The sequence below is a fragment of the Alcanivorax sp. DSM 26293 genome, from assembly GCF_900107995.1.
GTDB lineage: Bacteria > Pseudomonadota > Gammaproteobacteria > Pseudomonadales > Alcanivoracaceae > Alcanivorax.
Genome location: NZ_FNUM01000013.1, coordinates 1 through 46,225 on the forward strand (window position 1 = coordinate 1; position 46,225 = coordinate 46,225).

40 protein-coding genes and 1 tRNA gene are annotated in these 46,225 nt (G+C 57.5%); 29 read left to right on the plus strand and 12 right to left on the minus strand.

The window, feature by feature from the left end:
• Together C4S63_RS16535 and C4S63_RS16540 are read left to right on the plus strand one after the other, a co-directional pair.
• On the plus strand, positions 1-292 hold a 292-nt coding region (locus C4S63_RS16535; protein ID WP_146063400.1), incomplete at its 5' end, for an integrase core domain-containing protein.
• Positions 293-661: 369 nt separating this feature from the next.
• A complete protein-coding gene (locus C4S63_RS16540; protein WP_103918221.1) occupies positions 662-901 on the plus strand; it encodes a hypothetical protein in 240 nt (79 codons plus the stop codon).
• 90 nt (positions 902-991) lie between these two features.
• On the opposite strand, the gene C4S63_RS16545 is transcribed toward C4S63_RS16540, so the two are convergent.
• Positions 992-1,068, minus strand: a tRNA-Met gene (locus tag C4S63_RS16545).
• A gap of 215 nt (positions 1,069-1,283) precedes the next feature.
• Between C4S63_RS16545 and iscR the strand changes: the two genes are divergently transcribed.
• From iscR to C4S63_RS16565, 4 genes are all read left to right on the plus strand, one after another.
• The gene (gene iscR, locus C4S63_RS16550) at positions 1,284-1,748 is read left to right on the plus strand and encodes a Fe-S cluster assembly transcriptional regulator IscR (RefSeq protein ID WP_062817401.1); all 465 of its coding nucleotides are present in this window, start codon (positions 1,284-1,286) and stop codon (positions 1,746-1,748) included.
• Between the two features lie 135 nt (positions 1,749-1,883).
• A complete protein-coding gene (locus tag C4S63_RS16555; RefSeq protein WP_103918222.1) occupies positions 1,884-3,035 on the plus strand; it encodes an IscS subfamily cysteine desulfurase in 1,152 nt (383 codons plus the stop codon).
• A 95-nt stretch (positions 3,036-3,130) separates the two neighbouring features.
• The gene (locus tag C4S63_RS16560) at positions 3,131-3,697 is read left to right on the plus strand and encodes a heme NO-binding domain-containing protein (RefSeq protein ID WP_062817399.1); all 567 of its coding nucleotides are present in this window, start codon (positions 3,131-3,133) and stop codon (positions 3,695-3,697) included.
• A 322-nt stretch (positions 3,698-4,019) separates the two neighbouring features.
• Positions 4,020-4,583 carry a heme NO-binding domain-containing protein gene (locus tag C4S63_RS16565; RefSeq protein WP_103918223.1) on the plus strand — a complete coding sequence of 188 codons (564 nt, stop codon included), beginning with the start codon at positions 4,020-4,022 and terminating at the stop codon, positions 4,581-4,583.
• 29 nt (positions 4,584-4,612) lie between these two features.
• Here the strand turns inward: C4S63_RS16565 and C4S63_RS16570 are convergent, their stop codons facing one another.
• The 7 genes from C4S63_RS16570 to sufB form a co-directional block, all read right to left on the minus strand.
• A complete protein-coding gene (locus C4S63_RS16570) occupies positions 4,613-5,059 on the minus strand; it encodes a SufE family protein (protein WP_103918224.1) in 447 nt (148 codons plus the stop codon).
• A 99-nt stretch (positions 5,060-5,158) separates the two neighbouring features.
• A complete protein-coding gene (gene sufT, locus C4S63_RS16575; RefSeq protein ID WP_062817396.1) occupies positions 5,159-5,704 on the minus strand; it encodes a putative Fe-S cluster assembly protein SufT in 546 nt (181 codons plus the stop codon).
• A 1-nt stretch (position 5,705) separates the two neighbouring features.
• Positions 5,706-6,065 carry an iron-sulfur cluster assembly accessory protein gene (locus C4S63_RS16580; RefSeq protein WP_063508916.1) on the minus strand — a complete coding sequence of 120 codons (360 nt, stop codon included), beginning with the start codon at positions 6,063-6,065 and terminating at the stop codon, positions 5,706-5,708.
• A 149-nt stretch (positions 6,066-6,214) separates the two neighbouring features.
• A complete protein-coding gene (locus C4S63_RS16585) occupies positions 6,215-7,429 on the minus strand; it encodes an aminotransferase class V-fold PLP-dependent enzyme (RefSeq protein WP_103918225.1) in 1,215 nt (404 codons plus the stop codon).
• Positions 7,429-8,655, minus strand: coding sequence for a Fe-S cluster assembly protein SufD (gene sufD / locus C4S63_RS16590; protein WP_062817393.1), 1,227 nt, complete (start codon positions 8,653-8,655; stop codon positions 7,429-7,431). The genes C4S63_RS16585 and sufD overlap by 1 nt, the downstream gene beginning before the upstream one ends.
• Positions 8,652-9,407 (minus strand): Fe-S cluster assembly ATPase SufC, encoded by a 756-nt coding sequence (sufC, locus tag C4S63_RS16595; protein ID WP_062817392.1) that lies wholly within the window; start codon positions 9,405-9,407, stop codon positions 8,652-8,654. Before sufC ends, sufD begins: the two co-directional genes overlap by 4 nt.
• Before the next feature lie 141 nt (positions 9,408-9,548).
• Positions 9,549-10,988 (minus strand): Fe-S cluster assembly protein SufB, encoded by a 1,440-nt coding sequence (gene sufB / locus C4S63_RS16600; RefSeq protein WP_062817391.1) that lies wholly within the window; start codon positions 10,986-10,988, stop codon positions 9,549-9,551.
• Positions 10,989-11,297: 309 nt separating this feature from the next.
• On the opposite strand from sufB, the gene ndk reads away from it, so the two are divergent.
• From ndk to C4S63_RS16660, 12 genes are all read left to right on the plus strand, one after another.
• The gene (gene ndk / locus C4S63_RS16605; RefSeq protein ID WP_062817390.1) at positions 11,298-11,729 is read left to right on the plus strand and encodes a nucleoside-diphosphate kinase; all 432 of its coding nucleotides are present in this window, start codon (positions 11,298-11,300) and stop codon (positions 11,727-11,729) included.
• 82 nt (positions 11,730-11,811) lie between these two features.
• Positions 11,812-12,957 (plus strand): 23S rRNA (adenine(2503)-C(2))-methyltransferase RlmN, encoded by a 1,146-nt coding sequence (rlmN, locus tag C4S63_RS16610; RefSeq protein ID WP_062817389.1) that lies wholly within the window; start codon positions 11,812-11,814, stop codon positions 12,955-12,957.
• The gene (gene pilW, locus C4S63_RS16615; RefSeq protein WP_062817388.1) at positions 12,954-13,736 is read left to right on the plus strand and encodes a type IV pilus biogenesis/stability protein PilW; all 783 of its coding nucleotides are present in this window, start codon (positions 12,954-12,956) and stop codon (positions 13,734-13,736) included. Before rlmN ends, pilW begins: the two co-directional genes overlap by 4 nt.
• Complete coding sequence (locus C4S63_RS16620) at positions 13,733-14,647, plus strand: RodZ domain-containing protein (protein ID WP_103918226.1); 915 nt, start codon at positions 13,733-13,735, stop codon at positions 14,645-14,647. Before pilW ends, C4S63_RS16620 begins: the two co-directional genes overlap by 4 nt.
• 20 nt (positions 14,648-14,667) lie before the next feature.
• Positions 14,668-15,786 (plus strand): flavodoxin-dependent (E)-4-hydroxy-3-methylbut-2-enyl-diphosphate synthase, encoded by a 1,119-nt coding sequence (ispG, locus tag C4S63_RS16625; RefSeq protein WP_062817386.1) that lies wholly within the window; start codon positions 14,668-14,670, stop codon positions 15,784-15,786.
• A gap of 51 nt (positions 15,787-15,837) precedes the next feature.
• Complete coding sequence (gene hisS, locus C4S63_RS16630) at positions 15,838-17,106, plus strand: histidine--tRNA ligase (RefSeq protein ID WP_103918227.1); 1,269 nt, start codon at positions 15,838-15,840, stop codon at positions 17,104-17,106.
• Between the two features lie 177 nt (positions 17,107-17,283).
• On the plus strand, positions 17,284-17,925 hold the full coding sequence (locus C4S63_RS16635; protein ID WP_235000062.1) for a tetratricopeptide repeat protein: 642 nt from the start codon (positions 17,284-17,286) through the stop codon (positions 17,923-17,925).
• Positions 17,925-19,064 (plus strand): outer membrane protein assembly factor BamB, encoded by a 1,140-nt coding sequence (gene bamB, locus C4S63_RS16640; RefSeq protein ID WP_062817384.1) that lies wholly within the window; start codon positions 17,925-17,927, stop codon positions 19,062-19,064. Before C4S63_RS16635 ends, bamB begins: the two co-directional genes overlap by 1 nt.
• Before the next feature lie 128 nt (positions 19,065-19,192).
• Entirely contained in the window at positions 19,193-20,599 is a 1,407-nt protein-coding gene (gene der, locus C4S63_RS16645; RefSeq protein WP_062817383.1) for a ribosome biogenesis GTPase Der, read from the plus strand.
• Between the two features lie 86 nt (positions 20,600-20,685).
• Positions 20,686-22,755 carry a TonB-dependent siderophore receptor gene (locus C4S63_RS16650; RefSeq protein ID WP_235000063.1) on the plus strand — a complete coding sequence of 690 codons (2,070 nt, stop codon included), beginning with the start codon at positions 20,686-20,688 and terminating at the stop codon, positions 22,753-22,755.
• A gap of 2 nt (positions 22,756-22,757) precedes the next feature.
• Positions 22,758-23,615: a hypothetical protein gene (locus C4S63_RS16655; RefSeq protein ID WP_235000064.1), complete on the plus strand. Its 858-nt coding sequence runs from the start codon at positions 22,758-22,760 to the stop codon at positions 23,613-23,615.
• A complete protein-coding gene (locus C4S63_RS16660; RefSeq protein ID WP_103918229.1) occupies positions 23,612-25,543 on the plus strand; it encodes an ATP-binding protein in 1,932 nt (643 codons plus the stop codon). The genes C4S63_RS16655 and C4S63_RS16660 overlap by 4 nt, the downstream gene beginning before the upstream one ends.
• Here the strand turns inward: C4S63_RS16660 and xseA are convergent.
• Positions 25,488-26,846 carry an exodeoxyribonuclease VII large subunit gene (gene xseA, locus C4S63_RS16665; protein ID WP_103918230.1) on the minus strand — a complete coding sequence of 453 codons (1,359 nt, stop codon included), beginning with the start codon at positions 26,844-26,846 and terminating at the stop codon, positions 25,488-25,490. The two genes, C4S63_RS16660 and xseA, sit on opposite strands and share 56 nt — an antisense overlap.
• 479 nt (positions 26,847-27,325) lie before the next feature.
• Between xseA and guaB the strand changes: the two genes are divergently transcribed.
• The 4 genes from guaB to C4S63_RS16685 all read left to right on the plus strand — a co-directional run bounded on the left by guaB (position 27,326) and on the right by C4S63_RS16685 (position 34,331).
• Positions 27,326-28,795 carry an IMP dehydrogenase gene (guaB, locus tag C4S63_RS16670; RefSeq protein ID WP_062817379.1) on the plus strand — a complete coding sequence of 490 codons (1,470 nt, stop codon included), beginning with the start codon at positions 27,326-27,328 and terminating at the stop codon, positions 28,793-28,795.
• A gap of 97 nt (positions 28,796-28,892) precedes the next feature.
• Positions 28,893-30,464, plus strand: coding sequence for a glutamine-hydrolyzing GMP synthase (gene guaA, locus C4S63_RS16675; protein WP_103918231.1), 1,572 nt, complete (start codon positions 28,893-28,895; stop codon positions 30,462-30,464).
• A 307-nt stretch (positions 30,465-30,771) separates the two neighbouring features.
• Positions 30,772-31,974 carry a site-specific integrase gene (locus tag C4S63_RS16680; RefSeq protein ID WP_103918232.1) on the plus strand — a complete coding sequence of 401 codons (1,203 nt, stop codon included), beginning with the start codon at positions 30,772-30,774 and terminating at the stop codon, positions 31,972-31,974.
• A gap of 26 nt (positions 31,975-32,000) precedes the next feature.
• Entirely contained in the window at positions 32,001-34,331 is a 2,331-nt protein-coding gene (locus C4S63_RS16685) for a YecA family protein (protein WP_103918233.1), read from the plus strand.
• A 66-nt stretch (positions 34,332-34,397) separates the two neighbouring features.
• Here the strand turns inward: C4S63_RS16685 and C4S63_RS16690 are convergent, their stop codons facing one another.
• Entirely contained in the window at positions 34,398-35,378 is a 981-nt protein-coding gene (locus C4S63_RS16690) for a hypothetical protein (protein WP_200819558.1), read from the minus strand.
• Between the two features lie 86 nt (positions 35,379-35,464).
• Here C4S63_RS16690 and C4S63_RS16695 point away from each other — a divergent pair, with 86 nt between their 5' ends.
• The 7 genes from C4S63_RS16695 (at position 35,465) to C4S63_RS16720 (ending at position 45,156) form a co-directional block, all read left to right on the plus strand.
• Positions 35,465-35,686, plus strand: a complete 222-nt coding sequence (locus tag C4S63_RS16695) for an AlpA family transcriptional regulator (RefSeq protein ID WP_103918235.1) — start codon at positions 35,465-35,467, stop codon at positions 35,684-35,686.
• Between the two features lie 12 nt (positions 35,687-35,698).
• Positions 35,699-36,610, plus strand: coding sequence for a replication initiator protein A (locus tag C4S63_RS16700; RefSeq protein WP_103918236.1), 912 nt, complete (start codon positions 35,699-35,701; stop codon positions 36,608-36,610).
• A gap of 1,100 nt (positions 36,611-37,710) precedes the next feature.
• Positions 37,711-38,073, plus strand: a complete 363-nt coding sequence (locus tag C4S63_RS16705) for a conjugal transfer protein TraJ (protein WP_103918237.1) — start codon at positions 37,711-37,713, stop codon at positions 38,071-38,073.
• A 195-nt stretch (positions 38,074-38,268) separates the two neighbouring features.
• Positions 38,269-39,069 carry a P-type conjugative transfer protein TrbJ gene (gene trbJ, locus C4S63_RS16710; RefSeq protein ID WP_103918238.1) on the plus strand — a complete coding sequence of 267 codons (801 nt, stop codon included), beginning with the start codon at positions 38,269-38,271 and terminating at the stop codon, positions 39,067-39,069.
• Positions 39,066-39,215, plus strand: a complete 150-nt coding sequence (locus C4S63_RS17410) for a hypothetical protein (RefSeq protein ID WP_160052787.1) — start codon at positions 39,066-39,068, stop codon at positions 39,213-39,215. The genes trbJ and C4S63_RS17410 overlap by 4 nt, the downstream gene beginning before the upstream one ends.
• The gene (gene trbL, locus C4S63_RS16715; RefSeq protein WP_103918239.1) at positions 39,212-40,468 is read left to right on the plus strand and encodes a P-type conjugative transfer protein TrbL; all 1,257 of its coding nucleotides are present in this window, start codon (positions 39,212-39,214) and stop codon (positions 40,466-40,468) included. The genes C4S63_RS17410 and trbL overlap by 4 nt, the downstream gene beginning before the upstream one ends.
• Before the next feature lie 386 nt (positions 40,469-40,854).
• On the plus strand, positions 40,855-45,156 hold the full coding sequence (locus C4S63_RS16720; protein ID WP_103918240.1) for an NACHT domain-containing NTPase: 4,302 nt from the start codon (positions 40,855-40,857) through the stop codon (positions 45,154-45,156).
• Between the two features lie 270 nt (positions 45,157-45,426).
• Here the strand turns inward: C4S63_RS16720 and C4S63_RS16725 are convergent, their stop codons facing one another.
• Together C4S63_RS16725 and cadR are read right to left on the minus strand one after the other, a co-directional pair.
• Complete coding sequence (locus C4S63_RS16725; RefSeq protein WP_080530605.1) at positions 45,427-45,576, minus strand: hypothetical protein; 150 nt, start codon at positions 45,574-45,576, stop codon at positions 45,427-45,429.
• A gap of 70 nt (positions 45,577-45,646) precedes the next feature.
• Positions 45,647-46,057 (minus strand): Cd(II)/Pb(II)-responsive transcriptional regulator, encoded by a 411-nt coding sequence (cadR, locus tag C4S63_RS16730; RefSeq protein ID WP_170968092.1) that lies wholly within the window; start codon positions 46,055-46,057, stop codon positions 45,647-45,649.
• Positions 46,058-46,225: the final 168 nt, after the last annotated feature.

Sequence of the window (46,225 nt, forward strand, 5' to 3'; positions counted from 1 at the left end):
AGGCAAACCGACAGCCATTCGCTGCGATAACGGGCCCGAGTTCATCAGCCACGATTTCGTCGGTTGGGCTCAGAAGCGGGAGATTCGCATAGAGTATATTCAGCCCGGAAAGCCGCAGCAGAATGCCTATATCGAGCGTGCAAACCGGACAATCCGTTACAGCTGGCTTAGCAAACACCTGTTCGACAGCCTGGAGGAAGTTCAGGATTATGCGACCAAGTGGTTATGGTTTTACAATCACCGTCGACCCCACAAAGCCAATGGCGGCAAGCCGCCACTGATGGCTGCGTAAGCTCTACTTTTGGGCGATGCTAAAAATGGGGTGATTACCCTCAAAGACGTAACGTCTTCTCGAACATCGCGACTCAGATTCATTCTTTTCTTTATATCTGGGGTTATTGTAATTTCGAATAGCTTCAAGATTTACCCGGATTCACTCCCTCTTCTCAATATGCCCATGGAACCTGAGCAAGATTTTATATTTATTGGGGTCCTGGGGCTTTGTAACGTATATACGCTATTTTCTTACTGTGTTTCGTATTTCAATGATTATCTTCGATGGAGGCTCTCTAAGTCGGTTGCTAGATATGAAATCTCAAGATCTGAATTGACTCGGCTCTCTAGTAAGTGTGATTCCCTGATAAGCACCTTTTCTCGTGATATGGATTCTTATGGTGTCCATGACCATGAATTGGTGGAAGTAGAGCGCTGGAAAAACGCAATACTCTCTGAAAAGCCCCAGCGTGCCTTCATCACTATCCAAGGAAAATTTCTCGGCTTTGTTCATTTAATTCGATTTACCGTGCTTGAACTCATTGCCCCTGTGATTGTTGCTCTTCTGGCAGTGTTCTCAAGCATAGATGAGTCGGTAGGTGTTTTAGCGGGAGTTCTAGCTTTCTGATTCTCAGATAAATGTGGTCACTATATGGCGATCAGTAGGCAACCACAAAAAAAGGGTTAGAGATGGCTCTCTAACCCTTTTTTCTTTATCTGGTAGCAAGGGGCGGACTTGAACCGCCGACCCCAGCATTATGAGTGCTGTGCTCTAACCAGCTGAGCTACCTTGCCATTTGAGGCCGCGAATTTTCCGCGAGGGAGGGGTGGGTGTCAAGCGCTGGGTGCGTGTGTGGGCAATGTTTGATCAGTTGTTGGCAGGGGAAGGGAATTTCTGCCATAGTTGCAGGTCAAATGAAAATGATTCTTAATTGTAAGCCATTAATACTTGACCAAAACGCTCAGGATTACTACGCTTCACGTCAAATACACGCAATAAGGGTGTGGATATGCGCTTGACTACAAAAGGTCGCTACGCGGTGACGGCGATGCTGGATCTGGCATTGCATGCGGCCACGGGCCCGGTATCGCTGGCGGATATTTCCGATCGCCAGGGCATATCCATTTCCTATCTGGAGCAGTTGTTCGCCAAGTTGCGCCGTAGTGGCCTGGTGAACAGCGTGCGTGGGCCGGGTGGGGGCTATCAGCTCAGCCGGCCCAGCGAGGATATTGATGTGGCTGCAGTGATTGCGGCGGTGGATGAATCCGTGGATGCCACTCGCTGTGGCGGTCACGGGGATTGTCAGGAGGGCGACACCTGCCTGACCCATCACCTGTGGTGCGATCTTTCCGACCAGATTCAGGCGTTCCTCAGTGGCATTTCCCTGGGGGAGCTGGTGGCTCGCCAGGAAGTGAAGCAGGTGGCTCAGCGCCAGGACCGTCAGCACCAGCGCCTGCCCGTCAGTAGCCTGTAAGCGATTTCTACACCCTCACCGTTATCCCGTTGCGGCGGGGGGTCTTTGCCCGGACGCAACGCTGACGGTGTGGATTCAGGTATAATTTCGTCTCCGTTGCTTCGCCAACTCCCAATCGTTACAAGCCAAGTCGCCATGAGCCAAGCTGTCTATCTCGACTATGCGGCAACGACCCCGGTAGACCCGGCGGTGGTTGATGTGATGGTCCGTCATCTCGGTCCCGAAGGGACCTTCGCCAACCCGGCCTCCCGCAGCCACCTGTATGGCTGGCTGGCGGAGGAAGCGGTGGAATCTTCCCGCCGTCAGGTGGCTGACCTGCTGCAGGCGGACCCGCGGGAGATCGTCTGGACCAGCGGTGCCACCGAGGCCAACAATCTGGCCATCAAGGGCGTGATCGAAGCCCGAGGGGGTGGCCATGTGATTACCAGTGCCACGGAACACAAGGCGGTGCTGGATGCCTGTGGCTGGCTGGAAAAGCAGGGCCACCCGGTGACCTACCTGAAACCGGCTGCGGATGGTCGCATTGATCCGCAGAGTGTGGCCGAGGCGTTGCGTGAGGACACTGTGCTGGTGAGCATCATGCACGCCAATAACGAGACCGGGGTGATCAACGATATCGCCGCTATCGGCGCCCTGTGCCGCGAAAACGGCGTGTTGTTCCATACCGATGCGGCCCAGAGTGTGGGTAAGCTGGATCTGGATGTGCAGGCCCTGCAGGTGGATCTGTTGTCCGTGTGTGCCCACAAGATTTATGGGCCCAAAGGGATTGGTGCCCTCTATGTGCGCCGTGCGCCGGATGTGAAGGTGGCCGCCCAGATTCATGGCGGTGGCCATGAGCGGGGCATGCGCTCCGGCACCCTGGCCACCCATCAAATCGTCGGTATGGGCGAAGCGGTTGCCCTGGCAGCCCGTTTGCGGGACGAGGAAGGTCCCCGTATTGCCGGGCTGCGTGATCGTTTGTGGCAGGGCATCAGTCAGCTGGACGGTGTGAGCCTCAATGGTGAGGGGGCGCCGCGCTTGCCGGGGCACCTCAATGTGGCCTTTGCCGATGTGGATGGCGAAATGCTGCTTACCGCCATGAATCAGGCGGCGGTGTCTTCCGGTTCCGCCTGCACGTCCGCGTCCCTGGAGCCGTCCTATGTGCTCAAGGCCATGGGCGTGCCGGATGCACTGGCCCACGGCTCCATTCGCTTCTCCGTGGGGCGCTTTACCTCGGAGGCGGATATCGACCGGGTGATCGACAATGTGAGCCAGGTGATCCCGCGATTGAGAAAGGCGGCGGGTTAATCCTAACCGGCGGCGGGTTTTATCCCCCGAGCGGTTTTCTGCACGGCAGTACCTCCCTGCTATGGTGAATACACACCTGAATGGGAGGGGGTTCTATGCACGGCGTCATTATTTCCAACCTGAAAAAATACGTGGAAGAAAAACTGGGCGAGGACGCCTGGGATAGTCTGCGCGACAAGGCCGGGCTGACCGGCAAGGCCTTTATTCCTATCAGCATGTACCCGGACAGCGATCTGGATGATCTGTTGGCGGCGGCGGTGGAAATCACCGGGCAAGGCCGTGATGACATTCTCAAGGATTTCGGTGCCTGGGTGATCCCGCCATTGATGAAAATGTACCGTTCCTTTATCCCCGAGGATTGGGATGCGGTGACCTTTCTGAAAAATATCGAAGAGCGGATTCACGAGCGGGTGGTGCGCATGAAAGATGCCAGTGCCAAGCCGCCCCATATCAACGTGTCAGAAATTTCCCCGGGTCTGCTGGAGGTGGAGTATCAGTCCCATCGGGATATGAGCTATCTGGCACTGGGCTGTGTGTATGGCGTGGCCGATTATTATGGGCAAAAGGCGACGCTGATGGAGGAGAGGCGGGTGGTGGGTACCCACAGGACCTTCATCATGCGGATCTCCGCCGGGGAGCAGACCCAGCGGGATGCGGTCTGAACGGCGCTGAAGCTAAAGACAGCGTTAACCCATTATCCGTTGGCACCTTGCTCGCAAGGCGAAGGGCAGACCGCTGGCACCGCGCCAGACCAATCCCCTTCGCGTTGCGGGCAACGCGCCAACGGTCCTTTCTTGCCTCGCCCTGATGCGTTCCCGCCAGGGGATGAATCGCGCAAAAACCGAAAAATGTGACCGCCTATGTCACCCGGCGTCCAGTCGCCTGTTGATCCCGGCGCCAGTGGTGGCGCCGGTCGGTTGGACGGTCGTGCCGGCGGCACAGCTCTTGCTGTGTTAACGGAAGAGCCGGCTCGGGAGCAATGACATGCATGGCGTGATCGTGACCAATTTCAAGCGGTATCTGGATGAATTCATCGGCATCGAAGCCTGGAAGGAGGTGGTCTCCACCGCCGGGTTGCAGGGCAAGACCTACCTGCCGGTGGCACTGTATCCGGATGAGGAAATGGAGGCGCTGCTGCGGGCGGCGGAATCTGCCACCGGCCTGCGCCGGGATGATCTGCTGGCGGATTTCGGCGAGTGGGTGATCGGGCCGCTGATTGACATGTACCAGGCCATGATTCCTGCGGGCTGGGACGCCATGACCTTCCTGCTCAACATGCAGCAAATCCACGAGCGGATTCTGCGACTCAAGGACCCGGCGGCGACGGCGCCGAAGATCCAGGTGCACAAGCGCGGCGACGATACCCTGGAGATCCACTACCTCTCCCAGCGCAATATGGCGGCGATGATTCATGGCTCGGTGAAAGGGGTGGCCGCCTATTTCAATGAAACGGCCAGCTTGCTCGGCTCGGAGGCGGGAGAGGGCGGCGAACAGCGGTTTGTGTTCCACATTCAGCCAAACAAGACCCAGGCCCGGGAAGCGGTATAGCGTTTGGCTGGCAAGGGCCTCGTAGCGGGTCAGGCTGTCAGGGACTGGGCCTGTTGTTTGATCTTGCCGACCATGGCACGCAGGCCGTTGCCGCGGGTGGGGCTCAGGTGGTTGAGCAGATCAATGCGGTCGAAGAAGGCGTCCATGTCGTAATCGTGAATCGCCCGGGGGGATTGGCGGTTCAGGGCGGACAGCACGATGGCGGCCAGGCCCTTGACGATCAGGGCGTCGGAATCCACCGCCAGATAAAGGGTGTCCGCGTCGCTGTCGTAATCGGTTTCCAGCCACACCTGGCTCTGGCAGCCGCGCACGAATCGGTCTTCGGTTTTCAGTTCATCAGGCAGTTCGGGCAGCTGCTTGCCCAGGTCGATGATGTAGCGATAGCGCTCTTCCCAGTCATCCAGGAATTCCAGGTCTTCACTGATGTCCTCGGCGGTAATGTCTTTGCCCAGGGTGATGCTGTGGATATCGAACACGTCGCTTGCACTCCAGAGATAGCTGCAAGCTACAAGCCCCAAGTCTCAAGCTAAACCCGGGGTTCCCCCTTGTAGCTTGAAGCTTGTGGCTTGCAGCTTTTAAAACATTCCCAGCTCGAGCTGAGCCTCTTCACTCATCATATCGCGGCTCCAGGGCGGGTCGAACACCAGGGCCACTTCCACCTTGTCCACGTTGGGCACCTTGCCCAGCCGGTCTTCCACATCGCCTACCAGTACCGGACCCATGCCGCAGTTGGGGGCGGTCAGTGTCATGCGCACCTGCACCACGTTCTGGTCATCGCGCCGGATCACATCACAGCCATAGACCAGGCCCAGCTCCTTGATGCTGACCGGAATTTCCGGGTCGAAGATGGTCTGCAGGGTGCTGTCCAGATCGTCCTGGCGCACGCTGCCGTCCTCGTTGGCGGGGGCGAAGTCCAGCTTCAGGGGTTCCTGGCCGATGGCGTCAGCATCGGTGCCGTCGATGCGCGCCATATTGCCATTGATGGTCACCGTGTAGGTGCCACCCAGGGCCTGGCGCAGATTGACGAAGCTGTTCTTGGGGATGGTGATGCGGGTGCCGTCCGGCACCTTGCGGGCCGGCACGTCACGCTGAACGACGACGGTTCTCTGTTCTTGCGCCAATTCAGACCTCGTCCACGGTGAAGCTTTCGCCACAACCGCATTCGCCGGTGGCATTGGGGTTGCGGAACTTGAACAGGCTGTTGACGCCCTCGGTGACGTAATCAATGACCAGGCCATTGAGCATGGGCAGCCATTTCTCCGGCACGTAAAGGTTCACGCCGTCGATCTCGAACAGCTTGTCGCCGTCTGTGGGTTCTTCCACAAAGTCCAGGGTGTACATGAACCCGGAGCAGCCGGATTCGTCCAGATCCAGACGGATGCCGCTGGCACTGGCGCGCTGGATTTCCCGCAGGGCCTGTTTGTTGGCTGCCTCGGTCAGGTGAAGGGTGACCTGGCCGGGTTGGAATGTCTGAACTGTCATGAAATTACCTACCTTGCATTAGCGCATGGTTCGTAGGAGCGTCGCTGGCGGCGCGATGACTTGCGATCAGCGCTGGCTTATCGCGCCGCCAGCGACGCTCCTACGGAAAGGTTTTCCGTGTTGCGTGCCGCCTGTTGCGTCTGGCGTTATCAGAGAAAGGTCTTCACCTTCTCCAGCGCCTCGAACAGGCGATCCACCTCGTCAAGGGTATTATAAATCGAGAATGACGCCCTGACTGTGCCAGGAATGCCGAGCGTGTCCATCAGCGGCATGGTGCAGTGATGGCCGGTACGTACCGCCACCCCTTGCTTGTCCAGCAGCATGCCCACGTCCGCCGGGTGAGCGCCTTCCAGCAGGAAGGACAGCACACTGACCTTATTGGCGGCGGTACCAATGATTTTCAAGCCGTCGAAAGCCTCTGCCTGTTTGGTGGCGTGAACCAAAAGGGCGTCTTCATGGGCTTGCAGTGCCTCCCGGTTCTGCTGATTGAACCAGTCGATGGCGGCGGCCAGGCCGATAGCCCCGGCAATATTGGGGGTGCCGGCTTCGAATTTGTAGGGCAGCTGGTTCCAGGTGCTCTTTTCGAAACTCACCGTTTCGATCATTTCGCCGCCGGTCTGATAGGGCGGCATGGCTTCCAGCAGCTCGCGGCGGCCGTAGAGTACACCGATGCCGGTGGGGCCGAACAACTTGTGGCCGGAGAAGGCGTAGAAATCCACATCCAGGGCCTGCACATCCACCGGAAAGTGGCTGACTGCCTGGGCGCCGTCGATCACGGTAATCGCACCGGCCTCACGGGCCTTGGCGACCATCTCCTGCACCGGATTCAGGGTGCCCAGGGCATTGCTGGCATGGCCGATGGCCAGGATTCGGGTGCGCTCGCTGAGCAGCTGGTCAAAAGCCTCCATGTCCAGGCTGCAATCCTCGCGCAGCGGGATCACTTTCAAGGTGGCGCCGGTGGCCAGGCAGGCCTGTTGCCATGGCACGATATTGGCGTGGTGTTCGCTGGTGCTGATCAGCACTTCGTCGCCAGGCTGCAGGCGCTCACGGCCGATGCAATGGGCGACGATGTTGATGGACTCGGTGGTGCCCTTGGTCCACAGGATCTCTTCGCGGCTGGCGTTCAGGAAGCGGGCCACGGTTTCCCGGGCACCCTCGAACTGGCCGGTGGCCAGATCACTGAGATGGTGGGCGCCCCGGTGCACATTGGAGTTCACCGTGCGGTAGTACTGCTCCAGCACATTCAGCACCGCGGCCGGTTTCTGGGTGGTGGCACCGTTATCCAGATACACCAGCGGCTTGCCGTTAACCTGTTGATCCAGGATCGGGAACTGCGCGCGAAGGGCTGCCACATCAAACGTCATTACGCGGCGTCTCCGGCCGGGTTGGCATGGGTCAGTTCTGCTTCCAGCCAGGGCTGGGCCCACTCGGTCACGGCCCCATGGGGCAGGGCCATCAGCAATTCGTTAACGAAGCCCAGGCTCAGCATGCGTTTGGCTTCGGCAGCGGGGATGCCGCGGGATTGCAGGTAGAACTGCTGACCGGCATCCAGCTGCCCGACGGTGGTGCCGTGGGCACACTTCACGTCGTCATTGTAGATTTCCAGCTCCGGCTTGGTGTTGATTTCGGCACCGGGGTTGAGCAACAGGTTCTTGTTGGACAGCTCCGCATTGGTACCGCTGGCGCCCGGGTGAATATGGATGCGGCCATTGAAGACCGCCTTGCCGCTTTCACCGGCCAGGCCCTTGAAGTTTTGATCGGACTGGCAATTGGGCACCGCGTGCTCCACGCACAGCTGGTTGTCCACGTGGCTCTTGTCGCGGACCACGAAGATGCCTTTCATATTCAGCTCGGCGCCGCTCTTGCTGACCAGGGCGCGCACGTCGTTGCGGCGCAGGCGGTTGCCGGTCATCAGCTGGTAGCTGTCCACCTTGCTGACGCCCTGCTGGTCAATGATCAGGGTGCCGATGTGCAGGGTGCTGGCCTGCTCACCCTGCAAGCGGTAGTGAGTGAGCTGGGCGTTGTCGGCGGTGATCAGGGCAGTGACCGCATTGGTCAGGGCCTGGCCTTCCGCGTGATAATGCTCAATGACGGTAGCTTCGGCGCCGCTGTTGAGTTTGACGATCACGCGGGGATTGCAGTGTGCCGGCGCGTCACTGGCACTCTGGATCTGCACGTGGATCGGCTGCTCGATACGGGTATTGGCGGCCACTTCCAGTACCACCGGCTGGCCGCAGACGGCGCCGTTATAGGTGGCAAAGGGGGTCTGCAGGCCGTTTACCGCGGGAGCGTCATGATGGAGATTGACGCCGGCGGGCAGGGTGCTGCCCTGCAGCTGGCCATTGTTGATGGTGACCACAAACTCGCTCAGTGCCGGCAGGGGCTGGCGGATCTCGCCATTGGCAACCGCGTTCAGGTGACCGTCGGCCAGGGCCTGCAACGAGGTGTACTTCCAGCGCTCGGTCTTGCGTTCCGGGAAGCTGGCAGCCTCCAGGTCGGTCAGCGCATCGCCGTCACTGCCGTGGCGGCGGGCGTTGGCCAGGGCCTGGGTTTTCAGGTCAATGGCGAGGTCGCTTGCAGAGAGACTCATGCGGACTCCTCTTCTCCTGTGAGCCAGCCGTAGCCTTTCTTCTCCAGCTCCAGGGCCAGTTCCTTGCCGCCAGACTTGATGATCTGGCCGTTGGACAGCACGTGCACAAAGTCCGGCACGATGTAGTCCAGCAGACGCTGATAGTGGGTGACCAGCACGATGCCGCGCTCCGGGCTGCGCAGGGAGTTAACGCCCTTGGCCACGGTCTGCAGGGCGTCGATGTCCAGGCCGGAGTCGGTTTCGTCGAGCAGCGCCAGTTTCGGCTCCATCAGCAGCATCTGCATGATTTCGTTGCGCTTTTTCTCACCACCGGAGAAGCCTTCGTTGACGCCACGCTTGAGGAAGCTGGCGTCCAGGTTCACCTGTTTGCAAGCCGCACGGGCCTGGCGGAGCAGGGTGACCGAGTCCCACTCTTCCTTGCCCTGGGCACCGCGCACGGATTCCAGTGCCGCCTTGAGGAATTCCATGTTGGAGACACCGGGGATTTCCACCGGGTACTGGAAAGCCAGGAACAGACCCGCCTGGGCGCGCTCTTCCGGTTCCAGGTCCGCCAGGCTCTTGCCTTCAAACAGGGCTTCACCACCGGTGATTTCGTAGTTGTCACGGCCGGCCAGCACATTGGCCAGGGTGGATTTGCCGGAGCCATTGGGGCCCATGATGGCGTGGACTTCACCCGGGTTCACGGTCAGGTTGAGGCCCTTGAGAATCGGCTTGTCCGCTACGGTGGCGTGCAGATCACGAATTTCCAGCATGTTTTGATGCGCCTTTCGGTTGGGCTGGGTTCCAGCCCCGGTTAATCAGGGTGTTGTAGGAGCCATGCGTGCATGGTGAAGGGGTTGCGATGGTTCGCCATGCGAGCATGGCTCCTACAGTGTCATTGTCAGGGAAGGGGTTTAGCCCACGGCCCCTTCCAGGCTCACTTCCAGCAACTTGCCCGCTTCCACGGCGAACTCCATGGGCAGTTCCTTGAACACCTCTTTACAGAAGCCGTTCACGATCATGGAGACCGCTTTTTCCGGGTCGATACCGCGCTGGCGGCACAGGAACATCTGGTCGTCACTCACCTTGGAGGTGGTGGCCTCGTGCTCAATGGTGGCCGAGGGGTTTTTCGACTCGATGTACGGGAAGGTGTGCGCGCCGCAGGTGTCGCCCAGCAACAGGGAGTCGCACTGGGTGAAGTTGCGGGCGTTTTCCGCCCGGGGGCTGATCCGCACCAGGCCGCGGTAGCTGTTGCTGCTGCGACCGGCGGAGATGCCCTTGGAAATAATGGTGCTCTTGGTGTTCTTGCCCAGATGGATCATCTTGGTGCCGGTGTCCGCCTGCTGCATGTGGCGGGTCAGGGCCACGGAGTAGAATTCACCGATGCTGTTGTCGCCACGCAGGATCACGGACGGATACTTCCAGGTGATGGCGGAGCCGGTCTCTACCTGGGTCCAGCTGATCTTGCTGTTTTCGTGGGCCACGCCGCGCTTGGTGACGAAGTTGTAGATGCCACCCTTGCCGTTTTCGTCGCCCGGGTACCAGTTCTGCACCGTGGAGTACTTGATCTCCGCGCCGGGCAGGGCCACCAGCTCCACCACGGCCGCGTGCAGCTGGTTTTCGTCCCGCTGGGGCGCGGTGCAGCCTTCCAGGTAGCTCACGTAGCTGCCTTCATCGGCGATGATCAGGGTGCGTTCGAACTGGCCGGTGTTGGCCTCGTTGATTCGGAAGTAGGTGGACAGCTCCATGGGGCAACGTACGCCCTTGGGGATGTAGACGAAGGAGCCATCGGAAAACACGGCGCTGTTCAGGGCGGCATAGAAGTTATCGCCCTGGGGCACCACGGAACCCAGGTATTTCTGGATCAGTTCCGGGTGGTTCTGGATGGCCTCGGAAATGGAGCAGAAAATCACGCCCGCTTCCCACAGCTTCTCTTTGAAGGTGGTGAATACGGAGGAGGAGTCGAACACCACATCCACGGCAACGCCGGCGAGCATTTCCTGCTCGTGCAGGGGAATGCCCAGTTTTTCATAGGTGGCCAGCAATTCCGGGTCCACCTCGTCCAGACTCTTCGGGGCGTCATCCAGGCTCTTGGGCTTGGAGTAGTAGGACACCTTGTTGAAGTCGATAGGGTCGTGGTGCAGATGGGCCCAGCCCGGGGAGGGCATTTCCTGCCACTTGCGGTAGCTGTCCAGGCGCCATTCGAGCATCCATTCCGGCTCTTCCTTCTTGGCGGACAGGAAACGGATGACTTCCTCGCTCAGCCCCGGGGGCAGGGTTTCGGTGTCCACCGTGGTGGTGAAACCGGCCTCGTAGTTGGAGCGGATCAGTTTGTCCAGTTCAGCTTGGCTCATAGGTCAGGGCCTGATGTTGAATACCAGAGTAATTTAGTCAGGTATTATACGCCATTCGTGAGCGCTGTCGACCACTGGCCGGGGAGAAAGGGGCTTTCGGCCGGCTCCCGGTGGTGGCAGGGCGGCAGGCCCGTGGCGGGGGCGGCAACGGTATCATAATTCACCCTGCTTGCGTATAATCCGCCGGTTCCAAAGGGGTGGCAGTGGTCTTTGCGTCCGCAAGGTGCCGGATTGCCCCTTCTCTGCCTGGGGGAGCTTGTTTTGGGTTCCCGGGGACCATTTAACGTAAATTCTGGAGTGAACTGACTGATGGCTGTTGAGCGCACCCTCTCTATCATCAAGCCTGATGCCGTGGCCAAGAACGTAATTGGCGACATCGTATCCCGTTTCGAGAAGGCTGATCTGAAAGTGGTTGCCATGAAAATGGTACACCTGAGCGACGAACAGGCCGGTGGTTTCTACGCCGAGCACAAGGAACGCCCCTTCTTCAAGGATCTGGTGTCCTTCATGACCAGCGGTCCGGTGATCGTGCAGGTTCTGGAAGGCGAAGACGCCGTGACCAAGAACCGTGACCTGATGGGTGCTACCAACCCCAAGGATGCGGAAGCCGGAACCATCCGTGCCGATTTCGCTCAGACCATTGACGAGAACGCGGTACACGGCTCTGACTCCACCGAGTCTGCTGCCCGTGAAGTGGCTTACTTCTTCGCTGACGAAGAACTCTGCCCGCGCACCCGCTAAGATAGCGAGTGAGCACCTCCAGCCACGGCCTCTGGCCGTGGTTGGCGTTTAAAGGAAACCCGGTTTCCTACTGGAGAATGCAATGACAACCCAACAGAAGGTCAATCTGCTCGGTCTTTCCCGTCCGCAAATGGAAGAATTCTTCCTGGCGATGGGCGAGAAGAAGTTTCGTGCCCAGCAGGTACTCAAATGGATCCACCACCATCAGGCGGATTCCTTCGAGCAAATGACCGATGTGGGCAAGGCATTGCGCCAGAAACTGTCCGAGGTGGCGGAAATCCGTGGCCCGGAGGTCGCCCATGAGAGCATCAGCCGCGATGGCACCCGCAAATGGGTGTTCGAACTGAGCGGTGGTGGTTCTGTGGAGACCGTTTTTATTCCTGATGGTCGCCGTGGCACCTTGTGTGTGTCGTCCCAGGTGGGCTGTGCCGTGGATTGCAGCTTCTGCTCCACGGGCAAGCAGGGTTTCCAGCGCGATATGACCAGCGCCGAGATCATCGGCCAGGTATGGCAGGCCAGCCGTGCCTTCGGTCCCCGTCGCAATCTCGGCGAACACCCCATCACCAATGTGGTGATGATGGGCATGGGCGAGCCCATGCTCAATTATGACAATGTGCTTACCGCCATGCGCATCATGAAAGATGACCTGGGTTACGGTATCGGCAAGAAGCGCATTACCCTGTCCACCTCCGGCCATATTCCGAGGATGGACCAGCTCAGCCAGGATCTGGATGTGTCGCTGGCAGTCAGCCTGCATGCACCCAATGACGAGCTGCGCAACGAATTGGTGCCGCTGAATCGCAAGTACCCGCTGAAAGAATTGATGGCGGCCTGCAAGCGTTACAGCGACAACATCACCCACCGTCACAACACCATTACCATGGAATATGTGATGCTGCGTGATGTGAATGACAAACCGGAACATGCCCGTCAGCTGGTCAAGCTGCTTAACGGTATTCCGGTGAAGGTCAACCTGATCCCGTTCAATCCTTTTCCCCATGCCGGTTACGAACGGTCACGGAAAAGCGATATTCTGGAATTTCATAAGTACCTGAATGACAATGGATTGCTGACCACCGTAAGGACAACGCGCGGTGACGATATCGATGCCGCCTGTGGTCAGCTGGTGGGGCAGGTGCAAGATCGGACCCGGCGCAGTGAGCGCTGGAAGCAATCCATTTTTCATCGCTCCGAACAAACCGATAACAACACAGCGCAAGCGCAATGAGACGTTTTTTTCGGGTTTTTCCAGGTCTGCTGATCGCAGGCCTGTTGGCCACCGGGTGTGTAACGGTGGAATCGGGGCAACGGGAAGTCAATCTGGATGATGCGGTGAGCAGCCGCGTGGCGGCCGGGCTGCAGTACCTGCAGCAAGGCGATCCTGCCGAGGCCCGTCGTCATTTCTCCCGGGCTCTTGAGCATAAAGATGACAGCGCCGTGGCGCACAATGCCATGGCTCTGCTCTACAAATACGAGAATGACCCGGAGCGGGAAGAATTCCACTACAAAAAAGCTTTGCGGGCAGATCGTGATTACGCGCCGGCGCTGAACAACTACGGCACCATGCTTTACAGCCGGGGCGCTTATCAGGAAGCGCTGGAAAAGTTCAAGCGCGCCGCGAACGACCCGTCCTACCAGGGCCGCGGCAGTGCCTGGTCGAATATAGGCCGCTGTTACCGCCAGCTCGGTAATGACGAGGCGGCACAAAAGGCGTTTGTGAAAGCCATTCGCCTCGACCCCCGGGCCGTGATGCCGAATCTGGAACTGGCGGAGCTGTATTTCCGGCAGGACCGTATGCGTCTGGGTTGGGATTATTACCAGCAGTATCTGCAGCGCAGTGGCCGCCAGAGTGCCCGGTCACTATGGCTGGGCATTCGCCTTGCCAGCGATCTGGGGTACGCGGATCAGCAGTCCAGCTATGAGCTGGCACTGGAAAATATCTATCGTCGCTCAGCGGAATACCGCGAGTGGCAGAATTGGAAAGCCTCTCAGGAGAGCGGGAAATGAGCGATAACATGGTCGTGCTACCGGGTGAACGTTGTCGCAAAGCCCGTGAGGCACTGGGCTGGACCCCTGCCGAAGCGGCAAAGCGCATGCACCTTTCCCAGAGTTACCTGGTGGCTCTGGAGGCCGATGATTACGAGCGTCTGCCCGAAGCAACCTTCGTTAAAGGGTATCTGAAAAATTACGCCAAGCTGTTGGGACTGCCGGCGGATGAAATCGCCAACACCTTCCAGCAGATGGTGAACGATGATGCCTTCGACAAGCCGCTGGATCTGCCCAAGATGGCCCCGCCGCCGTCCGTGTGGCGCAAGCCGTTGCTGGCGGTGGTGGCGCTGCTGGTCGTGGTGGCGTTGTTGATCTGGCTGTGGCCGGAAGAGGAAGCGCTGGCGCCATTGTCCAACTCTGGCATGAATACACCGGAAGAGCGTGCGTCTGTTCCGGCCGATGAAGAGGTCGGCGGCGAAACTGGCCCTTTTTCCAGTGAGCAGGAGCCGGCCCCGGAGCAGGGCGCCGGTGACCCGCTCGCCCCTCAATCCCTTGACGATACCGCCAACGACGACCAGCCTGAAGAGGCCGGGGCTGCGGTAGACGGCGAAGGCGTAGAGAGTGCAGACAGTGCGGACCGAGTCGAAAGCAGCGACGAACCGGCCCCGAGCATGCTGGCCGAAAACGGCCTGGACCGCCTGTTGATGGCTTTCTCCGGCAACTGCTGGATCAGCGTCAAGGACGCCACCGGCCGCACCCTTCGCCAGGGTGAGCAGCAGGGCGGCACCTCTTTGCAGCTGGATGGCAAAGGGCCGTTCAGCCTGACCCTGGGTGATGCCGGTGCCGTTGATGAATTGATCCTCAACGGTGAGGTTGTCACCTTACCGACGAATTCCCCCGGTACAGTTGTGCGAGTCTCCATTCCCTGATTCGCGAGGGCAGAAACACCATGGAACCGGAAGTCAAAATCCAGCGCCGCAAGACCCGTCAGATCTTTGTTGGCAATGTCCCGGTGGGCGGCGATGCCCCCATCTCCGTGCAAAGCATGACCAACACCGAAACCTGCGATGTGGACGCCACGGTTGGCCAGATCCGTCGCTTGCAGGATGCCGGTGTGGATATCGTGCGGGTATCGGTGCCCAGCATGGAGGCTGCCGAGGCGTTCGGAAAAATTCGCCAGCAGGTGGATGTGCCGCTGGTGGCGGATATTCACTACGACTACAAGATTGCTCTGGCCGTGGCAGAACGGGGCGTGGATTGCCTGCGTATCAATCCGGGCAACATCGGGCGCGAGGACCGCATCAAGGCAGTGATTCAGTGCGCCAAGGACAAGGGATTGCCGATCCGTATCGGCGTCAACGCCGGCTCCCTGGAAAAGGAATTGCAACGTAAATACGGCGAGCCCACGTCCGATGCCCTGGTGGAATCCGCCATGCGCCATGCGGACATTCTCGACCGCTATGATTTTCAGGACTTCAAGGTCAGTGTAAAGGCCTCCAATGTCTTCATGACCCTGCAGGCCTACCGCAAGTTGTCTGCCCAGCTGGAGCAGCCCCTGCACCTGGGTGTCACCGAAGCGGGGACCTTCCGTTCCGGCACGGTGAAATCCGCCGTGGCGCTGGGCGCACTGCTCATGGAAGGCATCGGCGATACCATCCGCATTTCCCTGGCCGCCGACCCGGTGGAAGAAGTGCGGGTCGGTTTTGATATTCTGAAAAGTCTGAACCTGCGCAAGAAAGGCGTGAATATCATCGCCTGCCCCAGCTGTTCCCGGCAGAACTTCGACGTGATCAAGACCGTCAACGAGCTGGAAGCCCGCCTGGAAGACATCAATGAGTCCGTGGATCTGGCCGTCATTGGCTGCCTGGTGAATGGTCCCGGCGAAGCCCGGGAAGCGGATGTGGGTCTCACCGGCGGCACGCCCAACAACCTGTCCTATGAAGACGGCAAGAAAAGCCACCATGTGACCGCGGAGAATCTGGTCGATGAACTGGAGCGCATGGTGCGGGCCAAGGTGAAGAAACAGCGCGAAGACGAAGCCAAAGGCATTATTGCCAGAAGCGAATAACAAGTCGGACGTCGCGAGTCGGACGTCCGACTTTTTTACCAAGGACATTCAGTGAGCAAGAAGATTACCTCCATCCGCGGGATGAACGACATCCTGCCGGAACAGACCGGTCTTTGGCAGTGGCTGGAAGACCGGGTGCGCGGCGTGCTGGCCAGCTACGGCTATCAGGAAATCCGCATGCCGGTGGTCGAGCAGACCGACCTGTTCAAGCGCAGCATCGGTGAAGTCACCGATATCGTCGAAAAAGAAATGTACACCTTCGAGGACCGCAACGGCGACAGCCTGACCCTGCGTCCGGAAGGGACCGCCAGCTGCGTGCGTGCCTGCGAGCAGCATGGTCTGTTGTATAACCAGACCCAGCGCCTCTGGTATACCGGCCCCATGTTCCGCCACGAGCGCCCCCAGGCTGGCCGCTACCGCCAGTTTCACCAGATCGGTGTGGAAGTGTTCGGCATTAGCGGCCCGGATATCGACGCGGAAGTGATCCTGCTCACCGCCCGACTCTGGAAAGCCCTGGGTCTGGCGGACAAGGTCACCCTGGAGCTCAATTCCCTGGGCGACAGTGAGGACCGTGCCCGCTATCGCGATGCCCTGGTGGAGTACCTGAAAACCCATTTCGACCGTCTGGATGAAGACTCCCAGAAGCGTCTGGAGCGCAGCCCCCTGCGCGTACTGGACAGCAAGGATCCGGGTACCCGCGAAGTGCTCCAGGATGCGCCGCAGCTGGCGGAATACCTCAATGCCGATGCCCGCGAGCACTTTGACGGCCTGAAAGCCTTGCTGGATGCCAACGGCATTGCTTATAAAGTGAACCCCTATCTGGTGCGCGGTCTGGATTATTACGGCAAGACCGTGTTCGAGTGGACCACCGATGCGCTGGGCGCCCAGGGCACTGTGTGTGCCGGTGGCCGTTACGATGGTCTGGTGGAACAACTGGGCGGCAAACCCACCCCCGGTGTAGGCTTTGCCATGGGAGTGGAACGGCTGATTCTGTTGATTGAGCAGGAAAAGCCGGAACTGTCTGCCCCTGTGGACGTCTATGTGATGGCCATGGGCGATGTGCTGGCACCGACCATGGCCCTGGCTGAACAGTTGCGCGATGCCTTGCCCGGTCGCGGCATCCAGCTGCATTGCGGCGGTGGAAGCTTCAAGAGCCAGATGAAAAAGGCGGACCGCAGCGGTGCCGCCGTCGCCCTGATCATGGGTGAAGATGAATTGGCCAGCGGTGTGGTCACGGTAAAGCCGTTACGTGGGCAGGCCGAACAGAAACAGGTCGCCCAGGGCGATGTCACCAACGCGCTGATATCATTTCTGGAATAAAACGATTTGCGGCAGGCGGCAAACGTCATGACGCGATCACACAGGAACAGCGACGGCGCTGATCGTGTCGCCGTGTAAAACGTGTTCCTCGCCGGCGTGAATGGCAATGCCGGCTAAACGCAATACCCAAGCGTCGGGAAGAATGCTTCCCGGCAATAAAAACGAAAGGAGAGCAGGGTGGTCGATTACATCCGCGACGAAGAAGAGCAGGTTGAACGCATCAAGGCCTGGTGGCAGGAAAACGGGACTGCGGCAGTCATCACCGTGGTGCTGGCGGTGGCGGCACTGATCGGCTGGCGCCAGTGGCAGGGCCACCAGGGTGAGCAGGCGGCCGAGGCTTCCACCGAATACCAGGTCATGCTGGAAGCCCTGTCTGCCAATCCCATGGACAAGGCGGTGATCAATGACAAGGCAGACCTGCTGATTGAGGATTTCGGCAGCAGTGCTTATGCGGATTATGCGCGTCTTGCCAAGGCCAGCCTGGCCGTACAGGACGGCGATTACGATACGGCGGTGAGTTTGCTCCAGCCAGTGGCGGATGACGGTGCCACCGATGCGCTGAGTTACACCGCCAGCCTGCGTCTGGCGCGGGTGTTTCTGCAACAGCAGGCCTGGGACAAGGCCGATGCCGAGCTTTCCGGGCGTTTCCCGGACGCCTTCAATGGCATGGCGCTGGAGCTGAGAGGGGATCTGGCCAAGGCTCAGGGCGAGGCAGAGCAGGCCCGTGATCTGTATGCGCAGGCCCTGGATGTCCTGCAGGACGGTGGTGAAAAAGACCGTGTGCAGATGAAACTGGACGACTTGAAAAGCGCTTCCTGATGAAATTTCTTTTCCCCATCGTGCTGGCCGGCCTGGTGCTGGCCGGCTGTAGCTCCAACCCCAATGCCATTGAACCCAATGACCTGCCGGACTTTGAGGCCACTTACAAGGTCAAGCGGCTCTGGAAAGAAGGTGTGGGTGACGGGGTGGAAGACAGCCAGTTGTCCCTGCGCCCGGCGGTGACCGAACAGCAGGTCTTTGCCGGCGATGTGTTCGGCAACGTCTATGCGGTCAGCCGTGATGAGGGCAAGCGCCAGTGGCGGGTGAAGACCGAAGACCGCATTGCCGGTGGTTTTTATGCCGGTTACGGCATGGTGCTCTACGGTACCCGTGAAGGCATGGCAGTGGCCCTGTCCATGGAAACCGGTGAGACCCTCTGGCGCACCCGGTTATCCGGTGAGGCCCTGGCCATCCCGACCAGCGATGGCAGCATTGCGGTTTTCCAGACCCAGGACGGCCATGTAAATGGCCTGGATGCCGAGACCGGGGAACAGATCTGGGACTATGAAACCCCTGTGCCGACCCTGACATTGCGTGGCCTGGCGCAGCCTACCCTGGACAACGGCAAAGTCTATGCCGGCTTCGCCAATGCCAAGCTGGCGGCGCTGGATCTGGAAAATGGCGTTCCCCTCTGGGAACAGCGTATTGCCGAGCCCACCGGGCGTTCCGAACTGGATCGTCTGGTGGATGTGGACGGTAACCTGATCGTGGAAGGCGGCGGTGTGTTTGCGGTGACCTTCCAGGGCAAGGTCGCTGTGGTCGACCAGGAAAACGGTCGTCCGTACTGGGACAAGGAAATGTCCAGCGCCCAGACCATCAGCACCCGCAATGGCAGCCTGTTCGTGGCAGACGACAAGGGCGTGGTGCGCGCAGTGGATATGCGCAGTGGCAGCGTTCTGTGGAAGCAGGACAAGCTCTATGGTCGCCGTCTTACCGGGACCTCCGTGCAAGGCAACCACCTGGCGGTTGGCGATTTCGAGGGCTACCTGCACTGGCTGGATGTGGATGACGGCAGCCTCGTCGCCCGCAAACGCCATGATCGTGATGGCTTTGCCGGCACCGCGGTCAGCTACGACGGTGTGCTCTACGTGCTCAGCTATGATGGCAAACTGGCCGCGTACCAACTGAAAGAACGTTAATCTTTACAGAGGGAGCGGTGCAGTGGCCGCTCCCTCTGTGCCTTCCCCTGTTTTCCTGATTTTCTTCTCTCCGCCTCTATCACCGAATTGCGTTACCATAGCGCCCAGACATCCTTGCAGAGACATCTATGAAACCGGTCATCGCCCTGGTGGGGCGGCCCAATGTGGGCAAATCCACCCTGTTCAACCGACTTACCCGAACCCGTGACGCCCTGGTAGCGGATTACCCGGGCCTGACCCGTGACCGCAAGTACGGTGACGGCAGACTGGGGGACTACCTGTACACCGTGGTGGACACCGGCGGTATCGGCGAGAACGATGATGGCATTGATGCGCCCATGACAGAGCAGTCATTGATGGCGGTGGGGGAGGCGGACCTGGTGTTGTTCCTGGTGGATGGCCGGGCCGGTCTGACCGCCGCCGATGAGCAGATCGCTATGGAGCTGCGCAAGCTGCCCAAGCCCACCTATCTGGTGGTGAACAAGACCGATGGCATCGACCCGGATACGGCCATGGCCGATTTCTACACCCTCGGCCTCAATGAGGTGTTGCCCATCGCAGCTGCCCATGGCCGGGGTGTGCGCAGCATGATCGAAACCGTGCTGGCGGCCTTTCCGGACCTGGAGCCCTATTACGATGAACAGGGCGAACCGGTGGATACCAACGACGGCAGCATTCGTGTGGCCGTGCTGGGCCGACCCAATGTGGGCAAGTCCACCCTGATCAACCGCATGCTGGGGGAAGAGCGTGTGGTGGTCTTCGATCACGCCGGCACCACCCGGGATTCCATCGAGATCCCCTTCGAGCGCATGGACAAGGCCTATACCCTGATCGATACCGCCGGGGTAAGGCGCCGTGGCAAGGTCGCCGAAATGGTGGAAAAATTCTCCGTGATCAAGGCCCTGCAGGCGGTGGACGCGGCCCAGGTGGTGGTGCTGGTGATCGATGCCCGTGAAGGCATCACCGACCAGGATCTGCACCTGCTGGGTTATGTGCTTGATAGTGGCCGTGCCCTGATGATCGCCGTGAATAAATGGGATGGTCTGGATGCGGACCACAAGGAACGGGTGCGCGTGGAGCTGGGACGGCGCCTGGAATTCGCCCCCTGGGTAAAGATCAAGTTTATCTCCGCACTGCATGGCACCGGGGTGGGCGATCTGTGGGGCATGATCGAAAAAGCCTGGGATTCCGCCTTTATCAAGGTGGGTACCAACGAGATGACGCGGATCATGGAAAGCATTACCGCCGGCCATCCGCCGCCGCGTAATGGCCGCTTCCGTGCCAAGCTTCGTTATGCGCATCTGGGCGGCAACAATCCGCCCACCATCATCCTGCACGGCAACCGTACCGAATCATTGCCGATCAGCTACAAGCGTTTTCTGGAGAACCGTTTCCGGGAAGCCTTGAAACTGGACGGCACGCCCATCCGGCTGGAATTCAAATCCGGTTCCAATCCTTTTGAAGGGCGCAAGAACGTACTGACGGATCGCCAGGTGCACAAACGCAAGCGCATGATCAAGCGCTTCAAGAAGTAACCCCGCAGCACGGGGGAGGGGGTCGCATCAAACGTCGGGGATCGTGGGGCAAACATTGGGGGCAAGGTTTGCTGGTGGTGGCCTGTGTGCAGAGCGTGCAGGCCATGGAGCCCATGATGCCACTGGCGGATGCCCCGGCCATGGTGCTGACCCCCGCCCGTCTCAGCCAGCCCCAGTCCGAGGCACCTGCCAGCGTCACGGTCATTGACCGTAATCTGATCGAAGCCAGCGGCGCCCGTGAGCTTTATGAAGTGCTGCGGCTGGTGCCGGGCATGTCAGCCGTCAAAGTGGATGGCAACGTGCCCACGGTGGCCTACCACGGCACCCAGGCCCGGGACTCACGCCGCATGCTGGTGCTGCTGGATGGCCGTAGCCAGTATCAGCCCGGCCTGGCACGGGTGAACTGGAATGACATGCCGGTGGACATCCGTGATGTGGAGCGCATCGAAGTCACCCGCGGGCCCGCCGCCGCCGCCTATGGTGCCAACGCCTTTACCGCGGTCATCAACATCATTACCCGCGATCCCCGTGATATCAGCAAACACACCCTGGCGATACAGGGCGGCAATAACGGCATCCGTGATGGCTATGCCTCCGCTGCCGGCCGCACGGACAGCGGTGCCTGGCGGGCGTCCCTGTCCCGGCGCGCCGATGAGGGTTACGACGAATCCTTTGAAGGCCGCGAGATCAACGACGCCAAGCGGATTGAAACCCTGAATGGGGAATGGGTTCATGAACTGGATGGCCAGAATACCCTGATCCTGCAGGCCGGCGGCAGTCAGAGCCGGCTGGAGCGCCAGCAGGAAGCGGGGGTGCAGGATCTCGGCAGCTACCAGCAGGACCCGGTGCAACAGGGCCAGCGCACCTTTGCCTCCGTGCAGTGGCAACACACCTTCAATCAGTCCCACCAGTTGCAAGTGACCAGCTATGGCCAGTACACCCGGGATGTGACCGATTTTTCCGTGTGCTACCGGGATCCGCTCACCGGCCAGTTCGGGCCGGGCGGGGGCGTGCTGTTTTCCCGGGAGCTGCGCGAGCTGTATCTGGAAAATGATCGGGATGTGGGGGCCACCTTTGCGGCGGCCCAGACGGATCCGGATTTCGCCAACCGCTACGCGACCTTGCAGGCAGCCAATGCACCTTTCTGTGCCGGCAGTGCGCTGGATATCGAGGAAGAACGCTATGACCTGGAAATCCAGGATACCCTGCAGATGGGCGACCGGGTGCGGTTGGTCAGCGGCCTGAATTTGCGCCATGACCGGGTGAGCTCCGACAGCTATCTGTCCGGCACCTACGACAACGTCAGCTACCGCGCTTTCGGTAACCTGGCGGTGGATCTGCTTCGTCCGCTGACCCTGAATCTGGGCGGCTATTGGGAGCGGGATCGCATTTCCGGGCAGCATTTCAGCCCCCGACTGGGGCTGAACTGGCGAGCCGCGCCGGGCCACAGCTTCCGCTATGTATTTTCCAAGGCCCTGCGCACCCCGGATATTTATGAGGACCAGGCGCGGACCAATATTCGGGCCCGCGAGCTGTCGCCGCCTTTTGCGGCCAATACGGAAGCCCTGCTGGGCTGGTCCCCGGCCAATTTCTTTATCACCCAGACCAGCCCTGGCACGCTCAAGCCGGAACGCATTCGCTCCTGGGAGCTGGGATACTATGGGCAGTTCTCCGGCCTGGAGCTGGATGTGCGCTATTTCCAGGAAGCACTCACCGACCTGCTCAGCCATGCCCTCAACCCCTTCGAGTTCGAGCCCAATAACGAAGGCCGTGTGGACCATCAGGGTTCCGAAGCCCAGTTGAGTTGGCGGCCGGGCGTGAACCATTTACTGAGACTGACCGGGGCCCACATCCATACCCGCGTCAACAAGAAGACAGAAGGGCGTCTGGCCGCCCGGGATAGTGCCAGTGCCCTGTGGGCCTGGCAGTTGAGCGACAACTGGGGCCTGTCCAGCGCCTATTATCTCGCCAACGACTACAACGACAATGTGTTCGAGCGTGTGGACCTGCAGGTGCGTTTGCGGCATCGCGTAGGCGGCACGGAGCTGGAATGGAAAGGGGTCGTTCAGCATGCGCTGAACAAGCAGCCCGTGGTCTTCCAGGAAAACCGTTATCAGGAAGACCGTTTCTGGTTGGGACTGGCGGTGAGGATCTAGGGATGAACAGGCAGGGACGCCTCATCCTGTTGGTGTGGCTGGCCTGGCTGGCCCCGTCCCTGTGTGCCCAGACCCTGTTGCCGATTCACGTTCTCGCCGATGAGGGTCCCTTCCGGGATAGTTTTATTCAGGCGCTGGACGCCGCAGCCATACCACCCCTGACCCGGGTGGCGGATCCGCAACAGGCAGAACTACTGATCGCCATCGGTGATCGACAGTTCCGTCGCGCCCAGAAACTGGACAAGCCCTTACTCGGTGTCTACGTGAGCCGCTCGGCAGTTGCCCTGGCTCAGCGCAAGCGTTGCCAGTGTCAGGGCATCTGGGCCGGGGTGGCGTTGCACGATCAGTTAGCCATGCTGGAAGTGATGATGCCCCTGGCCCGGCGGGTGGGAGTCATTGTCGGCCCGGAAAGTGCCTGGACCCCGGGCATGGTTCAGGATTATCAGGGGCGGCTGGGCCTCACCCTGTTGCCCGTGTCGTCGGTTGAAGTGTTGGGGGATCGGCTCCGGGAGCGGCTGGCCGACTTCGACGCCCTGTTACTGCCGGTGGATGGCCAGCTGTTCGGTCCCGATACGGCCAAGCTGATTCTGCTGACCAGCTACCGGTTGCGCCGGCCTGTGTTCGGTCCGGACCAGGCCTATGTCCAGGCGGGCAGTGTGGCCAGTCTGTATGCCAGTGGGGCGGATCTGGTGGCGGAGACGCTGGTGCATCTGCAGTTCTTTCACAGCAGCCGGCGGTTACGCCGCTCCGGCTTTGTTCATACCCCGACCATCGCCGTCAACGAACACGTGGCTAACAGCTTTGACATGGTTTTCCACGACATCGAATCCCTCCGTGACGCCATGGAGGCCTCTCCATGAGAAAAGGCACCGTCAAAAAGGGAGCGGGAATCCGCAAGCAGCTGCAGCTTCTCGGCCTGGTGCCGGCTCTGATCATGTTGCTGCTGTTGCTGGTTGCCCTGACCTGGCAGCGCTTCGAGGATGCGGACCGGGAACTGCGGGAACTGGGCAGTTACCTGGCCCAGCAGATTGCCTCCTCCTCGGAGTACGGGGTGCTGGCAGGCAACTACAATGACCTGCGCCGTCAGGCGCGGCTGGCCATGCAGCAGGCGGACCTGCAGTACGTGGTCTTCCACGATGGCGAGGGCAAGGTGTTGCTCTACGAAGGGCGAGACCAGAAGCAGGATCACAGCGATGTTTTGGAGTTCCACTCCGGCATCTACCGCCAGCCGGTCTCCGACGGTGACCCGCTCCAGGAAAAGGCCGCAGACAGCAATCCCGAGCGGATCGGTGAAGTCGTGCTGGGCATGTCCAGCGCCCGGTTACTGGCGCGGCAGAAAGAAATTTTATTGGCCAGCCTGCTCCCCGCCCTGTTCGCCATCATCATTGGCCTGTGGATCGCCCATTATCTGGCTCGCCAGATCGCCTCCCCCCTGGGGTATCTCTCCGGTTTGCTGCGCACCCTGCGCAATGGCGATTATCAGGTGCGTGGCAGCAGTTATCTGCGCGGCGAGCTGGCCGAGCTGCAGGATGATATCAACGAGCTGGCCGGTAGCCTGGAAGGGGCCCATCGGGAGCAGCAGACGGCCATCGATAAACTGCGCCATGCCCATCGTCAGGCGCAGACGGCCAGCCAGGCCAAGAGCGACTTTCTGGCCATGATGAGCCACGAGCTGCGCACGCCCATGAACGGGGTGCTGGGCATGCTGCAATTGCTGGAAGAAACCGCCCAGAGCGAAGAGCAAAACGAATACACCCGCGCAGCGCTGGAATCCACCGGACATCTGCTGGATGTGATCAACGACATCCTCGATTTTTCCCGCATCGAAGCCGGGCGCATGGATCTGGATCCGGTCTTTTTCGAGCTGTTGCCATTGCTGGAAAATTGTGTGGCCACCTTCCGCTATATGGCGGAGAGCAAGGGGCTGTACCTGCGTCTGGACAATGCGGGGATGCTGGCCGGCAAAATGGTGCGCAGCGACCCCACCCGGTTACGGCAGGTGCTCAACAACCTGATTTCCAATGCGGTGAAATTCACCCAGGAAGGAGGCGTGGCCCTGGAAATCACCGCAGAGCAGATTCGCGATGACTGGCTGGACCTGACCCTGGCGGTACATGACACCGGGATCGGTATCCCCGAGCATCGCCAGAGCGATCTGTTCAAGGCCTTCTCGCAGATTGATTCGTCCACCTCCCGGCGCTTTGGTGGCACCGGCCTGGGGCTGGCCATCGCCCGCCGGCTCAGCGAAATGCTGGGCGGCACCCTGACCGTGAGCAGTGCGGAGGGCGGGGGCAGCACCTTTACCCTGTCGTTGCGCTTGCTCTATCGCAGCCAGGCGCCGGCGCCGCTGGCGGTGCCCGCGCACGAGGAAGACCGCCGCGGCGGGCTGCTGTTCGGCCTGGTGTTGCTGGTGGAGGATAACGAGGTGAATCAGCTGGTGGCGCGGCGTTTGCTGGAACATATGGGCGTCACCGTGGTGACCGCCAGAAACGGGCACGAAGCCCTGGAAAAAGTCCGTCAGCGGGACTTTGACTGCATTCTCATGGATGTGCAGATGCCGGTGATGGATGGCCTGGAAGCCACCCGGGCCTTGCGGCAATGGGAGCGCGAACGGGGGCGGGCGCCGATCCCGGTGGTGGCGCTCACCGCCAATGCCATGGACGAAGAGCGCGACCGCTGCATGGTGGCAGGCATGAACGCCCACCTGGCCAAGCCTTTCCGGCGCCAGCAGCTTACTCGGGTGCTGAGCCCTTATCTGACCCCTGAACACGCTCAACCCGGGCGCTGACCTCGCCGTCCGCCAGGCGGGTGGTGAGCATATCGCCGGCCGCAATCTGCGCAACGGAACGCACCGCCTGTTCGCCCTTGAAGGTAATGCTGTAACCGCGTCCCAGGGTTTCCAGGGGGCTGGCGGTGTGCAGCCGTTTGCCCAGATTGCCCAACTGCAACTGTTGTTGCTGGATAAGACGCAGCAAGGGTTGGGGCAGACGTTTTTCCAGGGTCTGCAGCCGTTGCTGGCGGTCGGCCAGCAACCGTTGTGGAGACTGCCGGACCAGTCGCTGTTGACTGGGCCGCAGGCGGCTCTGCAGCAGTGCCAGCCGTTGTTGCATGTGCCGCTGCAGGCGCCCCTGCAGTTCATCCAGTCGCTGGCTGCTCTGTTCCAGAGAGTGGCGCGGCGAGCGCAGGCGCTGGCTCAGGTGACGCAGCCGTTCCTGGGGCGCGCGCAGCTGCTGGGCCATCACCCAGCGCAGACGCCGGTGCAGGCCGCCCAGCCGTTGTGTGACCACCGACAGGTCCGGGCTCACCAGTTCGGCGGCGGCGGACGGGGTCGGTGCGCGCATATCCGCAGCAAAATCGGTCAGGCCGGTGTCGACCTCATGGCCCACGGCAGAGACGATGGGAATCGCGCAGGCGGCCACGGCCCGGGTCAGGGCCTCATCGTTGAAGGCCCACAGGTCTTCCAGGGAGCCACCACCGCGACCGATGATCAGCACGTCACATTCGTCCCGGCGAACCGCCAGATCCAGTGCCTGGCAAAGTTGGCCCGGGGCATCGTCCCCCTGAACCGCCGCCGGGTAGATCACTACCGGAATGGACGGACAGCGACGTTTGAGTACCTGCAGGATATCGCGGATGGCGGCGCCGCTGGGGGAGGTGATCACGCCGATCTGGCCAGGCCAGGCGGGCAGGGCGCGTTTGTGTTCCTGGGCGAAAAGGCCCTCCGCCTGCAGCTGGGCCTTCAGCGCCTCGAACTGGGCTTTCAGTGCCCCCTGTCCGGCGGGCTCCATGTGCTCCACCACGATCTGGAAGTTGCCGCGGGGCACGTAGAGGGTGACCTTGGCGCGCACCAGCACCTGCTGGCCATTCTGGGGATTAAAGTCGAGCAGCCGGTTGCGATTTCGAAACATGGCCCCATTAATCTGGGCACGCGAATCTTTCAGACTGAAATACCAGTGGCCGGAAGCCGGACGGGAAAAGTTGGACAGTTCTCCCTGCAGCCAGATGAGCGGAAAGGAGCCTTCCAGCAGGCCCTGGGCTTCCAGGTTCAGTCGGCTGATCGATAGCGGTTCGGCGCGGGATGAAAAGGTCATCACGGGAGGGTAGCGATTTTCCTCCGGCCTTGCCAGCGCTCTGATTGTGTACCACGGTGGGTTTGACGTATAATCGCCCGCCTAATTTCCGGGGGTGGCCCAGGGAGTCTCTGGATAGCCCCTTGCGTACTCAGTCTTTCAGGCTGGCTCACAATCTAGGCGCACTTTTGAAGGCAGGCTGGTTGCCTGTCGAGAAAGTGCAACAACGAGTGTGGGCCAGCCTGGAAGACCCGAAGGGCGAGGCCTGAAACGCACATCTGCTGCGCTTTGGCTCTTGAAAAGGGAACCACCCTTCCCGTCGAGCCAAAGCACAACAGCTGCACGCTTCAGGCCACGCTGAGCACGCAAGGGGCTATTCAGAGACTCCCACTGCCGCCTTAACCGGCGGCACCCGGTCCTCCTCCTTAACTCCGGGTGCGCCCGACAGAACCCCAATCAGCGGTTCTGGCCGGGAACCCTCTCACTTCCTACGGTGCAATATGCTCAGAATCGTGCAAGAAGCATTGACGTTCGACGACGTTCTGCTTGTACCCGCCCATTCCAATGTGCTGCCCAAGGATGTGTCCCTGAAATCGAAACTGACCCGGGACATCGCCCTCAATATTCCGCTGGCGTCAGCAGCCATGGATACGGTCACCGAGCACCGCCTGGCTATTACCATGGCTCAGGAAGGGGGCATCGGCATTCTCCATAAAAGCATGGAAATTGCCGACCAGGCCCGTAACGTGCGGATGGTAAAGAAATACGAATCCGGCGTTGTCAAAGATCCGATCACCGTCAGCCCGGACACCACCGTGGCCGAGCTGCTGCGCATCACCGAAGCCAACAAGATCTCCGGTGTGCCGGTCGTGGAAGGCGATCAGGTGGTGGGCATCGTGACCAGCCGTGACACCCGCTTCATCACCAATTACGACCAGTGCGTGAAAGACATCATGACCGGCAAGGACCGGCTGGTGACCGTGCAGGAAGGCGCCGGTGCAGATGAAGTCCAGGCGTTGCTGCACAAACACCGCATCGAAAAAGTGGTGGTGGTGAATGGCAGCGGTGAGCTGCGCGGCATGATTACCGTGAAAGACATCGAAAAAGCGGCCAAATACCCCAACGCCTGCAAGGACTCCCAGGGGCGCCTGCGGGTCGGTGCAGCCGTTGGCACCGGTGCCGGTACCGACGAGCGCGTTGCCGCCCTGGTAGAAGCCGGTGTGGACGTGATCGTGGTGGATACCGCCCACGGTCATTCCCAGGGCGTAATCGACCGGGTGGCCTGGGTGAAGAAGCACTTCCCCGAGGTGCAGGTGATCGGCGGCAACATTGCCACCGCCGCCGCCGCCAAGGATCTGGTTGCCGCCGGTGCGGATGCCGTGAAAGTGGGCATCGGCCCGGGCTCCATCTGTACCACCCGTATCGTGGCCGGTATCGGCGTGCCGCAGATTACGGCCATCTCCGATGTGGCCGAAGCGCTGAAGGGCACCGATGTTCCCTTGATCGCTGACGGCGGCATCCGCTTCTCCGGTGACATTTCCAAGGCCGTTGCCGCCGGCGCCAGCGCCATCATGATCGGCTCCCTGCTGGCCGGCACGGAAGAAGCGCCGGGGGATGTGGAACTGTTCCAGGGCAGCTACTACAAGGCATACCGTGGCATGGGTTCCATGGGCGCCATGTCCGGCTCCACCGGTTCTTCCGACCGCTACTTCCAGGATGCCGCCGCCGGTATCGAGAAGCTGGTGCCGGAAGGCATTGAAGGCCGGGTACCCTACAAGGGCCCCATGAGCGCCATCGTTCACCAGCTGATGGGCGGCCTGCGTGCCTCCATGGGTTACACCGGCTGTGCCACCATCGAAGAGATGCGCACCAAGCCGGAATTCGTGAAAGTCACCAACGCGGGCATGAAGGAATCCCACGTGCACGATGTGACCATCACGAAAGAGGCGCCGAACTACCCGGTGGGCTGAAGTCCATCACGCTTCGAGATGTTTTATTGATTCAGGGCCGGCGCTGCCGGCCCTTGTATTTACAGCCTGCCAGCCAGGCGCCAGCGGAAAGCGAGCCATGAAAGATATCCATGCCCAGCGCATCCTGATTCTGGACTTCGGTTCCCAATACACCCAGCTGATTGCCCGCCGGGTGCGGGAAATCGGCGTGTACTGCGAAATCCGGGCCTTCGACATGACCGCCGAGGAGATCCGCGAATTCGCGCCCAAGGGCATTATCCTGTCCGGTGGCCCGGAATCCGTCACCGCCGCAGAAACCCCCCGTGCCCCGGAAGCGGTGTTCGAGGCCGGAATCCCGGTGCTGGGCATCTGCTACGGCATGCAGACCATGGCCGAGCAACTGGGCGGCAAGGTGATTGCCGGTGAAAAGCATGAATTCGGCTACGCGCGCGTGGAAAAGGCGGAAAAGAATCGCCTGCTGGACGGCATTGTCGATCACGAAGAACAGGGCAAGGAATACCTGGATGTGTGGATGAGCCACGGTGACCGTGTTGGCGAAATGCCGACCGGGTTCGTCACTACCGCCACCACCGGCAGCTGCCCCATCGCTGGCATGGCCAACGACGAAAAACGCTTCTATGGCATCCAGTTCCACCCGGAAGTGACTCACACCCTGCAGGGCGGTCGTCTGCTGGAACGCTTCGTGCGTGAACTGTGCGACTGTGAAGCCCTGTGGACCCCGAGCAACATCATCAACGATGCCATAGACACCATCCGCGAGCAGGTGGGCACCGATGAAGTGATCCTGGGCCTGTCCGGCGGGGTGGATTCCTCCGTGGTGGCGGCGCTGTTGCACAAGGCCATTGGCGACCAGCTCACCTGCGTGTTCGTGGACAACGGCCTGCTGCGTCACCAGGAAGGTGACCAGGTCATGGAAATGTTCGCCGACAACATGGGCGTGAAAGTGATCCGCGTGGACGCGGAAGACAACTTCCTGGGCAAGCTGGCCGGCGAAGCGGACCCGGAAAAGAAGCGCAAGATCATCGGTAACACCTTCATCGACATCTTCGACGAGGAAGCCGGCAAGCTGAAGAACGCCAACTGGCTGGCCCAGGGCACCATCTACCCGGATGTGATCGAATCCGCCGCCAGCAAGACCGGTGGCGCCCATGTGATCAAGAGCCACCACAACGTGGGCGGCCTGCCGGAAGACATGAAGCTCAAGCTGGTGGAACCCCTGCGTGAACTGTTCAAGGACGAAGTGCGCAAGATTGGCCTGGAGCTGGGGCTGCCCTATGACATGGTCTACCGCCACCCCTTCCCGGGGCCGGGCCTGGGCGTGCGTATCCTGGGTGAAGTGAAAAAGGAATACGCCGACACCCTGCGCCTGGCTGACCATATCTTCATTGAAGAGCTGCGCGCTGCCGGCCTGTATCACAAGACCAGCCAGGCGTTTGCCGTGTTCCTGCCGGTCAAGTCCGTGGGCGTGGTGGGCGATGCCCGTCGCTACGAATACGTGGTGGCCCTGCGCGCGGTGGAAACCATCGACTTCATGACCGCTCGCTGGGCGCATCTGCCCTATGAGTTCCTGGAGCTGGTCTCCAGCCGGATTATCAACGAGATTCCCGGCATCAGCCGCGTCACCTACGACATCTCGTCCAAGCCACCGGCCACGATTGAGTGGGAATGATTCCCTGTCTGGCACTGACTGGCACTCAATAGCATAAAGTCCTACCTAAGCCCATGTAATCATGGGCTTTTTTGTTTTTCTGTCTGGCATTGTCAGGCATCTTCTGGCCACCCCAAGCACATTTTTTTCATGGCATTAATGTTGGTACTATCAGGCCTCAATGCCATGACAAGGCCTTGATACCATGCAGTGTTTTTTCTGGTTTCCATGGTATTGATTGGCCTTAACCGCCTGTTTATATTGGATTATTCGCCTTTTCCTCAGTGGTTTTCGAGCATGGTATCAAAACTGATGAAGAGCAGGACGAATGCTGACCGATACCAAGCTGCGTAATCTCAAGCCCAGGGACCGACTCTACAAGGTGAATGACCGCGATGGACTCTATGTGGCCGTCACCAAGGCGGGATCCATCTCTTTTCGTTACAACTACTCCATCAACGGCAGGCAGGAAACCATCACCTTTGGCCGCTATGGCGTCGGTGGTATCACGTTGGCCGAAGCGCGCGAGCGGCTTCATGAAGCCAAGAAGATGGTGGCAGACGGCAAATCTCCTGCGAAAGAAAAGGCCCGTGACAAAGCGCGGGTAAAGGGCGCGGAAACGTTTGATGCGTGGGCTCAAAAATGGCTGCGCGGCTACCAAATGGCTGACTCGACCCGAGATATGCGCCGCTCTGTTTACGAGCGTGAGCTCAAGCCAAAATTCGGTACCTGGAAGCTGGCAGAGATTACTCACGAGGACTTGCGGGCGCTGGTAGACGCTATTGTTGAGCGAGGGGCGCCGGCAACAGCTGTTCATGCACGTGAAATCGTGCTGCAGGTCTTTCGCTGGGCTATTGAGCGTGGCCAGAAGGTGGATAACCCCGCAAAGTTGGTACGCTCATCATCCATCGCAAAATTCGAGCCACGAGACCGAGCGCTAACGCCTGATGAGATCGGTTTGATGTACCAGTATTTGGAGCGGGTCGGTACAAGTCCGGCGTATCGGGCTGCGGCCAAGCTGCTTTTGCTGACGATGGTGCGTAAAAGCGAGCTGACGAATGCTACCTGGAGGGAGATCAACTTCAGCGAGGCTCTTTGGACAATCCCCAAAGAGCGAATGAAGCGGCGTAACCCGCACCTGGTGTTCCTGTCCCGGCAGGCACTGGATATTTTCATTGCGCTAAAGACCTTTGCGGGAGGCTCAGACTATGTGCTGCCGTCACGGTATGAGCCAGATACCCCGATGAGGGGGGCTACGCTCAACAAGATTCTGACGATGACCTATGAGGCGGCGCAAAAAGATGGGAAGTCGCTTTCCAAGTTTGGACCGCATGATCTGCGTCGGACAGCCAGCACACTGTTGCATGAGGCTGGTTACAACACCGACTGGATTGAAAAGAGCCTTGCGCATGAGCAGAAGGGGGTCAGAGCAATCTATAACAAGGCCGAGTACCGCGAACAGCGTACTGAAATGCTGCAGGACTGGGCGGATATGATTGATGAATGGACATTGCGCGAGCATAAAGGATAGCAGCGTAAGCAGGTGGGGGCGATGGGATGAGTGAGGAACGGAAGAAAGCGATTGTTTCCTTATTACAGGATATGGAGGCAATAGCTGCCCGAATGCGTGAGCTGATCGTCAATATGCCTCCGCATGATTTGCTGGGCTATGTTTTCGCCCAAAGAATGATGAAAGCGATTGCAGAGCAAGGCGCCACCCAAGAGCAATGCGCAGTAGAAGCCCCATATGATCTGACTGACGATTACCAGTTCTTGCTGGAGTATGTGCATGCGGTACTCGCGTCAGATGTCGAGCCCGCAGACATGGAATTTGACGAAGCCAAGTGTGCCGAGCTTTTTGAGATTAGCCGTGAACTGCGAGAGAAAGCCATGTTATTTGCCGTGGCTACGTCTGCGTCTACCAAAGACGGCATCTTTGGCCCTGATACTGCTGATATCGAATTTCGTGCGAAGTCCACTTGGGTAATGATACGCGGGAATCGCTATCAAGTTTTGGAAGGGGAGTTTTACCGCTATGTCCTTGCGCCCCACGATGATGTGCTGAATGAAGTGTACGGCGTTGCCGCTAGCGATATAGCGAAAGGCTTTCAAGCCATGGCCGATGCTACTCGCTCCGGGCATGCCAGTGCCGTTACGGAGGTTATGAAGCAGTATGAAGCGGCTCAGGCTTTCTCTGAGGAGCAAGGCAAGCCGTTGGAAGATGTCATGGGGCAATGGGGTGAGTCTAATGCAGAGCAGTTGAAAGCGGCTGGCTGGGCCATAGATGACATGCTTCGCGGCGGTGTTGCCAATGTAAGTCGTCACACTGAATTGCCGCCGATGTTGCTAGCGGACTTAGCGTACCAGCGTGGGGAAGAGGTCGAGTTCTTTGCTGCTGGCGAGTTTTCGGGAACCCCCTACCGAACGCTGCCTGTTCGAAAAAAGCCTCTGATCCAGCTTGGATCCGACTACTACGCCATCGATCCATGCTTTGCCCGAGATGCGGGGTATCGTGCTCTTCTCTATAACCTGCTTCAGCGAAAACCAGATTACAAAGAAGCCTTTAAAATTCGACAAAAAGAGATGAGTGAAGCTGCCTTTGCTGACATTTTATCCTCTCAGCTTCCTGGTGCCTTAGTTATTCAGGAAGTGTACTACAAGGATCCGGTCAGTAAGCAGTGGGCTGAAAACGACACCCTCATCATGCTTGATGACGTACTATTTTTAGTTGAAGCCAAGGCCGGTGCGGCAGCTACAATTGCATCGCCGGCGCTTGATTTTGGTCGACATGCTCAATCCGTTCAGGACTTGGTTGTTAAAGCTTACAAACAGTGTGAGCGATTCTTTAATTACCTGGATTCGGCGGATGAAGTACCGCTTTATCACTTGGTTGATGGTAAATATGAAGAGTGTTGCCGTGTTCGACGTTCCGACTACCGTGTAATGGTGCCGGTCGGCCTGACAGTTGAGTCGTTCTCTCCATTTTCCGCTTACTGTAAGGAGCTTCCTCAAATTGAGCCGTTGCTAGGTAAGCATGCCTTCGTTTCGATGTCTGTCGATGACTTGTTTGTGCTCAAGCGGTTCCTGCCAACACCTGGCGAGTTCGCCCATTACATGGAGGTACGGCAAGCCGTCGCGGGGATGCGAGGGGCTCACCTCTTCGATGAATTTGACCATCTGGGTGCGTATCTTAAGAAAAACCGATTCGATCAGACGATTGCTGAGCAGCTGAAGGGCGGAGAGGTAAACATGCTTCTCATGGATAGGATGAGCGATATCGTCGACAGGAGCTTCGAGGGTGAGGATTGGGAAAGCGAGCCGCTTCCAACACAAGATTTCCCAGGCGAAGTGCTGAAGTTGCTTGGCGCGCTCGATTCTACCCGAGGGAGAGGGTGGCTTGCGGTGGAGAGCCACATTCGTGATCTAGGAGAGGATGCTCGTGGTAATCTTGCGAGCCTGCTTTCTGACCTTCGCCAAACCCTAGATCAACATCCTGCGCGCTATTTTCTCTTATTCGGGGATGGTAGGCCGCTTTTTGTGTGGCTTCAGCAGCATGGTAAGGAAATTGACTGGGTTAAGGCGGGGAACAAGGCCAGTGCCGCTGCTCTGGCCGCTGAGGCTTCCAGTCTCACCGGCGTCCTGGTAGAAGTTGGTGTTGATGGTGCTTATCAGCGTGCTGAGTCTTTCGCGGTACAAGTGCCAACTGGGCGAACGGAAGACAACTCGCATATCTATGAAGACGCTGCGCGAATGGCTCGCTCTGGGCGCTCTGTCAATTTTGACCGGCAACAAGGTGCTATCTCTGCGGTCGATAGTAAAAAGGTTGGCAGGAATGTCCCATGTCCCTGCGGAAGCGGCGTGAAGTACAAAAAGTGTCATGGCAGGTAGACCAGAATATACGGATGTGCCACGTTAATTTTAGCCGCTAAAATTCCAGGTAATGTTCCCTTAGCTCTATAAGATGAATTCCTTTGGGATGCTGGCTAGGGCTTTAGATACAGCTTGCCGTGTCATTGGCTGCGCTTTGCCATTTTGTACACGCTGCCCTATTTCGGTCTGGCTGAGCCCTGACTTTCTGAGAACCAGCATTTTTTTCTTGGTGTCCGATAGTTTAGCGTCCACCATCCGGCGGGCTAGGTGGCGCAGTTCAGCTTTATCTGCGGGCTGTAAGGTGAGTCGCTGCATGAGTTGGTAGAAGAAGCTACCAATCAACTTGTCTCCCGACATTGTAAGAATCCTGGACCGATTAGCGCACTGCTGGTTCAGTCTGTCGAGCTCAATGTGAAATTGTGCGCTTGAGCGCTTTGCCTTCCTGTAAGCAAGGTTCCACTCGCCATTTAATAGCTTGGGCCTATGTTTAGAGCAATACTGGTGGCTGAGTGCGAGTTTGTTATGGTCTTCTAGTTCCACGTCATTGATACGCTGGTTTGCCACGGTGACCATGAAATCTGCGAATTCTGTGAGGCTTCCGCAGAGTTCGCAGAAACCGTGCTTTCGTTGGTCATTAAGGTTGACGCCTTTTGTAGACGTAGTTCTTTTTGGGCGTTTGAGGGAACAGTCCCAAACCAAGCCAATCAGGGATTCTAGTGTCGCAATAAAGCACTGGTCTGTGCGGGACTGTCTATCTGCCGTTTTGATGAACTGGCGTAGCAGCTGGCGCTGCATTCTCACCATGCCATCAAGTCCCACCATTCTGATGATTTCACTGAGCTTTACCCCCGTTCCTGCGCCTGGAAGATAACCAGAATAGCTTTCTGGGAGGGTTTGTATGTACTCATCGATGGGCTGATCCATCACATCTTTGATTAGCCTAATGATGGGGTAGCGTCGGGATGATACAGAGTATGGTTGCCAGCGTTCCTCAAATCGCTGGATGGCTTTTGAGACGCTAGGGGAGCAGCCTTCCCATATAATGATTTTCGGCGTGTTTTTCATGTCAACCATTTTAGACAATAAATGGGCTTATTCAAGCGGCATTGCTGGGCACCATAAAGCTCTCATAAGTAAGTGGAGGCAGAAGAATGCAAGCAATGGCCAGCAAGACGCTCATTAATAAAAAAACGCTCTTACAGATCATTCCGCTGTCGCCAAGAACAATTTTCAATATGGAACAGCGAGGCGAGTTCCCGCGTCGCATTGCTCTGACCAGCAGAAACGTTGCGTGGGATTTGGCCGAGGTCGAGGAATGGATTGAGGAACGCAAGTCTTCGGGCCTACAAGCTAGACGACCCGGCAGATCATAGAGGGTTGATCTAATGACCCTAATGCCGGATCGGAACCGGCAAGGCGACTTCTTTGTAGCCGATATACTGGACGTAGTCCCTAAAGATGACATGGCTAGCATGGAGCACCCGTTGTTCGCCTTGAAGGCCGGTGACAAGCGCATTCGTAATTACGAACGAAACGGTAACACTGCCACTGTGCTTCCTGGAGCAACTGGACGCGCGACTATCCACGACAAAGATCTGTGGATCTATTGTATCAGCCAGGTGGTGGAAGCGAAGAATCGGGGTCGAGAAATCTCGCGTACAGTTCGCTTTGTCATGTATGACTTTCTGACCGTTACTAACCGGCCAACATCAGGCATCGGCTACCAGCGGGCTACAGACATGCTGCGTCGGCTCAGTGGTACGCGTATTGAAACCAATATAAAGACAAATGGCCGGTGCGAGCGGCGCGGCTTTGGGCTGGTCGATTCTTGGCGAGTCGTGGAAAAGTCACCAAATGATAACCGCATGGTTGCAGTGGAGGTGACGTTGCCTGACTGGTTGTTCCGGTCGGTCGAGGCCATGCAGGTGTTAACTTTGAGTCGCGATTACTTCCGGCTACGCAAGGCGCTTGATCGCCGTATCTATGAATTGGCTCGTAAACACTGCGGAAACCAACCGCATTGGCGAGTGAGGTTAGTCACGCTCTTGGAGAAAAGCGGCAGCACAGCTTCACTCCGAGAGTTTCGCAGGGGCATCAAGGTCTTAGCCGAAAGCGGAGCCTTGCCCGGTTATCTCATGGCCTACGATGCCGAGCGAGACCTGGTAACGTTTTATGCCGATGGCCCCGAGGGCAAGCGGGCCGAGATCAATGACATACTGGATGGACGGCCCCATGCCCCGGTCATCGCTCACCAAGCCCAACACAAACGCAGGCAAGCAAAACGCAAGCGTGTGTGAAGGTACGTGTCTTTTGGTTCTTGTGGATAACCGGTCGGCCTGTGAATTGGCATGTACTTTCACACACGCTCACGCTGTGAATTGGCTTGTACGATCACACACACCCACCTTCGTACTTTCACACACAAGCGCTTTTTGGAAACCTAGTAACGACAAGGGCTGTATGGGCGACTGCTGCACCGTAACGCGCGCGCGATTTAACTTAAATATATTCTTTAACGCTTGGCGGCCAGTTAATGGGATGCCGCGTATCGTCAACGTCCTTTGCACCCACCCTCCGCTCGTTCCTCGCTTCGCCTGGCCTGTGGCAGCCTGATAATGCGCGGCCCAAGGCCGCAAAGGCTCTTTTTTCAGCGCCGTCGGCGCGGAGGTGTCGCTACCACATGGTGATGGAGAAAGTGCAGGAGAAAGGATTGAAGGCCGTTTGAAGAAGGTTAATCGGTAAGAGGTGCTTTCGAGGCTGCTAAATCGGTAGCAGAGTTTGATATCATAACCAGGGCAGAGGCTAGGTTTTCGGCTTCGGCCTGTTTCTTTATGCCTGTCTTGCGTCTCTCCGGGCTTTGCGCTGGCGAAGCTGGGCCTTGGCCCATTCTCCGTCCTGCTTCATCTCGCGCCGCAGCGATTCTATCTCTGATGTGTTCAACGGATTGAGCTGCTTTGAGGCGTCCTGCTTCGCCTTGGGTGAGTATATCAACGCCATAGCCAAACCCCTGTCTTCAGTATTCATTCATCGACGTGCTATAGATGTAAATTTTGCGGACTTGGATGAATGCTGTTTTGTCGCTATCGGACCGCTTTTTTGCCGCTTCCGTAAGCCTATATTTATCCGATTTCCCGCTGATAACGCTATTTTCTCGCTGTTATCCCGTGATTTTCCTTTAACTAAGCCTAGCAGCATCGAATAAGCGAGGAAATAGCGACCCTTGCTTGAGGCGTGCAACACTCAACCTTGGAGTAAAAGTGTTTTAAACAAGGGCAGGACAGGTGAAGTAGGCCTACCGGGACAAGCCCGGTAACCTATTTCACAATTCTTATTCGCAACAAGTGCTCAACGTGTCCTGCTCTGCGAGGCAAGCGGCTACCGCCGCAAAGGAAAAGACATGACTGCATCCGTTACGCGGAAGGGAACAACACCAATCAAAGTGTGGGTTCTGCCTGATGAAAAAGAAGCCATTACGCAGAAGGCAAAAGCCGCTGGTTTAAGTGCTTCGGCCTACCTGCGGAACGTGGGGATGGGTACGCCAGTGACGGGGGTTGCTGACCAGGAGGCTGTCTTGGATTTGGTGAAGATCAATGCCGACCTTGGGCGACTTGGGGGGCTGCTGAAAATGTGGCTGACCAATGACGAGAAGCTAGACCTTGAGGGGTATGAACAGGCCGGCCTGGAGGCAGCTATTGTGGAAGCGATGCGAGAGATTAAGGCTTCCCAGGCCCTATTGTTTCAGAAGGCGTCCGAGCTGTGATTTTAGCGTCTGAGTCAGCCATGAGAAATTGAGACTCGTTGATAGGCCCAGAAGTATGCTTGCCACGGAGCTCTGGTATTGCCGTGTCTAGTCCCTGGAGAAATATGGCGTCAACTATTTTGACCAATAAATGGCCTTATTTATTCGGCATTGCTGGGCACCATAAAGCCTTCATTGGTAAATGGAGGCAGCATAATGGAAGCAAGGAACCCAAAGAGTTTGATAAAAATTTTAGCGGCTAAAACTGCTCTCACTCTGACTCTGATCAGCGGCAGTTTGTCGTCACCGGCCTTAGCCGGCATCCCTACCTTTGACGCTACCAACGTCATTCAAACCACGATTAACGCCATGGAATCTGTTTCGCAGACCTTGCAGCAGATTGAGCAGTATCAGACGCAAATCCAGCAATACGAGAACCAACTGCAAAACACCGCCGGGCCGGATGTCTATTTGTGGGATCAAGCCGAGGGAACTGTGGCCGATTTGCTTGGCGCAACGGATGCTCTGGAGCGCTACAAACAGCAGTTGGGCAGCCTTGATGAGTTCATGTCGGTTTATCAGGACGTGGATTATTACGGCAATTCTCCCTGTTTCACTGCTGAGGGCTGTTCAGAACAAGAACAGGCGATGATGGCGCGTAACCGGGGCTTAGCCAGCCAGGGGCAGAAGCAAGCCAATGACGCAATGCTAAAAGGACTGGATCAGCAACAGGAGGCCTTGCGTAATGACGCCCGCCGCCTGGAGAAGCTGCAGAGCAGTGCCCAGGGCGGCGATGGCCAAATGCAGGCATTGGGCTTCGCTAACCAGTTCGCCAGCCAGCAAGCGAATCAGCTGCTGCAGATTCGTGGAATGCTCGCTGCCCAGCAAACGGCAATGGTGGCCCGGATGCAGGCAGAGGCCGACAGGGAAGCGCAAGAAACCACCGCTCGACATCACCTCTACGAAGGCATGACTACGCCGACAGACCGTTCAAAAAGCCAGGAGTTTAAACCATGAAGATTTTGCTGAATGTGGCCCTGTTGTGCTTGATGAGTCTGGTTTCGGGTTGTGGTGATGACAATGAGAACCAGAAGGAAAAGGACGTTTGGGAAGGTTTTTCTGACCCGGTTGATCGCTCAAAGAGCAAGGAGTTCCAGCCATGAAAGCAATGCTCTCAAGGATGCTCATTGCAGGACCACCGTTACTCCTGTCTCAATCTGCCTTTGCTGCGGTTGAAAAAGAAGGGGTCCTTAACGAGGTTGCGGCAAGGTACCTGGAAGCCAGTGCCACCTGGGGAGGTGTTATTACCGGCTATGCGGAATGGTTGTTCTGGACGCTAGCCGTTATCTCGATGGTGTGGACGTTTGGTTTTATGGCCTTACGCCAAGCTGACCTTGGTGAGTTCTTCTCCGAATTTATTCGGTTCACGATCTTTACCGGGTTTTTCTACTGGCTTTTGAGTAATGGCCCGGATATGGCAATGGCCATTATTCGATCACTCTCTATTGTCGGTGGGGAAGCATCAGGAATGGGGCGCAGCCTATCGCCTTCAACGCCGATTGATATTGCTTTCGACATCCTGGCGAAGGCCGGTAAAAGCTACGAGTGGAGTAGTCCCATCGACAACCTGTCCATCTTCTTGATTACCCTTGCCATTCTGGCGTGTCTGGCCGTGGTCGCGGCTAATGTCCTGTTGGCCATGCTCACCGCTTACATTCTGGCGTATGCCGGAATTTTCGTGCTTGGGTTTGGTGGTTCCAGATGGACCAGCGATATTGCGTTTAACTACTTTCGGGCAGTAATCGGTATTGGGTTAAAACTGATGGCGATGACCCTGATGATTGGCATTGGCGTTTCCATCCTGGACGGTTACCACAATAGTCTTTCAGAGAATGCCACCATTACAGAACTGATGGTCGTTTTCGTTGTGTGCCTGGTGCTGGTGATCCTGATCAATACCGTTCCCAACGTGATTGCAGGTCTGATTCCTGGGGGAGGCTCCGCTGGTGCTGCGGGCAGCTCCTTCGGTGCGGGAACGCTTGTCGGTGCTGCGGTAGGCGCAGGTGCGATGTCTGCTGGTGGTGCGGGTCTTGCAGTCAAGGGGGCGGCGGCAACATCCAGGGGAGCGTCGGGAGGGGTTAGCGCGATAAAGGCAGCGATGGCCACTGCACAGGCAGATCAAGCCAGACAAGCCCCAACTGTTGCCCCTGCGATGGGTGGCAAGCAATCCACCTTTTCCCAAAAGATGGGGCAGGGGGTTGGAACCGCTGTTAGCGCTGCTGGGCATCTGAGACAAGGCATAAGCCAGGTCAGATCTGAAAACCGGCAGGCAGCTATTTCTCAAACGGCAGGGGGCAAGGTGGCAGATGCCATCAAGGCCCAGTTTGAAGACAAGAAGCCCGAAGACGACGAGTAAGCAAGTGTGCCGACCGGCATGGCGCGCCGGTCGGAGCATTCCTAACCCACTTGTAGAGAGGCAAAGGGCTCGGCTGGAGGAATCCACCGAGTGATGCCTGCTATGAATGGCCATTAACCTAACCGGTGGATAGTAGGGGAGGGGGGGTAAGGCCTAGGCCAGAGATGATCACGAAGGTGGGTGCTAGTGGGTGCCGTGGGGAGTGTTGGTAGGCTTTTTTTAGCTGCTAAAATTTGCCTGTACCCTATTTTCTTGAGTCATGTACCGGTCAGGATGGAGGAAGTTAAGCTGGACGATCTGATAAAGTTCTTCTGGGTAGGCCTGAAATGCTAGTTTTCTGAGTACAGGCCTGATTAGAGCGCAGTCGTAAGGTGGCATTAACAATAATGATCGAAAGAGCCTTCCAAGATATTCCTGATGGGGAAATTAGAGCTGCTGACCAGCAGTCGTTCTTAGTCGGCCTTGGTTGGGGGAGGGCCTCCACATGGGATGATTTGCTGCAATCAAAGCGTATAACGATAGTTTCTGAAGCTGGTTCTGGTAAGACCTACGAATGTCGTGCGCAGGCAGAGAGGCTGTGGGCTGCGGGTGAACCAGCTTTTTTTGTCGAATTGGCAGCTTTGGCGACCGAAGATCTTCGTGGGCTGCTAGATGCAGATGAGGAAGCTAGGTTGGATGAATGGTTTGCCTCGCAATTTGGGCTTGCGACATTTTTCTTGGATTCGATTGATGAGCTTAAATTAACACAAGGTTCGTTTGATCGTGCGCTCAAACGGCTTAAAAAGTGTGTCGGGAATCAACTTCACCGAGCGAGAATCATTATTACGACCCGGCCGATTCCTTTCGACGAACAGAGGGTCCGAAACGTACTGCCTGTTCCTGTTGTACCCTCTTCGGAATCTAATGAAGAGACATTTGCGAAAATTGCAATGTGTGAACACAAGGATCAGCTTGCTGATAAGAATAAGGATCAAGCTCCGGAATGGCGATCCGTTGCCTTGATGCCTTTGTCGGACGAACAGGTTATCCAATTTTCTCAAAGTCAAGGCGTGACGGATCCTGATAGTCTTTTGGCTGATTTACGGCGCCGGAATGCTCAAGAGTTTGCTCGAAGACCCCAGGATTTAATTGAATTGTGCGTTGACTGGCGTGAGCATAAGCGCATCCGAAGACATCGTGATCAGGTTGCTACGAATGTTCGGTTGAAGCTGCTGCCTAGCGACGAGAGACCTGAGCCCGCAGAATTATCAGTCGATAAGGCGATCGAAGGTGCTAGCCGTCTCGCTCTAGCAGTGCAAATGACTCGCCGTTTAACAATCCGTCATAATGCGGCATCTGACGATATTGATGCGGAAGCTGCTCTGGATCCAGCCACTATACTTTCTGATTGGCAGCCGAACGAACGAAAAGCGCTACTTGAGCGCCCGTTATTCGGCTTTGCGTCGTATGGGCGAGTGCGTTTTCATCACCGCTCTGTTGCTGAGTATCTGGCTGCACAGCGGTTAATAACTCTTCGAAGTGAAGGTATGCCGTTTAGAGCCCTCAAACGGCTTCTCTTCGCAGAGACTAGAGGCAAGACAATCGTTCGCCCCTCCAAGCGGCCAGTCGCGGGCTGGGTGGCTATGCATGAGGATGGTGTATTTGAGCTCTTGAGGGATCATGAACCAGCAGTCCTCCTAGACGAAGGTGACCCCGAGTCCTTAACGCAAACGCAGCGAAATCAGGCGCTTCGTGCCTTCGCGGACCGCTATGGACCTGGTGGGTGGAGAGGGTTGCGGGTGCCTCACATCCAGGTCCACCGTTTTGCTACGAAAGAGCTGGCCGATGAAATCAACAGAATCTGGCACAGAGGTGTGGAAAACCCGGATGTACGTGAGGTCCTTGTCAGCCTCATTGAGGCAGGAGGCATCGAAGCTTGTGCGGATATTGCATTCGATGCTGCTCAGGACAGTGCTGCACCTGTGATTGAGCGTATAGCCGCTATTGATGCGTTGGTTGCCCTCGATGACAAGAGGCTAACGCAGATTGCTACCAGTATTGCTGATGCCGAAAAAACTTGGAATGAGGGAGAGGCGCGCGGTGCTGTATTGCGTCTTTTTCCAAAGTACATGTCGGTTGAGAGCCTCTGTCGTACTCTCCAATGGATGAAACAAGAAACTCGGAGTGTAGGGGACCTTAGCTGGCAACTTCCAAGCATAGTAGCAGAGTCCCCCCTTGATCTGCCCGCTCTTGAAAGGCTTCGGGATGGCCTCGTGAGCCTGGTTTCAGAAGGACTTAAATGGCGAGCAGAGTGGCCGCATATTACGAGCGATAGGCCGTTCTTATGTGGAGTGCTTGCCGCAACATGTGAGCGGGGCCTCGATCTTAATCAAGATGACAGGTGGCTGCATGCCGGTGCGCTTGCTGTGCGAGTACATCATCGAGACCATGGGGACGATTCACCGATAAAATCCCTTCGTGAGCGCCTTGCCAATCTTAATGCAAACGATAATGCTCGCCTTTTCTGGGTTGAGGACGCTTTGCTTCTGTCGCTCCATGAATTCGAAGAACCTTGGCGACGACTCGCAGAAATTACAATTCATGATGGGCCGGTTCAGCTAAGAGCGGATCGAGATTTGCCATGGGTGAGTGAGGCACTTGGTGACTCGACACGCGAAGCAGATGATAGGGCCATGCTCTTAGAGGCGGCGATCCGTCTATCGCCCGACCGTGATACATGGAGAGAACATGTTGAGGGGCTGAAGTCTCTAATAGCGGATGTGCCTTTATTCGTGAATAGACTCGACGATTTATTGAAACCGTCAAGACACGAAAAAGAGCACCGCCGCTGGGAGAAAAGGCAGGCTTTACGAAAGAAGCAAGAGGAGAGAAAAAAAGCTAAGGGGCGCGCTAGCTGGGTTCAGTTTTGGCGGGAGATTGCTAATCAGCCTGAAAGCGCTTTTTCGTCTGAGCGCGGTTGGAACACGGCTTGGAACTTATGGAGAGCGATGCGCCACGTAGGTGATGACAGTAGATCGTCGGGCTGGAACCGCCGCTTCATTGAGGAGCAATTTAACTCCGAAACTGCGGATAGACTTCGCCGTATTCTGATGGCGGCCTGGCGCGATGACCTTCCAACGTTGTCAAGCGAAAGGCCGGAAGATCAGCGTAATACATACCTTGTACGCTGGCAGCTAGGTCTTGCTGCGATCTATGCCGAAGCAGAGGATTCCCTTTGGGCGACTAAGCTCAGCCATGCCGAGGCCCAGTTGGCGGCACGGTATGCTCCAATAGAGCTGAATGGTCTACCGCAATGGTTAGAGCCTCTCGGAATGGTGCATCCAACAGCCATAGATCAGACACTCGGAAATGAGTTGTCATGGGAGCTAAACCAAACACCGGCTACGCATGGCTATTCAGGTTTGCTTCAAGGGATCGACTATGCGCCCGAGAGTTTAGCTAGATTGTTTCTGCCAAGGTTAGAGTCTTGGCTTGAGGCAGGTGGTGATCAAAGCGATAGCGCCGATAGCGAGACCGGAATGGAGGAAAGAATCCGGAAGGTCACGGGGTGTATTTTGAAACATGGCGATGATGCAGCAATTGAAAAGCTGCAAGATCGGGCACTCCAAAGACTGGAGCAACAATTACCTTTAGGGATGCGCCTTGTTTGGCTGTCGCTAGTCATGAGAATCAATCCTCAAGTGGGTGTCGATAAGCTAGCGGCTCAGCTTGAGGCAGTTGAGCCAGCTGAGCACTCAGAAGCTGTGACATGCTTCGCCAATCTTTTTGGGGATCGTCTGGGTGAAATTATTAGCTTAAACGACGGGCGTTTCACTCCCCAGTTATTACTGCGGCTGCTTCGGCTAGCGTACCGCCATATTCGAATACAGGATGATGCATATCATGAAGGGTCCTATTCGCCGGATACTCGAGACGATGCTGAGCGAGCACGCAATAATATAGTGACGGCAATGTTTGACGCTAAGAGCGAAGAAGGGCTGGTCGCCAAGCTCGAGATGGCTGCAGATCCTTTGTTCGATCACTTTAAGGATCGCATTTTGGCTGTGGCAGAAGAGAATTGGGCGCAGGAGGTTGATGCTGGCGCGTTTGATGAGGCTCAAGCAGTGGCGCTTGATCAAAGCGGTGAAGCGCCAGCATCAACGAATGAAGCCATATTTGCGATTATGAAGGATCGGTTGTCTGACCTTGATGATCTTCTTTTGTGTGATGCTTCGCCACGGGAAGCCTGGGCGGGGATATTAGACGAAAAGGTTATGCGGCGAGAAATTGCTCGTGAGCTAAGGCATGCTTCTAATTCGATCTACACTGTGGATCAGGAGGCCGTGACAGCCGACGAAAAGGAGACTGACATACGTTTGCGCTCTGTTAATTCAAAACATGAGGCTGTCATCGAGCTTAAACTTGGTGATCGACGTACATTCAAAGACTTACGAGATACAATTGAAAATCAGCTGGTTAGAAAATACATGGCAGCAGAGCATAGTAAGGCGGGGGTTTTGCTGGTGACCCTTGCAAAAGACCGTCACTGGAAAGTTGAAAACCGTTTTATCCAGGCAGATGAATTGTTGTCGCTATTGAAGGATGAGGCGGCAAGAGTTCAGGAGGCGTCGGGGGGAGAGGTTTTTATAGGCGTGCATCTTCTCGATTTGCGGCCTAGGTTGCCTGTTGAGTCTCAAGCTAAGTCCTGAGCGGTATTGGAATCGTGGTGTTATGAACGCCGTTACTCAATCGGTAATTGCGCTGAATGGTATTTTTCATGGTATTAAATGCAGGCAGTCTTTTAAGTTGTTGAAATTAAACATTTAATTTAAATTGGTTATGTTTGAGTGGGAGTAGCCGGCAACGACGGGCACTCTCTGGTAACCGTCTGTCAATGACAGGCGTTCATTCAACCCGGCGCCATTGCCGGGTTGTTTGTTTTTGGACTTTGATTAATTACCTGGAATTACCCGGTTTTTCTATTTGAACCTCAGTGCATCCACCAGCAAGCGAAACAGCGGGGATGATTGACGGCGACTCGGGTAATACAGGTAATAGCCGTCATAGGTGGTAAACCAGTCATTCAACAGACTGACCGGTTTTCCGCTGTGCAGTTCTTCTCTCACCATTGCGGTCGGCGCCCACGCTGGAAAAATGCCCCTGTTACAGAACGTTCAGGAGAGTTTTTGGAACCGGGTGTCAGCCGCTCGAAACCGGAGTAGCCGACAAATTCCGCAATATGCCGCATTGCTCGACTGTCCGACGGTTTGAACAGCTGCGGCGCAGCATTCTCAGTTGCTCGTTCAGTTTGGTTAGTTCCTGGATACGCGCCTCCACCTGCTCGATATGCCTATCCATCATCCGATTCACGTCATCACATTGTGCGCCGGGGGAACGGCTTAACCCCAATAATTGCCGGATCTCCGGCAAACTGAGATCCAGGCTGCGACAGTGCTTGATGAACAGTAATTGCTCAACGGCAACTTCATCGTACAGGCGAAAATTACCTTCACTGCGTTCTGCGGAGGCAATCAATTGTTCCTTTTCATAATGCCGGATGGTTTGCACGGAGCAGCCAGTCACTTTCGACAGTTCGCCGATTTTTATCATCTCTCAATATTCCGATTGACTCTATAGTTGTTATAGAGTTTATAGTGACCGTCTGTACATTCTCAAGGGCTTTGGTAATCACCCCATTTTTAGCATCGCCCAAAAGTAGAGCTTACGCAGCCATCAGTGGCGGCTTGCCGCCATTGGCTTTGTGGGGTCGACGGTGAT

Bases quoted from the DNA above. Each gene is read 5' to 3' on its own strand.
- bamB (WP_062817384.1), top strand. From the start codon at position 17,925: ATGAAATTTCTTTTCCCCATCGTGCTGGCCGGCCTGGTGCTGGCCGGC.
- C4S63_RS16555 (WP_103918222.1), top strand. From the start codon at position 1,884: ATGAGCCAAGCTGTCTATCTCGACTATGCGGCAACGACCCCGGTAGAC.
- der (WP_062817383.1), top strand. From the start codon at position 19,193: ATGAAACCGGTCATCGCCCTGGTGGGGCGGCCCAATGTGGGCAAATCC.
- guaB (WP_062817379.1), top strand. From the start codon at position 27,326: ATGCTCAGAATCGTGCAAGAAGCATTGACGTTCGACGACGTTCTGCTT.
- sufD (WP_062817393.1), bottom strand. From the start codon at position 8,655: ATGAGTCTCTCTGCAAGCGACCTCGCCATTGACCTGAAAACCCAGGCC.
- trbL (WP_103918239.1), top strand. From the start codon at position 39,212: ATGAAAGCAATGCTCTCAAGGATGCTCATTGCAGGACCACCGTTACTC.
- sufB (WP_062817391.1), bottom strand. From the start codon at position 10,988: ATGAGCCAAGCTGAACTGGACAAACTGATCCGCTCCAACTACGAGGCC.
- C4S63_RS16655 (WP_235000064.1), top strand. From the start codon at position 22,758: ATGAACAGGCAGGGACGCCTCATCCTGTTGGTGTGGCTGGCCTGGCTG.
- sufC (WP_062817392.1), bottom strand. From the start codon at position 9,407: ATGCTGGAAATTCGTGATCTGCACGCCACCGTAGCGGACAAGCCGATT.
- C4S63_RS16565 (WP_103918223.1), top strand. From the start codon at position 4,020: ATGCATGGCGTGATCGTGACCAATTTCAAGCGGTATCTGGATGAATTC.
- trbJ (WP_103918238.1), top strand. From the start codon at position 38,269: ATGGAAGCAAGGAACCCAAAGAGTTTGATAAAAATTTTAGCGGCTAAA.
- C4S63_RS16700 (WP_103918236.1), top strand. From the start codon at position 35,699: ATGACCCTAATGCCGGATCGGAACCGGCAAGGCGACTTCTTTGTAGCC.
- C4S63_RS16560 (WP_062817399.1), top strand. From the start codon at position 3,131: ATGCACGGCGTCATTATTTCCAACCTGAAAAAATACGTGGAAGAAAAA.
- C4S63_RS16660 (WP_103918229.1), top strand. From the start codon at position 23,612: ATGAGAAAAGGCACCGTCAAAAAGGGAGCGGGAATCCGCAAGCAGCTG.
- C4S63_RS16690 (WP_200819558.1), bottom strand. From the start codon at position 35,378: ATGAAAAACACGCCGAAAATCATTATATGGGAAGGCTGCTCCCCTAGC.
- xseA (WP_103918230.1), bottom strand. From the start codon at position 26,846: ATGACCTTTTCATCCCGCGCCGAACCGCTATCGATCAGCCGACTGAAC.
- C4S63_RS16620 (WP_103918226.1), top strand. From the start codon at position 13,733: ATGAGCGATAACATGGTCGTGCTACCGGGTGAACGTTGTCGCAAAGCC.
- C4S63_RS16540 (WP_103918221.1), top strand. From the start codon at position 662: ATGGATTCTTATGGTGTCCATGACCATGAATTGGTGGAAGTAGAGCGC.
- C4S63_RS16725 (WP_080530605.1), bottom strand. From the start codon at position 45,576: ATGGTGAGAGAAGAACTGCACAGCGGAAAACCGGTCAGTCTGTTGAAT.
- C4S63_RS16685 (WP_103918233.1), top strand. From the start codon at position 32,001: ATGAGTGAGGAACGGAAGAAAGCGATTGTTTCCTTATTACAGGATATG.
- C4S63_RS16580 (WP_063508916.1), bottom strand. From the start codon at position 6,065: ATGACAGTTCAGACATTCCAACCCGGCCAGGTCACCCTTCACCTGACC.
- iscR (WP_062817401.1), top strand. From the start codon at position 1,284: ATGCGCTTGACTACAAAAGGTCGCTACGCGGTGACGGCGATGCTGGAT.
- C4S63_RS16720 (WP_103918240.1), top strand. From the start codon at position 40,855: ATGATCGAAAGAGCCTTCCAAGATATTCCTGATGGGGAAATTAGAGCT.
- guaA (WP_103918231.1), top strand. From the start codon at position 28,893: ATGAAAGATATCCATGCCCAGCGCATCCTGATTCTGGACTTCGGTTCC.
- ispG (WP_062817386.1), top strand. From the start codon at position 14,668: ATGGAACCGGAAGTCAAAATCCAGCGCCGCAAGACCCGTCAGATCTTT.
- pilW (WP_062817388.1), top strand. From the start codon at position 12,954: ATGAGACGTTTTTTTCGGGTTTTTCCAGGTCTGCTGATCGCAGGCCTG.
- ndk (WP_062817390.1), top strand. From the start codon at position 11,298: ATGGCTGTTGAGCGCACCCTCTCTATCATCAAGCCTGATGCCGTGGCC.
- C4S63_RS16695 (WP_103918235.1), top strand. From the start codon at position 35,465: ATGCAAGCAATGGCCAGCAAGACGCTCATTAATAAAAAAACGCTCTTA.
- rlmN (WP_062817389.1), top strand. From the start codon at position 11,812: ATGACAACCCAACAGAAGGTCAATCTGCTCGGTCTTTCCCGTCCGCAA.
- cadR (WP_170968092.1), bottom strand. From the start codon at position 46,057: ATGATAAAAATCGGCGAACTGTCGAAAGTGACTGGCTGCTCCGTGCAA.
- C4S63_RS16585 (WP_103918225.1), bottom strand. From the start codon at position 7,429: ATGACGTTTGATGTGGCAGCCCTTCGCGCGCAGTTCCCGATCCTGGAT.
- C4S63_RS16680 (WP_103918232.1), top strand. From the start codon at position 30,772: ATGCTGACCGATACCAAGCTGCGTAATCTCAAGCCCAGGGACCGACTC.
- C4S63_RS16705 (WP_103918237.1), top strand. From the start codon at position 37,711: ATGACTGCATCCGTTACGCGGAAGGGAACAACACCAATCAAAGTGTGG.
- C4S63_RS17410 (WP_160052787.1), top strand. From the start codon at position 39,066: ATGAAGATTTTGCTGAATGTGGCCCTGTTGTGCTTGATGAGTCTGGTT.